The organism is Micromonospora sp. FIMYZ51, assembly GCF_038246755.1.
GTDB lineage: Bacteria > Actinomycetota > Actinomycetes > Mycobacteriales > Micromonosporaceae > Micromonospora.
Genome location: NZ_CP134706.1, coordinates 6161798 through 6219231 on the forward strand (window position 1 = coordinate 6161798; position 57434 = coordinate 6219231).

Below are 57434 nucleotides of genomic sequence, written 5' to 3' on the forward strand. Positions count from 1 at the left end.
ACTCGGAGCCGCCACGCTCTTGTGCTGTCGCTGTGACGCGGAATACGTTGCCGGGCACAACAAAACACACGATTACACATCCCCCACCCTTGAAAGGACCCTGCACATGCGCAAGGGCTTCCTCGCCGTCGGCACCGTGGGCCTGCTCGCCCTCGGCAGCCTGACGGCCTGCGGCGACGACTCCAACAACGAAGCGGGCGGCTCCGGCAAGACCCCCAAGATCGGCGTGATCCTGCCGGACAGCAAGTCCTCGGTCCGCTGGGAGAGCGCGGACCGCAAGTTCCTCAAGGAGGCGTTCGACGCGGCCGGCGTCGAGTCGGACATCCAGAACGCGCAGGGCGACAAGAACGCCTTCCAGACCATCGCCGACCAGATGATCACCGGCGGCGTCACCGTGCTGATGATCGTCAACCTGGACTCCGGCACCGGTAAGGCCGTCCTCGACAAGGCCAAGTCACAGGGCGTGGCCACCATCGACTACGACCGCCTCACCCTCGGCGGCTCGGCGGAGTACTACGTCAGCTTCGACAACGTCGCGGTCGGCAAGCTCCAGGGCGAGGGCCTGGTCAAGTGCCTCACCGACGCGAAGGTGCAGAAGCCGGCGATCGCGTACCTGAACGGCTCGCCGACCGACAACAACGCGACCCTGTTCAAGGAGGGCTACGACTCGGTCCTCAAGCCGAAGTTCGACGCCGGCGAGTACACCCAGGCCGCCGACGACTCGGTGCCGGACTGGGACAACGCGCAGGCCGCGACCATCTTCGAGCAGCAGCTCACCAAGGCCGGCGGCAAGATCGACGGGGTACTGTCGGCAAACGACGGCCTCGGCAACGCCGCCATCTCGGTGCTGAAGAAGAACAACCTCAACGGCAAGGTCCCGGTGACCGGTCAGGACGCCGACCCGCAGGCGCTACAGAACATCCTCGCCGGTGACCAGTGCATGACCGTCTACAAGGCGGTCAAGAAGGAGGCAGACGCCGCCGCCGAACTGGCCATCGCACTGGCCAAGGGCGAGCGCAAGGAGACCGGTCAGACGGTGAAGGACCCGGAGACCGGCCGCGACGTGCCGTCCGTCCTGCTCACCCCGGCCGCGATCTACAAGGACAACGTCAAGGACGTCATCGCCGACGGCTACGTGACCAAGGAAGAGATCTGCACCGGAGAATTCGCCAAGCTCTGCACCGACGCGGGCATCAGCTGACCGTACCCGCCCCGGCGACGCCGCCCGGCACGGCAACTCCGTGCCGGGCGGCGCGACGCCGCCGGACGGGCCCCGATCTCCCTCCGTGAATAAGGAGACCCCCGTGTCCGCGACTCCACTGCTGGAACTGCGCGGGATCGACAAGAGCTTCGGTCCCGTCCAGGTCCTGCATGATGTTGCCCTCTCCGCCTACCCGGGCGAGGTGACCGCGCTCGTCGGCGACAACGGCGCCGGCAAGTCGACCCTGGTCAAGTGCATCAGCGGCATCCACCCCACCGATGCCGGCGAGTTCCTCTTCGACGGCCGACCGGTCAGCATCAACAGCCCGCGCGACGCCGCGTCGCTCGGCATCGAGGTCGTCTACCAGGACCTCGCGCTCTGCGACAACCTCGACATCGTGCAGAACATGTTCCTCGGCCGCGAGAAGCGCAGCGGCATCGTGCTCGACGAGCCGACGATGGAACAAATGGCCGCGGAGACCCTGGCCGGGCTCTCCGTACGCACCGTCAAGTCGCTGCGCCAGCACGTCTCCAGCCTCTCCGGAGGCCAGCGCCAGACGGTGGCCATCGCCAAGGCGGTGCTCTGGAACAGCAGGCTGGTGATCCTGGACGAGCCGACCGCCGCGCTCGGCGTCGCGCAGACCGCCCAGGTGCTCGAACTGGTCCGCCGGCTGGCCGACAACGGTCTGGCCGTCGTCCTCATCTCGCACAACATGAACGACGTCTTCGCCGTCTCCGACCGCATCGCCGCGCTCTACCTCGGTCAGATGGTCGCCCAGGTGAAGACCACCGACATCACTCACGCCCAGGTGGTCGAGCTGATCACCGCCGGTCGCTCCGGCGCGCTTGGACTGGCCGCCGACACGGGCGCCAACGGTAACGGCGCGGCGCCGGCCGACAGCACCACGGGAGGCGTCTCATGAGCACCACCGCCGTCAAGCAGGAGGGGCCGGCCGCCGTCGGATCGACACCCACCATCGGCAGCCACGTCCGTGGCTACTTGCGCCGGGTACGCGGCGGCGACATCGGCGCGCTGCCGGCGGTGGCCGGGCTGGTCGTCCTCTGCACGATCTTCTCGATCATGCGGCCGTCGTTCCTCACCGCGGGCAACTTCGCCAACCTGTTCACCCAGGGTGCGGCGGTCACGCTTATCGCGATGGGCCTGGTGTTCGTGCTGCTGCTGGGTGAGATCGACCTGTCGGCCGGCTTCGCCAGCGGCGTCTGCGCGGCGGTGCTGGCCAACGTGGTCACCGTCCTCGGACACCCCTGGTACGTCGCGGTGCTCGCCGCCGTGCTCACCGGACTGGTGATCGGCACCTCGCTCGGCTTCCTGGTCGCCAAGGTCGGCATCCCCTCGTTCGTGGTCACCCTCGCCGGCTTCCTCGCCTTCCAGGGCGTGGTGCTGCTGCTGATGGAGGAGGGCCGGAACATCTCCGTCCGCGACCCGGTGCTGGTGGCGATCGCCAACCGCAACCTGCCGCCGGTGCTGGGCTGGACCCTGGCCGCGCTCGCGGTCGCCGGTTTCGCCGCGGTGCAACTGCTGCGCTACCGCAAGCGCACGGCGCGAGGTCTGCTCAACGACCCGCTGTCCATGGTGCTGGCCCGCATCGGCGTACTCACGGTCGTCCTCGGCGTCGCCGTCTACGTGCTCAACCTGGAACGCAGCCGCAACGTGCTGATCAGCTCGCTCAAGGGCGTGCCGATCGTGGTGCCGATCATCGCCGTGCTGCTGGTGTTCTGGACCTTCGTGCTTCAGCGGACCAGCTACGGCCGGCACATCTACGCGGTCGGCGGCAACAAGGAGGCGGCCCGCCGGGCCGGCATCAACGTGGACCGGATCCGCATCTCGGTCTTCATGATCTGCTCCACCATGGCCGCGATCGGTGGCATCGTCGCCGCCAGCCGGGCCAACTCCGTCGACCCGAACACCGGGGGCAGCAACGTGCTGCTCTACGCCGTGGGCGCGGCGGTGATCGGTGGCACCAGCCTCTTCGGCGGCAAGGGTCGAGTCCTGGACGCGGTCCTCGGCGGCGCCGTCGTCGCCGTGATCGACAATGGGATGGGCCTGATGGGCTACAGCTCTGGCGTCAAGTACGTGGTCACCGGTGTGGTACTGCTCCTCGCGGCAAGCGTCGACGCGCTGTCTCGACGACGAGCCGCCGCCACCGGCAACCGCTGATCCGCACCACCGAAGGTAGTAAAGCTTCCATGCGCGCAGGCCCCAGCCAGGACGAGATCCGCCGGCAGAATCTCGGCGCGCTGCTGCGTTACGTGCACCTGCACGGCGCCACCACGCGCGCCGAGTTGACCACCACGCTGGGGCTGAACCGGAGCACCATCGGCGCGCTCACCGCCGACCTCGCCGCGGCCGGCCTGGTGACCGAGGGGGCGCCGAGGGAGACCGGCCGGGCCGGACGACCATCGCTTGTCGTCCGGCCCGAGTCGGCCCGGGTTTTCGCGTACGCGTGCAGCATCGAGGTGGACCGGCTGCGGGCCGCGCGGGTCGGTCTCGGCGGTGCTGTGCTGGACCGGCGGGAGCTGGACCGGCCGCGCGGCCTGACCGCGACGGAGGCCGCCCCGCTGCTGGCCGGGGCGGTCAAGGAGATGCGGCACGGGCTGCCGGACGGTGCCGTCTGCGTCGGCGCCGGGGTGGCGGTCTGCGGGATGGTACGCCGGGACGACGGGCTGGTCCGGCTCGGCCCGACCACCGGCTGGGTGGACGAGCCGATCGGCGCGGCGCTCGGCTCCGAACTCGGCGTCGACGTGCCGGTCACGGTCGGCAACGTGGCCGACGTGGCGGCCTTCGCCGAGCACGCCCGGGGCGCGGCGGCCGGCTGCGACAACGTGATCTACCTCTACGGCGACGTCGGCGTGGGAGCCGGAATCATCGCCGGTGGTCGGCGGCTGACCGGCCACGGCGGCTACAGCGGCGAGGTCGGACACATGGTGGTGGCCCGGGACGGCGCCCGCTGCGAATGCGGCAACCGGGGCTGCTGGGAAACCGAGATCGGCGAGCACGGGCTGCTCCGGGCCGCCGGCCGGTCCGACGCGCGCGGCCGGGACGCGATGCTTGCGGTCTTCGACGCCGCCGACCGGGGCGACGCCCGGGCCCAGGCCGCGGTCCGCCAGGCCGGTGACTGGCTCGGCTTCGGCGTGGCCAACCTGATCAACATCTTCAACCCGGAGATGGTCATCTTCGGCGGTACGATGCGTGACCTCTACCTGGCCGCCGCCGCCCAGGTACGCAGCCGGCTGAACTCCAACGGGCTGCCCGCCTGCCTGGAGCACGTCCGGCTGCGTACGCCGAAGCTCGGCGAGGACGCCCCGTTGATCGGTGCCGCCGAACTCGCCTTCGAGCGGCTGCTGGCCGACCCTCTCGACATCGGCTGACCTGGGCCGGCAGCGGACGAAAGCCGATTCCGGAAACGGTGAACTGATCAGCCAGACAATCCGTACCAGTGTGCGGACGGGCGGCCGACGGGGCGGGCCCGTCCCGTAGATGATCGGTTCTCGTCCGAGGAGGCGCCGCAGACATGGCACCGCTGGATTCCGCTCGTCACCGGCAGGGCAACCGGTCCCGTCGTTTGGCGGTGCTGCTCACGACCTTCGTCGCAGCCCTTGTCGCACTGCCCGGGGTGGCTCTGGCCGCGCCCGCCGGTCAGCAACTCGCCGCCGCCGACCAGGCCCTGCTCGACGGGGTGCGACTGGCCGGGCTCTGGGAGATGCCGGCCGGGCAGATGGCCGCCGAGAAGGGCCAGTCGCGAGTGGTCCGGGAGGTCGGTGCCGAGATCGCCCGGCAGCACGAGGAGTTGGACCGACTCACCGTGGAGGCCGCCAACAAGCTCGGCGCGACCATCCCGACCGTGCCGTCCGCGCAGCAGCAGCAGTGGCTGACGGAGATGAAGAACGCCACCGGCGCCCGCTTCGACCAGATCTTCGTCACCCGGCTCCGGGTCGCCCACGGCGCGATCCTGCCGGTCGTCACCGCGGTCCGGGGCGCCACCCGCAACGACGTCATCCGCGACCTGGCCAACGCCACAAACAAGTTCGTGAGCGACCACATGCTGCTGCTGGAGAGCACCGGCCTGGTCCGCTATGCCGAACTGCCGCCCGCCGTGCTGCCCGCGCCGGGCGAGGACGGACTGATCGCCGCCGCGCAGGCCAACAGCGCCCCGCAGGTGGGCATCAGCAACACCGTGATCTGGGCGATCTTCCTCGGCGCGCTGGGCGTCGGCGGATTCCTCACGTACCGCCTGTTCCGCCGTACCTGAGCCAGCTACCGACCGATGGCCGTGCGTACCCGGGCAGTTGCCCTGATCGGGCTGATCCTGGCCACGCTCTGCGCCGCCCTGGGCCCCACCAGCCCAGCGGCGGCGCACGCCGTTGTGGTGAGTACCACCCCACAGCGCGACGAGGTGCTCGGTTACGCACCCCGGGAGGTGCTGGTTACCTTCAGCGAGCCGATCGCCGCCGTGCCCGGTCGGGTGCAGGTGCTCGCCCCGGACGGCAAGCGGATCAACGTCGGTGACCCGGAGGTCCGGGACGCGACCATGCGGATCGCGTTGCGGGCCTCCGACCGGCCACTCGGTACCTATCTGGTCAGCTACCGGGTCATCTCGGCGGACAGCCATCCGATCGCCGGCAGCTTCACCTTCGCTGCCGGCGCGCCGTCGGCCACCCCGCCGCTGCCGGCCGACACCGGAGCCGAGTCGCCGGCCGGGGTGCTGGTGCCGGTGGCGAAGTACCTCGGTTACCTGGGCCTGCTGCTGGCGGTCGGCCCACCGTTGCTCACCGCGACCATGTGGCCCCGGCGGCGGTCCCGACGTGGCGCCACGGTCATGGCCCTGATCGGCCTCACGCTGGTTGCCGCCGCCACGGTGGGTACCTGGATCGGGCAGGCCGCGCAGGTGGTCGGCGCGCCGGTGGGGCAACTCTCCCCGGCCGACCTGCGCGCGGTCGCCGACACCGACATCGGCCTGGTGCTGGCCGTACGCCTGGCGTTGGTCGCGCTCGCCGCGGCGCTGCTGCCGGCGGTGACCCGGGGCACCGCCGGGCGTGGCCGGACCGCCGCGCTGGTGGCGGTGGGCGTCGCCGGACTGCTCACCTGGCCGCTCGGCGGGCATCCGGTGGCCTCGCCGGTGCCGCCGGTGAGCATCGTGCTGACCACTGTGCACATCGCCGGGGTCACCATCTGGTTGGGTGGGCTGCTCGTCCTCACCGTCTTCCTGCTCCGGGGCACCCACGAGCGGGTCCTCGCCCGGATCCTGCCGGCCTGGTCGAGGTGGGCCACGCTGGCCGTGGCCTGGCTCGTCACCGCCGGCATGGTCCAGGCCGCGATCGAACTGGGCCGACCGTCGGCGCTGCTGGGCAGCACGTACGGACGACTGCTCCTGGCCAAGGCCGCGCTGCTGGCCGGAGTCCTGGTCGTGGCGGCCTGGCAGCGGCGGTTGGTCCGGCGGCAGGTCGCCGGCCACCGGCCCCGCTGGGTGGCCCGGGCGGCCGGTGTCGAACTCGCCGCGACCGCGGTGGTGCTGGCGCTGACCGCCGTACTGGTGCAGACCCCGCCCGGACGTACGGCCGGCACGGCGGCCGACGGGGTGACCCGGGAGGGCGTCGCCCAGTCGCTCACCACCGACCTGTTCACTCTCCAGTTCGACATCTACCCGGCGGTCGCCGGCACCGCCAACAGCCTGCACGCCTACGTCTACACGCCGCAGGCGAAGGAGTTGCCGGTGGCCGAGTGGACGGTCACCGCCGCCCTGCCCGAGGCCGGCATCGAACCGATCACCGTCGACGTCATCGCGCTGGAACCGCACCACGGCAGCGCCGAGATCCACTTTCCGGTGGCCGGCGACTGGCAACTGCGGATCAGTGCCCGGACCAGCGAAATCGACCGGTCCACCGCCACCACCACGGTGATCATCCGCTGACCGGCGGCCGGGTGCACGCCGCCAGGACTCCGCCGTCGGCAGGACTCCGCCGTCGCCAGACGCAGCGGTCGGCGGGACTCAGCGGTCGGCGGGACTCAGCGGTCGGCGGGACTCAGCGGTCGACCTGGGTGAAGTCCCACGAGTGCGCGGGCCGGGCCAACAGCATCACCGGCGGGTCGGGCAGCGGCCGAGGGCTGCTGCGCCACTTGGAGATCACCACGACCCGGTGGTCGGTGGAGGAGAAGACCTCGCTCGACAGGTGCAGCGGGTCGTGCTCGAACTCGGGCAGGGCGGTGTCGCAGACCCAGGTGATCAGGTCGGCGAGCGCGTACGGTTCCGCCCGCGCCTCCCACATCCGTACGATCACGTCGCCGTCCTCCCTCAGACGCTGACCGTGGTCAGCGGCATCGCCGAATCCGCAGGCAGGTCGAGCCGGCTCGGCGCGACGCCCGAGGCGACCAGGTGCGAGCCGAGCGCCGCCACCATCGCGCCGTTGTCGGTGCACAACCCGGGTCGGGGTACGCGCACCCGGATGCCGTGCCGGGCGGCCCGCTGCTCGGCCAGCGCCCGCAGCCGCGAGTTGGCCGCCACTCCCCCGCCGATCACCAGGGTCTCGACGCCGCTGCTGCGGCAGGCATCCAGCGCCTTGCCGACCAGCACGTCGCAGACCGCCTCCTGGAAGGAGGCCGCGACGTCGGCGACCGGAACCGGCTCACCGGCCCGCTGCCGCGCCTCCACCCAGCGGGCCACCGCCGTTTTCAACCCAGAGAACGAGAAGTCGTAACGGTGCGTGACGAGATCCTTGGTCGCGGTCAGCCCGCGCGGGAAGGCGATGGCCGCCGGGTCGCCGGCCCGGGCCTCCCGGTCGATGTGAGGACCACCGGGAAAGGGCAGGCCGAGCAGCCGGGCGATCTTGTCGAATGCCTCGCCGGCCGCGTCATCGATGGTGGCACCGAGCGGCGTCACGCCTCGGGCCAGATCGTCGACGAGCAGCAGGGACGAGTGCCCGCCGGAAACCAGCAGCGCAATCGCCGGCTCCGGCAGTGGACCATGTTCCAGGGTGTCCACGGCGACGTGCGCGGCCAGGTGGTTCACTCCGTAGACCGGCTTCTCGGCGGCGACCGCGTACCCCTTGGCTGCCGCCACGCCGACCAGCAGCGCCCCCGCCAGGCCCGGACCGGCGGTGACCGCTATCGCGTCGATGTCGGCGAGCGTCACCCCCGCCTCGGTCAGCGCCCGTTCCATGGTCGGCACGATGGCCTCCAGATGTGCCCGGCTGGCCACCTCGGGCACCACCCCGCCGAACCGGGCGTGCTGCTCCACGCTTGAGGCGAGCGCGTCGGCGAGCAGAGTGTGTCCGCGTACGACGCCGACACCTGTCTCGTCGCACGAGGTCTCGATGCCGAGGATCAGTGGTTCGTCAGCCATGAAATGCTCAGTCCTGGATGCGCTGCATCACCAGCGCGTCGGTGTTGCTCGGTTGGTAGTAGCCACGGCGTACGCCGATCGGTTCGAATCCGTAGCTCGCGTAGAGCCGCTGGGCCGGTGCGTTGTCCGCCGCGACCTCCAGCAGCACGCTGCGTACGCCGAGCCCGGCGGCCTCGGCGAGCAGCGCCTCCAGCAGCAGCCGCCCGACTCCCCGTCGCTGCGCCTCCCGCCGCACCGCGATGTTCTGCACCCACGCCTCGTCCGGCGGCGCGACGGCGAGCCCGGCGTAGCCGAGCACCGCGCCGCCGTCATCGGTCGCGACCCGGTAGAAGTGCCCGTGGGCCAGCTCGTTCCAGAACATCGCGGCGGACCACTGCTCGGCGCCGAAGAGGTCCGCTTCGATCGGCAGCACCTCGTCAATGTGCCACCAGCGGAACCTACCGAGCCGCACGTCGCTCATGCCGGCCCTCCGCTACGCTCCAGGCCGCCACGAGGCACCACCGCACTGAGCCAATGGTTCGCTCGCTGCCGCACGCTCATGCCGGCCCTCCGCTACGCTCCAGGCCGCCACGAGGCACCACCGCACTGAGCCAATGGTTCGCTCGCTCGCGCTCGCTCATGGCAGGACCGGCTTGCGGGCGGTCGCCGCCACGGCGTCCGGGCGGCGCAGATAGAGCGGGGTCAACGGATCGCCGGGCGCGCCGGCCCGGATCCGCTCGGCCGCCCGGGTGGCGAGTGCGTTCGCGTCCGGGTATCGCGGCTCGGCTCGCAGCGGCAGCCCCAGGACGTCGGCGTAGCGGTGGGCGCCGTCACCGACCGCAGCGGTGACGGCCAGTGACCGGGCCCGTTCGGCGGCCACCGCGGGCGCGCTGACCTCCGGCCCGACCAGGCGCTGCCCGGCACCGTCGTAGACCGCCCAGTAGATCTCCCGGCGTCGGGCGTCGCTCGCCGCCAGCACCGGCTCGCCAGCCGCCGCCGGGTGGCCGATCGCGTCGAGCGAGCAGACACCGTACGCGGGCACGCCGAGCACCTGGGACATCGTGGCGGCGGTGACCAGTCCCACCCGCAGTCCGGTGAACGGGCCGGGCCCGAGCCCGGCGACTATCGCGCCCAGGTCGGCCGGCCGGGCACCGACGTCGGCGAGGACCGCGTCCACCTGTGGTGCGAGCAGCTCACCGTGTGCCCGCGCGTCGACCGTGCACCGCTGCGCCCGGGTCGTCACGCCACTCGCGGTGACCTCGACGAGCGCCGCCGTCACCGCCGGGGTCGAGCTGTCCACCACCAGTACGAGCACAATGAACCAGCCTAGCGGCATAGCTAACCGCCCCGTGACGCCCGCCCGCCACCGGGTCATGGCGCTCGCGCGCACCGCGGCGGTTGCCCAGGGCGCGCCGGTGCCGGCCGACGGGGAGGAGGCACGGGGCCAGGTTCTCAAGGAGGCACGGGGCCAGGTCCCATCAGCGCCTGGCCCCGAAGCGACGGGTCAGTTGCGACGGCTCCACTGCTGGTTTGCCCCACCCCAGCAGCTGTACAGCTGGATCATCGCCCCGTTGCCGCTGCCGCCGGCGTCGAGGCACAACCCTGACTGCACTCCGGTGATCGTGCCGTTGGAGTTGATGTTCCACTGCTGGTTCGCGCCGCCGTGGCAGTCGTAGATGACCACCCGCGTACCGTTGCTGGTGCCCTGGCCCGAGGCGTCCAGGCACTTGCCGTTCACCGTCAGCTGCCGGCTCGAGGTGTGGGTGAACCGCTGGTTCGAGCCACCCCAGCAGTCATACAACTGGATCTGGGTGCCGTTGCTGGTGCTCGAGTTCGGCACGTCCAGACACCGGCCGGACTGCTGACCGACGATCATCTGGCCGGTACCGCCACCGGGCGGCGGGTTGCTCGGGTTGCCGGGGTCGGAGCTGCCGCCTTCCCGGACGGTGATGTCCGAGCTTCCCTGGCTCTGGTATCCCTCGGTGGCCATGATCTGGTAGTAGTGGTTGCCGAGGTTCAGGCCAACGCGGGCCCAGGCGTCGAAGTGGTTGGCGGTGGTGATGGTGCCGCTGCTGCGCTTCTGCTGCCGGACGCTCCAGTACTGGTAGAACGTCTGGGTGCCGTCGATCGACGGGGCGTTGACCCGCTGGCTGCGCAGGATGTCGTAGGTGCCGCCGTCGGTGGTGACGCTGCCGAGCCGGGTGGCGCCGCTGCTCGGGTTGTAGCTGCCGAAGTTCTCGACGATGTAGTACTCGACGAGCGGGTTGCGGGTCCAGCCGTACAGGGCGAGGTAGCTGTTGTTGTTGCCCGGGTTGTAGGTGCCCGAGTAGCTGATCGTGCGGCGGGTTCCGGGGTTCCAGCCCTTGCCGCCGACCCAGTTGTTGGTGCTCCGGCTCCACGAGCTGCTGTAGCGGCCGTTCTCGCGCAACACCATGCAGGCGTCGCCGCTGTCCTTCCAGAACGAGAAGAAGAACCCGTTGTGGGTGCCTTCCGTGCTGGAGCAGACCTGCCGGTCGGCCTCGGCGTGGGCGGGGCTGGCCACGAGCGCGGTGGTGCCGGTTGCGGCCAACACTGCGGCGCAGGCAGCGGCAACGAGCATCCTGGTGCGACCGCGTCGGTGGCTCCTACGGTGAGCGGGGACATCGTTCATTGGCGTGGTTCTCCTTGCAGAGAGGCGGCGCGACGCAACCGGCGGGGGTGCGTGTGATCGAGGGACGGTCACCACACGTCGGTGCCACGCCACGGATGTACGAGTTACCGAGCTGGAGATGTAAACCAGCGTCTATATTTACCGCCATCATCATCTGACGTACGACGTCAGTCAAGAACACTCGTCCGACCGGCTCCACCTACCAACCAGGCGGATGCCACCACCTGGTACGTGCGGGCGGCGTGGGGAAAGCTGGGGCCTGCCGGAGGCGGACGTCTGGGCGGACGCGGTCGCGGGCGGCACCCGGTGCGCGACACCGCCTCGATGATCCGCCTGCCGGCCGAGCGTACGGCTCAGTTGGCCGTGCGCTCCCAGTCGATGGTGAGTAAGCCGGCGTCGGCGAGGGCCTTGTTGGCCGCGCTGAACGGCCGGCTGCCGAGGAAGCCGCGCGGATTCATCGGGCTCGGGTGGCCCGCCTCCAACACCACGTGCTGCGGGTTGGTGACCAGCGCCGCCTTCTTGCGGGCGTAGCCGCCCCAGAGCAGGAAGACCACCCGCGTCTCCAAGGCGTCGAGCGCCCGGATGGTGGCGTCGGTGAACTCCTCCCAGCCCCGGTTGGCGTGCGAGCCGGGGCTGCCCTGCCGCACGGTCAGCACCGAGTTGAGCAGCAGCACGCCCTGTGCCGCCCAGCCGTCGAGATTGCCGCTGCGCGGCTTCGGCACGCCCAGGTCCTCACCCAACTCCTTGAAGACGTTGCGCAGCGAGGGCGGCACCGACACCCCCTCGCGCACGCTGAAGCTGAGCCCGTGCGCCTGGCCGGCGCGGTGGTAGGGGTCCTGGCCCAGGATCAGCACCCGGCAGGCGGCTGGCGGGCAGAGCCGGTAGGCCGAGAAGAGGTCCTCGACCGGTGGGAAGACCGGGCCGGTGGCGTACTCCCGGGCGACGAACTCACCAAGCGCGGCGGTGCGGGCCGGATCGAGGTGCGGGGCGAGCGCCGCCCGCCACTCCTGCGGCAACAGCGCCGGCAGGTCCAGGGGGGCAACATCGTCGGGCATCGGTGGCCTTCCCACGTACGGGTCGTCTGCGGGCACTCTAGGCAGCGGGTACGACAGCCCTCAGCCCAGGGCCGTCAGGCGCTCCGCCCAGTCGCCGCCGACCGGCTCCAGCTCCGCCACCCGGGTGTCGTCGTCGCGCCGGTCGAGCCGGATCCGCAGGTGCGCCTCGGCCAACTGCTCGACCAACCCTTCGCCCCACTCGACCACCGTCACCGAATCGTCGACCGAGGCATCCAGGTCGAGGTCGTCGATCTCGGCCCGGGGGTCGCTCGCGGCACCGAGCCGGTACGCGTCGGCGTGCACCAGCGCCACGCCACGCCCGGCCACCGGGTCGGGCCGGTGCACCCGGGCGATCACGAAGGTCGGCGAGGTGATGTCGCCGAGCACCCCCAGCCCGGCACCCACCCCCTGGGTGAGCGCGGTCTTGCCGGCGCCCAGCGGGCCGGTGAGCAGCACCAGGTCGCCGGGGCCCAGCAGGTCGGCCAGCCGCCGACCGAAGGCGTGCGTGTCGGCGACGGTCGGCAGCTCGACCCGGATCACGGCAGCTCCCCCGCGCAGCTGTCGAGGAAACGGATCAGGGCGGCGTTCACCTCGTCGGCGTGCTCCAGCATCACCACGTGCCCGCTGTCGTGGATCTTGACGAACTCGGCGTGCGGCAACCGCCGGACGATCTCCTCGGAGTGGGTCATCGGTGTGATCATGTCGCGGTCCCCGACGATCACCAGCACCGGCGTCCCCTCCAGCGCGGCCAGCGCCGGAAACCGGGAGTGCGTGGCCAGGGTACGCAGATAGCGGGTCACCGTGTCGGCGGAGGTCCGCGAGTTCATCGCCTCCACGTAGGAGACAAGCGCCGGGCTCGGCCGGCGGGTGCCGAAGCCGTACCTGCGGGTGAGCAGCCAGGCCACGTTCGTGGTCGAGCGACGGGCCCGGTCGATCACGGGACCGCCGTACCGGGTGACGCTGCCGGCCACGTTCAGCACCGGGCCACCCACCCGGCCCAGCAGGGCCGAGGCGACTAGCTTCGTCTCCGCCATCAGCCCGCCCGAGGTGGCCATCAGCACGGTGCCCACCACCCGGTCGCCGAACATCTCCGGATACAACTCGGCCAACGCCATGATGGTCATGCCGCCCATCGAGTGGCCGATGAGCACCAGCGGCCCCTCCGGCGCCACCTCGTCAATCACCCGACGCAGCGTGTGCCCGAGCGCCACCAGGTCGTACTCGCCGCTCTCCAGCCGCCCCGAGCGACCGTGCCCGGGCTGGTCGTACGCGACGATCCGGTGCTCGCCCCGCTCGGCGAGCAGCTTGCGCTGAAAGTGGAAGGTGCCCATGTCCAGGCAGAAGCCGTGCACCAGCAGCACCGTCGGGTTACCCGCGACCGACCGGGTCGGCTCGACCACCTCGACGTGGATGTCGGTGCCGTCGGGCATCTCCAGTTCGTACGCCGCGTCGTACCGCTGCGCACCGAAGACCTCGTCGGCGTACGGGTCGGTGGGGTCGGCCTTCAGCCGGCGGACCAGGGCACGTTCGGTGGCGACCCCGGCGGCGGTGACCGCGGCGGCCACCCCGAGGGCGGCACCCACCAGACCGGCCGCCTTCCCGGCGGCGGTGCGCGGCCGGGGGATCAGCTGTCGATTACTCACCGTCGTAGATCCGCGGTACCCGGGTGCTGCCGAACCGGGTGACGATCTCGTAGTTGATCGTGTCGACCGCCTCGGCCCAGTCGTCGGCGGTCGGTGCCCCGTCGGAGCCGTCGCCGAAGAGGGTGACCACGTCGCCCGCGGCCACCGGATCGTCGCCGCAGTCGAGGACGAACTGGTCCATGCAGACCCGCCCGGAGATGATCCGGCGACGCCCGCCGAGCAGCACCGGCCCGGCGTTCGAGGCGTGTCGCGGCACCCCGTCGGCGTAGCCGAGCGGCACCACGGCCAGGTTCGCCTCGCCCTCGGTGGTGTACGTGTGGCCGTACGAGACGCCGGAGCCGGCCGGCACCCGCTTGGTCAACATCACCCGGGCGCGGGCGGTCATCGCCGGACGCAGCCCGTAGGTCTCCCCGGCCACCGGCGACAGGCCGTAGACGGCCAGCCCCGGCCGGACCAGGTCGAAGTGGGTGTCGGGCCGGGTCAGCGTGGCGGCCGAGTTGGCCAGGTGCCGGTAGCGCGGGCGCAGCCCGGCCCGCTCGACCATCGCCAGGCCCTCGTGGAAGACGGCCAACTGCCGGTCGGTGGTCGGGTGGCCGGGCATGTCCGCGTACACGAAATGGCTCCACACCCCGACCACCTCGACCAGCCCGTCGGCCTGCGCCTTGGCGGCGGCGTCGAGCAGCGCCGGCCAGTCGGCGACCGTCGCGCCGCCCCGGGCCAGCCCGGTGTCGATCTTCAGGTGCAGCCGCGCCGGGCGTTCCGCCCGCCGGCTCGCCTCGACCATCTCGTCGAGCTGCGTCAGGCTCGCCACACCCAGGTCCACGTCGGCCGCGACGCCGGTGTGCAGCGGCAGCCCCGGCGCGAGCAGCCAGGCCAGCACCGGCGCGTCGATGCCGGCCGCGCGCAGGGTCAGCGCCTCATCCAGGGTGCAGACGCCCAGCCAGGCCGCACCGGCGTCGAGCGCGGCGCGGGCCGCCGGGATCATCCCGTGCCCGTAGCCGTCGCCCTTGACCACCGCCATCACCTCGGCACTGGTGCCGGCACAGATCCCGCTGACGTTCTCCCGGATCGCGTCAAGATCCACGCGTACCTCGGCCTGCCACATGCCCCCACCCTACTTTCCGCACTGATCACCCCAGGCCAACCCCGGCCAGGCCAGGTGCGGCGCGGGCGGTCAGGGCAGCCGGGCCAGCACCGGACGCAACGCGGCGGCCACGTCCGGGGCGGTGACCGGGCCACCCCGGGCCGCTTCCCGGCCGGCCAGCCCGTGCAGGTACGCGGCAGCGGCGGCGGCCCGCTCCGCCGGCAGCCCGGCGGCGAGCAACGAACCGAGCAGTCCGGCCAGTACGTCGCCGGTGCCCCCGGTCGCCAACGCCGGAGTGCCGGTCGGGTTCACGTACGCCCGGCCGTCCGGCGTGCCGATCACCGTGCGGTCCCCCTTGAGCAGCACCACGGCGTTCATCCAGGCGGCCAGTCGCAGCGTGGCGGCGACCCGGTCGTCGCCGGGCTGCTCGCCACAGAGCCGGGTGAACTCCCGGTCGTGCGGGGTGACCACGATGGGTGCGTCGCGCCGCCGCAACTGGTCGGCGAGCGAGCCGTCCACGAGCAGGGTCAGCGCGTCGGCATCCAGCACCACCGGCACCGGCGCGGCGAGCACGGCCCGCAACTCCGCGGCGGCCTGCTCGTCGGTGCCCAGCCCCGAGCCGCAGACCCAGGCCTGCACCCGGCCCGCGTCGACCACCCGGCCGGCCGCGATCACCGACGGATGTTGGCGCAGCACCTCGTCGCGGGCACCCCCGGCGTAGCGGACCAGGCCGGTCGGCCCGGCCAGCGCACCGCCGACGGAGAGCACCGCGGCACCCGGGTACATCGCCGAACCGGTGGCCAACCCGACCACGCCCCGGGTGTACTTCTCCGCCGCCGGACCGAGCCGTGGCCACCAGTCGACCACGTCCGACCACTCCACCACCCGCAGCGCCGGGCTGCCCCGCAGCCAGGGCGTCAACCCGATGTCCACAAGTTCCACCTGCCCGGCCAACGCGGCAGCCGGTCCGACCGCCAGCGCCGGCTTCAATGCGCCGAAGGCAACCGTCACGTCGGCCCGTACGGCGTTGGGCCGACCGGAGGCGGTCAGCGGCACCGCGCCGGTGTCCACCGCCACCCCGCTGGGCACGTCCACCGCGACCACCGTGGCCCGGGCACCGTCGCGCCCTCGGTGCCGCATCAGGCTCGCCGCCAGTTGTTCGGCGGTCTCCCGCAGCCCACCGTGGCCGCCGATGCCCACGATCCCGTCGAGCACCAGGTCGACCGTTGCCGGCGGGCGGTCCACCACCCGAGCACCGGCGGCCCGCAACGCGGCCAGCCCCTCGGCGTGGGCGCGGTCCGGGCGCAGCAGCAACGCCGACACGGCCGCCCCCGGCGGGCCAGGCGGGCACCGGCGTACAGCGCGTCGCCGCCGTTGTCACCGGAGCCCACGAGCAGCAGCACCGGCGCGGCGTACACCCCGCCCCGGTCGGCCAGCAGCAGCGCGCAGCGACGGGCCAAGCCGGCGGCGGCACGCTGCATCAGGGTGCCGGGCGGCAGCGTGGCCATCAGTGCCTGCTCCGCCGTCCGGATGTCCGCCACCCGCCAGACCGGCCTCATGCCCCACCTCGTTCCCCGCGCCCCGGCGCGTCCGACGCTCAGCTCTCCGCCACCACCATGGCGGAGGCGATCCCACCGTCGTGCGACAGCGAGAGATGCCACCGACTGATGCCGCGTTCGGTGGCCGCCGCAGCGACCGTGCCCGAGACCGTCAGCCAGGGCCGCCCGTGCGTGTCCGGCACGACCTCGCAGTCGTGCCAGCGCAGCCCGGCCGGCGCGCCGAGGGCCTTGGCCACCGCCTCCTTCGCGGCGAAGCGGGCCGCCATCGACTCGGGCGACCGGGGCGCACCGGCGGCGGTGTGCCGCTCGGCCGCGGTGAACAGCCGGTCGACAAGTGCCGGCGTGCGATCCAGCGCCCGGGCGAACCGGTCGACAAGCACCACGTCGATACCGACAGCGACGATCACGCGGCCCACCCTACCGGCGCGCGGGCCGCAAGATAGCCGTCAGCCGAGCTCCGGGCAACGCCTGTGGACAGAGCGGAGGTACGCCCACCGCCGGTTGTCCACAGGGCACGCCCGCCCCGCCTGCTGCGGCCTAGCGTCGTCGGCGCAGGTGTCAGGGGTACGGGGAGAGGGCCGATGACCGAGCAGGAGTTGACCGTGCAGCCGGAGCTGCTGCACCGCATCGGGCGGTCGCTCGGTGACACCGGCAACCGGCTGGCGCACGGGCTGGTGGCCGGCGTGCCGGGGCTGACGGCACCGGCACCGCAGTGGTCGGCAGCCGCCGCGTTGGCCGCCTTGGAAGAGGCGGTGCAGGGCTGGTCCGCCCGGCTCGGCGGCCGGATCGCGGACACCGGTGCCGCGCTGCGCGCCGCTGCCGGGGCGTACGAATCGGTGGACGCGCGGGCCGCCGCCCGGTTGTCGGACCTGTTCCGATGACCGGTCCGGCACCGGTCGGCTACGCGCAGCTCAGCTCGGTCGACCTGGCGGCCTGGCGCGCCACCGGTACGGCCTGGGCCAGCCTGGCCGGGCCGGCCGGGCGGCGGGCCGACGAGCTGGTCGAGAGCGCGACGGCACTGCGTTCGGGCTGGTCGGGCCGGGCCGCCGGATCCGCCGGGTCCCGCCTTACCGGCCTGCGCGCCGAGCTGGTCACGCTCGTGCCGGCCGTGATCGAGGTCGACCAGGTCCTCGCCGAGTTCGCCGCGCGGCTGGCCGCCGCCCGGGCCCGGCTGGCTGCGGCGGTGGCGCTTGCCGACACCGCCGGGGTGCTGATCGACCGGTGGGGGCGGGCCCGCCCCGATCCGAGCCGGGTGCCGGCCGAACGGGCGGGCCCCACGGTCATCCCGGTGGCCGCCGCCGTGCACGACGCGCTCGCGCTGGCCACCGCCGCCGATCGGGAGGCCGCCCAGCGCCTCGGGCAACTTGCGGCGGACGCCAGCACCGGCTGGGTCGCCATGCCCGCGCCGGACCGGCCCGCCCCGGGTGCCGCTCCCGCACTTGTCAACCGCTGGTGGGCGGGGCTCACTCCGGCCCAGCGGCGCTGGCTGGTGGGGCACGAACCGGAGCTGGTCGCCGGTCTGGACGGGGTCCCGGCCGCCGCTCGCGACCAGGCCAACCGGCTGCTGCTCGGGGCCCGGCGGGAGGAGTTGCTGGCGCAGTGGGACCGGTTGCTGGCCCGGGTGCCACGCGGGCCGGCCGAGCTGGCCGGGCTGCGCCGCGTCGATGCCGCCCTGGCCGGCCTGGATGCGCTCGCCGGCCGGCTGGACTCGGCCCAGCCACCCCGGGCCTACCTGCTCGGGCTGGACACCGGCGGCGAAGGGCGCGCGGTGGTGGCGCTCGGCAACCCGGACCGGGCCACCGGCGTCCTGACCTACGTGCCGGGGATGACGGCCGGGCTCGACGACGCCACCGACGAGCTGGGTCGCGCGGCCCGGGTGCTGTCCCGTTGTGCCGAGCTGGCGCCGGGCGAGCAGACCTCGGCGGTGCTCTGGCTGGACTACGACGCTCCGGATTTCCTGCACGAGGCGGCTCGGGACGGGCAGGCCCGCGCGGCCGGCGACGCGCTGCACCGGTTCCAGGAGGGGCTGCGGGCCAGCCACGACGATCCGCCGGCCCGGCAGACCGTGCTCGGGCACAGCTACGGCTCGCTGGTGGTGGGCACCGCCGCCCGCGACCACGGGCTGGCCGCGGACGCGCTGGTCTTCGTCGGCTCACCCGGGGTCGGGGTGGCACACGCCGCCGAGCTGAACGTGCCACCCGGGCAGGTGTGGGCCAGCACCGCACCCGACGACGTGATCCGGCTGACCCGCCCGCCCGGCGACCTGGCCCGGCAGGCGGTGCTCGGTGCCTCCCCGGTCAACACGATCGCCGACCTGCTGGCCGGGCCGGGCGACGAGCGCTGGTTCGGCCGTGACCCGGCCGAGTCGACATTCGGCGGCCGGACCTTCCCCAGCGGCCGGTACGGCCACACCGGCTACTGGCATCCGGAAAATCCGGCGCTCGACGGCATGGCGCGGGTGGTGCTGGGCCAGTGACCCGTGGCCTCCGCGCCGGCCGGGGCGATCGGTACGACCGCCCCGGCCGATCACTACTCGACCGTGACCGACTTGGCGAGGTTGCGTGGCTGGTCGACGTCGTGTCCCCGGGCGGCGGCGATCTCGGCCGCGAACACCTGCAACGGCACGGTGGTCAGCAACGGGGCGAGCAGCGTCGGGGTACGCGGCACGTAGATCAGGTGGTCGGCGTACCGGACGACGGACTGGTCGCCCTCCTCGGCGATCACGATGGTCCGGGCGCCCCGGGCACGTACCTCCTGGATGTTGGAAACGATCTTGTCGTGCAACAGACCGCGGCCGACCGGGGAGGGCACCACGCAGATCACCGGGGTGCCCTGGTCGATAAGCGCGATCGAACCGTGCTTCAGCTCGCCCGCGGCGAAGCCCTCGGCGTGCATGTACGCCAGTTCCTTGAGCTTCAGCGCACCCTCCAACGCCACCGGGTAGCCGACGTGCCGGCCGATGAACAGCACCGTCGGCTCGGCGGCCAGCTCGCGGGCCAGCTCCCGGACCGGCTCGATCCGCCCGAGCAGCTCCCGCAGCTTCGCCGGCACCTGGTGCAGCTGCTCCACCACGGCGGCCACCTCGTCGGCGAACTTGATGCCCCGCACCTGGGCCAGGTGCAGGCCGATCAGGTAGCAGGCGACCAGCTGGGTGAGGAACGCCTTGGTGGAGGCGACCGCGATCTCCGGTCCGCCATGGGTGTAGAGCACCGCGTCGGACTCGCGCGGGATGGTGGAGCCGTTGGTGTTGCAGATGGCCAGCACCCGGGCCTTCTGCTCCTTGGCGTGCCGCAGCGCCATCAGGGTGTCCATGGTCTCGCCGGACTGCGAGATCACCACGATCAGCGTGGACCGGTCCAGCACCGGGTCGCGGTAGCGGAACTCGCTGGCCAGCTCCACCTCACAGGGAATCCGGGTCCAGTGCTCGATGGCGTACTTGGCGACCAGGCCGGAGTGGTACGCGGTGCCGCAGGCGACGACGAAGATCTTGTCGACATCGCGCAGGTCCTGGTCGCTGAGGCGGACCTCGTCAAGCATGATCTCGCCGCTGTCGGTGAGCCGGCCGAGCAGCGTGTCGGCCACGGCCTGCGGCTGCTCCGCGATCTCCTTGAGCATGAACCAGTCGTAGCCACCCTTCTCGGCGGCCGAGGAGTCCCAATCGATGTGGAAATCCTTGCCACTGGCGGGCTGGCCATCGAAGTCGGTGATCTCGATGGTGTCGGCGGTGATCAGGACGACCTGGTCCTGGCCCAGCTCGACCGCCTCGCGGGTGTGCTCGATGAACGCGGCGACGTCACTGGCGAGGTAGTTCTCGCCGTTGCCCCGGCCGACCACCAGCGGCGAGTTGCGTCGCGCGCCGACCACCGCGCCGGGCACCGCAGCATCTACCGCGAGCAGCGTGAACGCGCCCTCCAACCGCTGGCAGACCACCCGCATGGCGGCGGCGAGCAGCTGCGGTCCGTCCGGCTGACCGGCCGCCCGCAGCTCGGCCAGCGCCTTGGCGATCAGGTGCGCGGCGCACTCGGTGTCGGTGTCGCTGGCGAAGTGGACACCCTCGTCCTCCAGCTCGGTGCGGAGCTTGGCGAAGTTCTCGATGATGCCGTTGTGGATCACCGCTACCCGGCCGTCGGGCGACAGGTGCGGGTGGGCGTTGCGGTCGGTGGGGCCGCCGTGGGTGGCCCACCGGGTGTGGCCGATGCCGGTGGTACCGTCGCCGATGCCGATCGGGCTGGCAGCGCACCCGGTCGGATCCTCTGCGGCACGCTCGGAGAGCAGCTTCTCCAGGTTGGCCAGCTTGCCGGCCTTCTTCTCGCTGAGCAACTCCCCGTCGCAGACGACAGCGACACCCGCCGAGTCGTACCCGCGATATTCCAGCCGGCGCAGCCCGTCCAGCACGATGCCGAGTGCCGGTCGACCACCGGCGTAGCCCACGATTCCACACATGGGTGGCAGCCTAACCAGTTTCGCTCAAGATATCTGCGCGAAAGGCGGGTAAATAATCACTCAATCTGAGCGATCGGGCGTCTCGCGGTGATGCAGGCCACAAAGCGCCCAGGTCGGGTCGGGCACGACGGCGACCCGCACCCGTACCCTGGCGGGCGTGACGAGCATCGAGGTCGACCCGCTGGTGAGCCGGATGCGTCCGTTCGGCACGACGATCTTCGCCGAGATGTCCGCCCTCGCCGTCCGCACCGGTGCGGTGAACCTCGGGCAGGGCTTCCCGGACACCGACGGCCCGCCGGAGATGCTCGCCGCCGCGGCCGAGGCGCTACGCACCGGCCGCAACCAGTACCCACCCGGCCCCGGCATCCCCGAGCTGCGCGCGGCCGTGGCCGCCCACCAGCGCCGGTTCTGGGGCCTGGAGTACGACCCGGACGGCGAGGTGGTGATCACCGCCGGTGCCACCGAGGCGATCGCCGCAGCGATCCTCGCCCTCTGCGAACCAGGCGACGAGGTGGTCTGCTTCGAGCCGTACTACGACTCGTACGCCGCCTCGATCGCGCTGGCCAGGGCGGTACGCCGACCGGTCACGCTGCGCCCCGCCCCGGACGGGCGGTACGCCTTCGATCCGGCGGCGCTGCGCGCCGCGTTCGGCCCGCGTACCCGGCTGGTGCTGCTGAACTCACCGCACAACCCGACGGGGAAGGTGTTCACCCCGGCCGAGCTGACGCTGATCGCCGAGCTGTGCCAGGAACACGGCGCGTACGCGGTCACCGACGAGGTGTACGAGCACCTGGTCTTCGCCGACGCCGCCGCCGGACACGTGCCGCTGGCGACGCTGCCCGGCATGCGCGAGCGCACCCTGCGCATCTCCTCGGCCGGCAAGACCTTCTCCTGCACCGGCTGGAAGGTGGGCTGGGCGAGCGGCCCGGCGGCGCTGGTCTCGGCCCTGCTCCGGGTGAAGCAGTTCCTCACCTTCGTCAACGCCGCACCCCTGCAACCCGCAGTCGCGGTGGCGTTGGCCCTGCCCGACGCCTACTTCACCGAGTTCGAAGCAGGTCAGCGGGCCCGCCGGGACCAACTCGTCGGCGGGCTCACCGACGCCGGATTCGACGTGCTCAGGCCGGAGGGGACGTACTTCGTCACCGCCGACATCACCGCTCTCGGCGGCTCCGAAGGCGTCGAGTTCTGCCGTACGCTGCCCGAACGGTGCGGCGTGGTGGCCGTACCCACCCAGGTTTTCTACGACGACCCCGAGGCCGGCCGGCGGCTGGTCCGGTTCGCCTTCTGCAAACGCCCGGAGGTGCTCACCGAGGCGGTCTCCCGGCTGCGGGGAGCGACCTGGGACGGCTGACCCGCCGTACGCCCACCGCCGACCTGCCCGCCACGACCGACCCCCCGCCGTACGCCCACCGCCGACCTGCCCGCCGGCCGACCTCGTCTCCGATCTAGCCGCCTGCCGGCCTGCTTGATCGCCGCCCCGACCCGATCTTCGATCTACCTGCCCGCCGGCTACCTGATCTTCGATCCGCCTGACCGCCGCCCGACCCGATCTTCGGCCTACTTGAGGTCAGCTCACTGTCCCCCAGGCTCCTACGGCCCGCCGCAGGGCATGGCGTTCGCCGGTTCCGCGACTGTCCGCTGGCCGGGCGCGGGTCGGCGACGTCAGCCGGCGACGGGTGCCGGACCAGCAGCAGCCGACGGTGCAAGCCGGGTCGACGGGTCGGTCTTCGGCACCTCGGCAACGAGGGCCGCGAGCGCCCCGCCCCCCTCGGCCAGCAGCACCGACTCGGCGTCGTCGACGAAGGCGAGGTCCGCCTCGACGTGCCGGCTCGCGGCGGCGAGCAGCAGCGCCACCACGGGATCCGCCGCGTCGCGCCGCAGACCGTCCAGGTTGCGCAGCTCGCGCACGAGGTGGCCACGCTGATTGCCCAGCACGGTGCGCACCGTCTCCGGCGAACCGGACCGGGCGGCGGCGGTGACCTTCAGGAAGAAGTCGTCGCGGAAGCCGCCGCTGCGCGGGCTCGGCTCGGCGAGCCAGCGTGCCAGCTCGGCCCGGCCTTCGGCGGTGATCTCGTAGACCACCCGGTCCGGCTTGACCGGTTGGGCGTGCCGCTCGGCGACCACCAGCCGGTCCCGGGACAAGCGATCCAGGATCTGGTAAAGGTGCCCGATGTTGAGCGGCCCCCACTGCGGGCCGACCGCCGCCTCGAACGAACCCTTCAACTCGTAGCCGTAGCTCGGACCACGGGCCAACAGGGCCAGGACCGCATGCTGGACCGCCATCGCCTTCTCCCCTCCCCCTCTTGCATTGGAGCAATGTATCGGGAACTACAGGAGAGAGCACGCGGCAAGACAGGCCCAGCCGCGCGTCGTGTTGACCATCCTGTGCGGACGGTGGGGCGCATCGTGGTCGCCCCCGTCACCGCATCGACACCGACTAAGATCGGGCCGAAGCCGAAGCCGAAGCCGAAGCCGAAGCCGAAGCCGAAGCCGAAGCCGAAGCCGAAGCCGAAGCCGAAGCCGAAGCCGAAGCCGCCGCGCGGGGCACGCAGCAGCCGTCCCGGAGTGGCCATGGACCCGAGCACCAGCACCAGTTGCGGCACCAGCACCAGCAGCATTCGCGTCAGCGGCCTAGTCCGGCAGTTCCACGCCGACAGCGAGCGGCTGACCGGTGCCCTAACTGGCACGCTTGCCAACGGCCTGCTGGTGATGGCCCTCGCCACGGCGACCGCCAGCCGATTGTCACGTCCCTGGCTACGCCGCTGCGCCGCCAACTCCCGGTCGTGCTGCTATCGACGGCGCTGCTACCGGCGGTGCTGCTACCGGCGGTGCCGCTGCTGCTCCGCCGGCTACCGGGTGGCGCGGCTACCGGCCGGGGAAGACCGGCGATCACGGACAGGCCGACCAGCCGCCCACCGCCAGCCGCCAGCCGCCAGCCGCCAGCCGCCAGCCGCCAGCCGCCAGCCGCCAGCCGCCAGCCGCCAGCCGCCAGTGTCAACGAGACCGCCCTATCAACGGACCGCAGTGTAAGCGGGACCGCCGTGTCAACGGGCTGCGATGTTAAAAGGGGGCCCTTCCTATACCTGAGGCGTTAAAAAGGGGCCCTTCCTTACACCGCAGGGCTGGCGGTGCGGACCTGGTCGGCGATGCGTTCGGCGATTTGCTGCGCGGTCGCCTGGGTGGCGGCCTCGACCATCACCCGGACCAGGGGTTCGGTGCCGGAGGGGCGGAGCAGCACCCGGCCGCTCTCGCCCAACTCGGCCTCGGCCCGCTCGACCTCGGCGCGGACGGCGGGTGCGGTGGCGCCGACCGTGCGGTCGCCGACCGGTACGTTGATCAGCACCTGCGGCAGCTTGGTCACCACGGCGGCGAGATCCGCCAGGGTGCGGCCGGTGGCCGCCATCCGGGCCATCAGGTGCAGCCCGGTCAGCACCCCGTCGCCGGTGGTGGCGTACGCCGGCATCACGATGTGCCCGCTCTGCTCGCCGCCCAACGCCAGCCCGGAGGCGCGCAACTCCTCCAGCACGTACCGGTCGCCGACCTTGGTCTCGACCAGCCGGATGCCTTCGGCGGACATGGCCAGGCGCAGGCCGAGGTTGCTCATCACGGTGGCCACCAGGGTGTCGCCGGTAAGCGTGCCGGCCTCCCGCATGGCCAGGGCCAGGATCGCCATCAGCTGGTCGCCGTCGACCTCCTCGCCGTCGGCGGTCACCGCGACGCAGCGGTCGGCGTCGCCGTCGTGCGCGATGCCCAGGTCCGCGCCGTGTTCCACCACGGCCTGGCAGAGGGCGGCGATGTGGTTCGAGCCGCACTCGTCGTTGATGTTGAGGCCGTCCGGCTCGGCATTGATCGCGATCACCTCGGCACCGGCCTCCCGGTACGCCGCCGGAGCCACCTCGGCGGCGGCGCCGTTGGCGCAGTCGACCACCACCTTGATCCCGTCCAGCCGGTGCGGCAGCGTCCCGACGAGGTGCTGTATGTAGTGGTTGGCGCCGTCGAGCAGGTCGTGTACCCGGCCCACCCCCGCGCCGACCGGTCGCTCCCAGGCGGTCGTGGCGTTGGCCTCGATGGCCGCCTCGATCCGCATTTCGATCTCATCGGGCAGCTTGTGCCCACCTGCGGCGAAGAGCTTGATCCCGTTGTCGGGCATCGGGTTGTGCGAGGCTGACAGCATCACCCCGAGGTCCGCCTTGGCCTCGGCGGTGAGGAACGCCACCGCCGGGGTGGGCAGCACCTCGACTCGGATGACCGTCGCGCCGGCGCTGGTCAGCCCGGCCACCACGGCCGCCTCCAGCATCTCGCCGCTGGCCCGGGTGTCCCGGCCGACCACGGCCAGCGGGGCGTGGCTGCGGTCCGACTCGGCGAGGGTGTGCGCTGCCGCGACGGCCACCGCGAGCGCCAACTCCGGAGTGAGATCGGCGTTTGCCCGCCCGCGTACGCCGTCCGTGCCGAACAACCGGCCCATACCCGCCAACCTCCGATGAACTGCCGATGGGGAGAGAGAAACGGCCGGTCCACCTCTGCCCCTGGTCGAGGGGGAGGCGGACCGGCCGTTCGTCAGAAGTACAAGATGCGGCTGGAGATCAGCGCTTGGAGTACTGGGGAGCCTTACGGGCCTTCTTGAGACCGTACTTCTTGCTCTCCTTGACCCGGGCGTCACGGGTGAGGAAGCCGGCCTTCTTCAGCGCCGGACGGTCGTCCGGCTCGCTGACGATCAGCGCCCGGGCGATGGCCAGCCGCAGCGCACCGGCCTGGCCGGTGGTGCCGCCGCCACGCAGGTTGGCGATGACGTCGAACGACTCGGCCTTCTCGGCGGTGACCAGCGGGTCCTTGATCAGCTGCTGGTGCACCTTGCTCGGGAAGTAGGCTTCCAGGTCCCGGCCGTTGCAGGTGATCTTGCCGGAGCCCGGCACGATGCGGACCCGGACGATGGCTTCCTTGCGCCGACCCACGGTCTGGATCGGGCGGTCACCACGAGGCGCGCGGGCGACGGGCGCCGGCGCCTCGGTGGCCTCGGGGGCGACCTCGGTGGCGGTGATGTCGGTCATGCTGATTCCTTCGCCCGCGCTCACTGCGCGATCTGCTTGATCTCGAACGGCACCGGCTGCTGCGCGCCGTGCGGGTGCTCGGCACCGGCGTAGACCTTCAGCTTCTTGATGAGCTTACGGCCGAGCTTGTTGTGCGGGAGCATCCCCTTGACCGCCAGCTCGATGGCCCGCTCGGGGCGCTTGGACAGCAGCTCCTCGTAGCCGACCTGCTTCAGGCCACCCGGGTAACCGGAGTGCCGATAGGCGATCTTCTGCTGGCGCTTGTTGCCGGTCAGCGCAACCTTGCCCGCGTTCACGATGACGACGAAGTCGCCCGTGTCGACGTGCGGCGCGAAAGTCGGCTTGTGCTTGCCCCGCAGCAGCGTGGCGGCGTGGGTGGCCAGGCGGCCCAGCACGACATCAGAGGCGTCGATGACGTGCCACTGACGCTCGATCTCACCCGGCTTCGGGCTGTACGTACGCACAGGTCTACCTTGTCTCGTCGTCGGTCTGGGGTCGCGCGCCGAGGTGACCGGAAATTCCCGGCCTGACCAGCGCGCACGAACGACCAAGCGTACCTCAGGCGGCACGCCCACAGATGTCGTACAACAGCAGGCAACGATACCCGCAGCCCCACCGGCCGGTCAAAACGGGGTCCGACCGGTGCGGCTGCGGGGATCGGATGACCCCGGTCACACCCCGGCTCGTGCCATCCGGGTGCCGGCACGGAGATACGCCGCCCAGGTGACCACGATCAGGAGCAGGAAGAACCCGACGTAGAAGCGCAGCGCCGGCTCGATACCGCCGTAGCTGGACTTCGCCCAGGCGTAGCAGATCGGGACGAGGAAGCCGCCGAAGGCACCGACCGAGGAAATGACCCCCAGCGCGCCTGCGGCCTGCCGGCGCATCGCCAGCATCACCTCCGGCGAGCCGCCGAGGTCCTCCCCCTTGACCTGGAAGATCCGGCTGATCATCCGGTAGGTGGAACCGTTGCCGACCCCGGTGGCCACGAAGAGCAGCAGGAAGGCCACGAAGAACAGGCCCATGCTGCGTTGCTCGACGGACCAGAGCGCGGCCAGGGCGCCGACCGCCATCAGCATGAAGCTGGCCACCGTGATCCGGGCACCGCCGACCCGGTCGGCGAGCCGGCCGCCGAACGGCCGGCAGATCGAGCCCACCCCGGCACCGAGGAACGCCCAGGCCAGCGCGACGTCCGGCCGGCCGAAGACCGAGGTGAGCAGGGTCGGGAAGGCGGCCGAGTAGCCGATGAACGAGCCGAAGGTGCCGATGTAGAGCAGGGACATGATCCAGGTGTCCCGGTGCCGCAACGACGACCAGACCGGGCCCACGTCGGCCTTCGCCTCGGCCAGGTTGTCCATGAACAGGTACGCGCAGACCGCCGCGATCACCGCGAGCGGGATGTACATCAGGCCCGCCCGGGCCAGCGCGAGCCCACCACCGAGCACGATCACCTGCGGTACCAGGAACTGCACCACGGCCACGCCGATGTTGCCGCCGGCCGCGTTCAGACCGAGCGCCCAGCCCTTTTCCCGCTCCGGATAGAAGAAGGAGATGTTCGCCATGCTGGAGGCGAAGTTGCCGCCACCGAAGCCGGCCGTGGCGGCGATCAGCACCAGCGGCAGGAAGCCGATCTCCGGATGTTCGACCGCCCAGGCCAGGCCCGCGCAGGGCACGATCAGCAGCAGCGCGGAGATGACCGTCCAGTTCCGGCCGCCGAAGATCGGCACGGCGAAGGTGTACGGCAACCGCAGCAGCGCGCCGACCCCGCTCGGTACGGCGGTCAGCCAGAGCGCCTGGCTGGTGGTCAACTGCCAGCCGGCGTCACCGAGCCGGACGACGACGATGCTCCACAGCAGCCACACCGAGAAGCCGATGTGCTCCGCGAAGATCGACCAGATGAGGTTGCGCCGGGCGACCCGGCTGCCCACTGTCCGCCAGAAGCCGGGATCCTCCGGTGCCCAGTGCCCGATCCAACGGCCGCGCCGCTGGTCCAGGTCGATCTCTTCGATTGCCGCTGGTCGCGCGCTCGTGGTGGTCATGCCGGAAAGTTAGGAAGCGACAGTTACCGCGGCGTTCGCCGTTCGGGTCGAGGCGGCAACGGGGATCGCACCACCGACAGCCGGCGGCGGTGAGAAACCGGCGACTCAGAGCTGCTGGAGGATGCGCAACGCCCGGTCCACCCGCCGCATGGTCTCGGCGTCGGCCACGTCCACGCACTCGGTGAACCACTTCTTCATCGGTGACGAGATGCGGTCGGGCATCACCACCCAGCCGCCCATCGGCACCGCCAGGGGCGAGTCGCGCAGCAACGCCGCCTCGACCACCTCGGCGACGATCACGATGGGCACCGCGGTCGAGTTGTAGACATCGGAACTGATCACCAGCCCGAGCCGCTCCCGGGCCCCCTCGATGCGCCAGACCTCGCTCCTACGCAGCACGCGGGCGACCGCCGAAGAGCACGTCGTCGACCATGCCCACCTCCCGGGCATCGGCCAGCGCCGCTGCCTCCAGGTCCAGTCCGGCCCGGCTCACCGCGGCGGCGTGCGCGGCGAAGACCTCGCGCAGCGCCTTCTCCCGGGCCGCCTGGTCCATCCAGGCGGAAAGCGAGAGCCCTTCGCGCTTGGCGAAGCGCCGGGCCTCCGCGATCGTCTCGTCGGAGAACGACAGGGTCACCTTGGCCGTCATGCCGGCCAGATTACCCTCGGGTATGACAGTTAGTCATCCTCCGAATACCCCGACTCGTCACACCGGCTCGGAGCGTGGGCCGCCGAAGACGGCGCGCCGCGTCGTAGTTGCCCGCCACCGCGTCGAAAACCCGAGTCACCATCCATACCGGTCCGGCTATCCGCCACCCTCGACCTCGTCCCATAACTCAGGAAACTTGTTCCACATTGTAGACCGTTCGAACCGGCGCGTCGCCCCCGTGCGGTGTGAGCGGCTCTTGACAGGGCCGAAACAAACGGGACGCGGACCGGAAACCGCCCAACGGCACGCTTTGCCGACATGACAGACGGTGCACGAGCGGCGACGCTATCGGGGCCCACGCCCCGGGAGGTGGCGACGCACTGCCCGTACTGCGCCCTCCAGTGCGGGATGACCCTGCGCGAGGAGCACGGCCAGGTGACCGTGCTGCCCCGGGAGTTCCCCACCAACCGGGGCGGCCTCTGCCAGAAGGGCTGGACCTCGGCCGAGCTGCTCCACCACCCCGACCGGCTGACCACCCCGCTGCTCCGCGACCCGGCCAGCGGTGAGCTGCGCCCGGCGACCTGGGACGCCGCGCTGGAGCGGATCACCACCGGACTGCGCGACGTGCAGCGGCGGCACGGCCGCGATGCGGTCGCCGTCTTCGGCGGGGGCGGGCTCACCAACGAGAAGGCGTACGCGCTGGGCCGGTTCGCCCGGGTGACGCTCGGCACCCGGCACATCGACTACAACGGACGGTTCTGCATGTCCTCGGCCGCTGCGGCGGGCATGCGCGCCTTCGGTGTCGACCGTGGGCTGCCGTTTCCCCTGGCCGACCTCGGTCGGGCGGACACCCTGCTGCTGGTCGGCGCGAATCCGGCGGAGACCATGCCGCCGCTGATGCGCTGGCTGACCGAGCAGCGGCAGCGGGGCGGCAAACTGATCGTGGTCGACCCTCGGGTCACCGCCACCGCACGGCAGGCCGACCTGCACCTGCAACCCCTGCCCGGCACCGATCTGGCGGTGGCCAACGCGCTGCTGCACATCGCCCTGACCGCCGGCTACCTCGACGAGTCCTACATCGAGACCCGCACCCACGGCTTCACCGCCGTCCGCCGGACCGTGGCGAGTTGGTGGCCGGCCCGCGCCGAGGCGCTCTCCGGCGTACCCGTGGCCGACCTGGAGGAGACCGCCCGCGCCCTCGGCACCGCCGAGCGGGTCATCATCCTCACCGCCCGGGGCGCAGAACAGCACGCCAAGGGCGTCGACACGGTCACCGGCTTCGTCAACCTGGCGCTCGCGCTCGGCCTACCCGGCCGGCCCGGCTCCGGGTACGGCTGCCTGACCGGGCAGGGCAACGGGCAGGGCGGGCGGGAGCACGGGCAGAAGGCCGACCAGCTCCCCGGTTACCGGAAGATCGACGACCCCGAGGCGCGGGCACACGTCGCGCGGGTGTGGGGGGTGCCCGCCGACGAGCTGCCCGGACCGGGCGTGCCGGCGTACCAGTTGCTGGACTCGCTGGGCACGGCGGAGGGGCCACGGGCGTTGCTGGTCTTCGGCTCCAACCCGGTGGTCTCCGCACCTCGCGCCGCCCGGATCGAGGGCCGGCTGCGCGACCTGGACCTGCTCGTCGTCGCCGACTTCCTGCTCTCCGAGACGGCCGCGCTGGCCGACGTGGTGCTGCCCACCGCCCAGTGGGCCGAGGAGGAGGGCACGATGACCAACCTGGAGGGACGGGTGCTGCGCCGCCGCGCACTGCGCCGCCCCCCACCCGACGTCCGCACCGACCTGGAAATCCTCGCCACCCTCGCCACCCGCCTGCAAGGAAGGGCCCCTTCTTATCGCCTGGTGCATAGCAAGGGCCCCCTATTAACAGCCAGCAGCGACCAGGCGGCCGACGCCGCCGATCCGCGTACGGTGTTCGAGGAGCTGCGGCGGGCCTCAGCCGGCGGGCTCGCCGACTACGCCGGGATCAGCTGGGAGCGGATCGACGCCGCCGACGGGGTCTTCTGGCCGTGCCCGCGCGAGGACGAGGCCGACTCCCCCCGACTCTTCGCCGACCGCTTCGCCACCCCCGACGGGCTGGCCCGGTTCCACCCGGTGGAGCACCGGCCGGCCGCCGAGGAGGTCTGCGCCGAGTATCCGCTGCACTTCACCACCGGCCGGGTGCTCGCCCAGTACCAGTCCGGCAACCAGACCCGCCGGGTGGCCGCGTTGCGACGGGCGGCACCGGAAGCCTCCGTGGAACTGCATCCCGACCTCGCCGCCCGGCTGGGCGTGACCGACGGTGAACCGGTCCGGGTGGTCTCCCGGCGCGGCGAGTTCCGGGCGCCGGCCCGGCTCAGCTCGGCCATCCGGCCGGACACGGTCTTCGCGCCCTTCCACTGGGGCGGGGCGGCACGGGCCAACTCGGTCACCAACGACGCCGTCGACCCGATCTCCGGGATGCCCGAGTTCAAGATCTGCGCGGTCCGGGTGGAGAGAGCGGCAACGCCATGATCAAGCGCGGCGAACGGATCGTGGTGGTCGGCAACGGGATGGCCGGGTCCCGGCTGGCCGGGGAGCTGTACGCCCGGGGCGACGATCTGAAGGTCACCGTGCTCGGCGCGGAACCACACCGGGCGTACAACCGGATCATGCTCTCCACCCTGCTCGCCGGGAAGATCAGCGAACCCGACGTGGAGCTGGCGGAGATCGCCGGGCGCGGTGTCGACCTGCGGTGCGGGGTCACGGTCCGCGCGATCGACCGCGACAGCCAGCAGGTACGCACCGACGACGGCGACACCATCCCGTACGCCCACCTGGTGCTCGCCACCGGCAGCCGGCCGGTGGTGCCGCCGCTGCCCGGCCTGGACGCGCGTCCGCTGCCGGACCGGGTGGTCGCGTTCCGCACGCTCGACGACTGCCGGCGGATCGGCGCGCTTGCCGACGGTGCCCGCCGCGCCCTGGTGCTCGGCGGCGGGCTGCTCGGGCTGGAGGCGGCCCGTGGGCTGGCCGCCCGGGGCCTCGACGTCGGCGTGGTACACCGGGTGCCGTACCTGATGGAGCGCCAGCTCGACCCGACCGCCGGCGCCATCCTCGCCGACACGCTCGCCGACCTCGGCGTGACCGCCCACCTGGCCGTCACGCCGGTCGCGCTCGCGGCGGACCCCGCCGAGGTACGCCTGACGCTCGCCGACGGTACCCTGCTCGCCGCCGACCTGCTGGTGCTCGCCTGCGGGGTACGTCCCGACACGGCCCTGGCCGAGGCGGCCGGGCTGGCGGTGGGGCGGGGGGTGCTTGTCGACGACCGGCTGCGGACCAACGATCCACGGATCTCCGCGATCGGCGACTGCGCCCAGCACGAGAGCGGCCCGACGGGGCTTGTCGCACCGGCCTGGGCGCAGGCCCGGGTGGTCGCCCAACTGCTCACCGGCGAGGATCCGCAGGCCCGTTACCGGCCCCGACCGGTGGTGACCCGGCTCAAGGCGGCCGGCATCGACCTCGCCTCGATGGGCGACCCGGCAAGCGGTCCGGGCGAGGAGCTGACCTTCGCCGACCCGGCCCGGGGCACGTACGCCCGGCTGCGCATCCACGACGGCCGGCTGGCCGGGGCGATCCTGCTCGGCGACAACCCCTCGGTGGGCACGGTGATCCAGCTCTTCGACCGGGGGCAGCCGGTGCCGGCCGACCGGCGCGCGTTGCTGCTCGGCCGGGCCGTCGGCGGCGATGTTCCGACTCCGGCCGCGTCACCGGCGCTGATGCCGGACGCGGCCACCGTGTGCCAGTGCAACACGGTCAGCAAGGGCGCGCTGGTGAGCTGCTGGCGCGGTGGCGCACGCAGCCTCGACGCGATCGTCGCGGGAACTCGGGCCGGCACCGGCTGCGGCGGTTGCCGCGACGCGGTCGCCGGCATCGTCGACTGGCTGTCCCGGGCGGATCCGGTGGAGGTGGCGCGATGAGCAGCACCGAAGGAGGTGGCGCGATGAACGGCGGCAAGGTTGTCGTCATCGGTAACGGCATGGTCGGGCAGCGGTTCGTGGACGCGCTGCGCGACCGCGACCCGCAGGGACGGTGGCGGGTCACCGTGCTCGCCGAGGAGAACCGCCCGGCGTACGACCGGGTGCGGCTCTCGGCGTACTTCGACGGGGTGGCGGCCGACGAGCTGAGCCTGCACACCCCGCACGACGGGGTCGAGTTACGCCTCGGCGAGCCGGCCACCGGCGTGGACCGGGTACGCCAGGTGGTGACCACGGCCGCCGGTGAGCACCCGTACGACGTGCTGGTGCTGGCCACCGGCTCGTACCCCTTCGTGCCGCCGGTGGCCGGGGCGGACCTGCCCGGCGTCTTCGTCTACCGCACCCTGGACGACCTCACCGCGATCCGCGAGCACGCCCGCGGCCGGCGGACCGGCGCGGTGATCGGCGGCGGCCTGCTCGGTCTGGAGGCGGCGAACGCGCTGCGCCTACTCGGGTTGACCACCAGCGTGGTGGAGTTCGCGCCCCGGCTGATGCCGGTGCAGGTGGACACGGCCGGCGGCGCGATGCTTCGCCGTTACGTCGAGGAGTTGGGGGTGGCCTGTCACCTCGGCGTGGCCACCACCGCGCTGCGGTCCGGCCCGGACGGCGACGTCGCCGGGCTGGAGCTGGCCGACGGCACCGTGCTCGACGCCGACCTGGTGGTGGTGGCCGCCGGCATCCGCCCCCGCGACGAGTTGGCCCGCTCGGCCGGGCTCGGACTCGGTCCGCGCGGCGGGGTGCTGGTGGACGCCGCCTGCCGGACCGCCGACGAGCGGATCTACGCGGTGGGCGAGTGCGCGGCGGTCGACGGCACCTGTTACGGGCTGGTCGCCCCGGGCTACGCGATGGCCGAGGTGGTGGCCGATCGGCTGGTCGGCGGGGCGGCCACCTTCCCCGGCGCGGACACCGCCACCAAGCTGAAGCTGCTCGGTGTCGATGTCGCGTCCTTCGGTGACGCGCACGGCACCACGCCGGGCTGCCTCGACGTGACCTGGACCGATCCGGCCACCCGGGTCTACGCCAAGCTGGTCCTCTCCGACGACGCGACGACGCTGCTCGGCGGGGTGCTGGTCGGTGACGCGGAGGCGTACCCGACGCTGCGCGCGAGCGTGGGCGGGCCGCTGCCGGCGGCGCCGCTGACGTTGCTCGCCCCCGCCGGTTCGGCCGGTGCGACGGCCGGTGCGCTGCCCCCGTCCGCGCAGGTCTGCTCCTGCAACGCGGTCACCCGGGCGGACATCGACTCGGCCATCGCCGCCGGCTGCGCGGACGTGCCGGCGCTGAAGGCGTGCACCCGCGCCGGCACCAGTTGCGGCTCCTGCGTACCGATGCTCAAGCAGTTGCTCGACGCGGCCGGCGTCGTCCAGTCCCGAGCGTTGTGCGAGCACTTCGACGTGGGCCGGCAGGAGTTGTTCGACATCGTCCGGGTACGCGGCATCCGGACCTTCTCCCGGCTGATCGCCGAACACGGCCGGGGTCGGGGCTGCGACATCTGCAAGCCGGTCGTCGCCTCGATCCTCGCCTCGCTGGGCAACGGGCACATCCTCGACGGTGAGCAGGCGTCGTTGCAGGACACCAACGACCACTTCCTGGCGAACCTGCAACGCGACGGCAGCTACTCGGTGGTGCCCCGGATCCCCGGCGGGGAGATCACCCCCGAGAAGCTGATCGTCATCGGCGAGGTGGCCCGGGACTTCAACCTCTACACGAAGATCACCGGCGGGCAGCGGATCGACCTGTTCGGCGCCCGGGTCGACCAACTGCCGCAGATCTGGCGCCGGTTGGTCGACGCCGGCTTCGAGTCCGGGCACGCGTACGGCAAGGCACTGCGTACGGTGAAGTCCTGTGTCGGCGACACCTGGTGCCGGTACGGGGTGCAGGACTCGGTCGGGCTCGCCATCGCGCTGGAGCTGCGCTACCGGGGACTCCGCGCGCCACACAAGATCAAGTCGGCGGTCTCCGGGTGCGCCCGGGAATGCGCCGAGGCCCGGAGCAAGGACTTCGGCATCATCGCCACCGAGACCGGCTGGAACCTCTACGTCGGCGGCAACGGTGGCTTCCGGCCCCGGCACGCCGACCTGTTCGCCACCGACCTGTCCACGGCGGCGCTGATCCAGCTGATCGACAGGTTCCTGATGTACTACATCCGCACCGCCGACCGGCTACAGCGCACCGCCGCCTGGATCGAGGCGATGGAGGGCGGTCTCGACCACCTTCGGGCGGTGATCGTGGACGATTCGCTCGGCCTCTGCGCGGAGTTGGACGCCGCGATGGCCCGGCACGTCACGTCCTACTCGGACGAGTGGCGGGACGTGCTTGAGGATCCGGAGCGGCTGCGCCGGTTCACCTCGTTCGTCAACGCTCCGGAGGTGCCCGACCCGTCGATCGCCTTCGTCACCGAACGCGGCCAACCCGTACCGATCGGTGGCCGACCACCATCCGACGGCGGCCGGCAACCGGTCGCGCTCGGCCTGCCGGAGGTACGGCGATGAGTGCCCCGACCATGCTGCGCTGGACCGTGGTCTGCCCGCTCGACCGGCTGGATCCGGACCGGGGAGTCGCCGCCCTGGTCGACGGGGTGCAGGTGGCGCTCTTCCGGACCACAGAGGGGCTGTACGCAGTCGACAACCGCGACCCGGTGACCGGCGCGTACGTGTTGTCCCGGGGAATCGTGGGCAGCCGGGGCGGGGTGCCCACGGTGGCGTCGCCGCTGCACAAGCAGGTGTACGACCTGCGCACCGGAAACTGTCTCGACCTGCCCGGGGTCTCGGTGGCCCGGCACGAGGTCCGTTGCCGGGACGGCATGGTCGAGGTGCGGCTGCGACAGGAGGGGTGAATGCGCGAGGAACTGGCCGGCTTCACCATCGGGGTGACCGCCGACCGACGGCGGGACGAACTCGCCGCACTGCTGCAACGGCGCGGCGCCCGGGTGGTGCTCGCTCCCGCGCTGCGGATCGTGCCGCTCGCGGACGACACCGAACTACGCGAGGCCACCCGCGCCTGCCTGGACCGGCCGCCGGACATCCTGATGGCCAACACCGGCATCGGCATGCGCGGTTGGCTGGAGGCGGCCGAGGGGTGGGGGCTGGCCGAGCCGCTGCGCTCGGTGCTCGGCGGCGCGTACGTGGTGGCCCGGGGACCCAAGGCGCGCGGCGCGATCCGCGCGGCCGGCCTGTACGACCAGTGGTCCCCCGCCTCGGAAAGCTGCGACGAGGTGGTCGACCACCTGCGCGAGCGGGGCGTGGCCGGGCAGGTGATCGCCATGCAGCTGCACGGTGAACGGCAGCCGGAGTGCACCCGGGCGTTGGAGGAGGCCGGCGCCACCGTGATCGAGGTCCCGGTCTACCGCTGGGCCCCACCGACCGATCCGGCACCGCTGCACCGGCTGGTCGACCTGGTGGCCGGCCGGCTGGTGGACGCGGTCACCTTCACCTCGGCACCGGCGGCGGAGGCGCTGGTACGCGCCGCCGGTGACCGTACCGAGGCGGTGCTTGAGGCGTTTCGCGGCGACGTGCTGGCCAGCTGCGTCGGGCCGGTGACCGCGGAGCCTCTGGTCCGGCGGGGGGTGCCGGTCAGTGCGCCGAGTCGGGCCCGGCTCGGCGCACTGGTCCGGACGATCGTCGACGAGCTACCCCGGCGGACGGTCACCATCAAGGCGGCCGGCCACCTGCTCACCCTGCGCGGGCATGCCGCCGTGGTCGACGGGGAACTACGCCCACTCGCCCCGGCACCGATGGCGGTGCTGCGGGCGCTGGCCGCCGCGCCGGGGCGGGTGCTCTCCCGTACCGCCCTGCTGCGTACGCTGCCGCGCGGCGCCGACGAGCACGCGGTGGAGATGGCGGTGGCCCGGCTGCGGGCCGGTCTGCGTGCCCCGAGGGTCGTGCAGACCGTGGTCAAGCGCGGCTATCGGCTCCGGGTCGACTAGCTGCGGGCCTCGGGTCGAGCGGACGTCGGCTGCCGGTCGGCGGCGGCGGCCCGGGTCCCCTGCGTTCCCCCGCCGAGGACCAGGTCGACCAGCGCGTCCAGGAAGTCCGAGGCGTGGCCGGCCTCGTCCCGGGCGATCTCGGCGAAGAGCGCGGCGGCCTCGCTCTCCCCCACCGACGCGGCCTGCCGGCTGAACGTCGGATCAATGGTGGTGGCCTCGTGCTGCTCACCGGCGATCGTGGTACGCAGGTTCGCCTCGTTCCCGCCGACCAGGCCGTACAGGTTGGCTGCCTCGGCGAAGTGCTCGCCGAGTTCCTGGCTTGCGGTGTTCTCGAAGAGGCGGGCCAGCCGTAGCCGGCCGGTGGCCCGGGCGTGCTCGGCGTACGCGGTGTACCGGGCGTAGGCGAACGCCTCGCCGCGCAGCGTCGCCAGCAGGTTCTCCTGGGTTTCACCGGAGCAGGCGGGCTCGGTGGCCTCGATCGGCACCGGCGGGACCGGTACCCCGACCGGCACCCGGACTCCGCTGCCGGGATGGGTGATCGCGAAGAGCGCGATCCGGAACCGTTCGGCGTGCACTCCCTCGTCCCCGGCGAGTTCGTCCCAGAGCGCCGCGGCCGGCAGGCAGCCGTCCCGGCGCGCCTGCTCGGCGTAGCGCGGGTAGGTGACGGTGTGCTCCTCCGACTCACCGGCGATCGACTCACGGAGGTTTGCGGTGTTGCTCCGGACGAAGTCGATCAGCTCGGCCTGCTCCGCGAAGTGTTCGTCCAGCTCGGTTTCTGCCGTGCTGCGGAACAGTTCCGCGATCTCCGCCTGCCCGGTCCGTGCCGCCTCCTGCGCGTACGCCAGGTAGGCGGCGTGCGCGAACGCCTCCCCCTCCATCGCGGTGAGCGTGTCGGCGCGGGTGGTCGGATCGGAGACCGCAGCTCGCGCGGGTGTGCCGACCAGCCCGACGCCGAGCGCCGTCCCCACGAGCACTGCGATGACTCTGGCCTTCTGCATGGACTCCCCCTCCAATCAGCGCGCAAAGTGCGCATTCCTTCACGCGGCGTGATATTCGGGAGAATCCTATGTCTTCGCAGGTCAGAGCGGTTTCCGCGACTTCGTCGCGGAGGCGCGGCGCGGGGACGACGCCGCCAAAAACGACAAACCGCCGTCAGCCAACAGGTGTGGGGTGCCCCCGGTCGTGCTCGGCCTGCAACCGCCGCATGGCGTGCTCGACGACGGTCATCAGCACTTGCTTGACCGAGTCACGCCGTCGGGCGTCACACAACACCAGCGGCACGTCCGGTGAGATCGCCAGTGCCTCGCGGACCTCGTCCAGCTCGTACTGTGGCGCGCCGTCGAACCGGTTGAGCGCAACCACGTACGGCAGGTTGCGGTTCTCGAAGTAGTCCAGCGGGGCGAACGCGTCGGCGATCCGGCGGGTGTCCACCAGGACCGCGGCCCCCACCGCACCCCTGATGATCTCGTCCCACATGAACCAGAAGCGGGTCTGCCCCGGTGTACCGAAGAGGTACAGGATCAGATCCTGCGCCATGGTGATCCGGCCGAAGTCCATGGCGACCGTGGTGGTCTCCTTGCCCGGCACCTTCGACGGGTCGTCGATGCCGACGCCCGCCGCGGTCATCACCGCCTCGGTGGTCAGCGGCGTGATCTCGGAGATCGCGCCGACAAGCGTCGTCTTGCCGACACCGAAGCCACCCGCGACGACGATCTTCGCGGAGATGATTCCCCGGCTCTGGCGGGCCCCGGCGGGGTCATAGCTCGCGAAGTCCACTCAGCACCCTTCCCAGCATTTCCATCCGCTCCTCGTAACCTGTGGCGGGAGCGGCCGTCTGTAGCGTCAACAGGCCCTCGGCCACCATGTCGGCGACCAGCACCCGGGCGACACCCAGCGGCAACCGGGTGTACGCGGCGATCTCCGCCAGCGACTCGGGGCGGCCCTCGCAGACCATCGCGATGCGATGCTTGTCATGCCCGGCAAACCGCGATTCGGCGATCTGGGTCGGACTGGCCACCAGCACCGCTTCCAGGGCGATGTCCTGGCGTGGCTCGGTCCGGCCCCGGGTGACCGCGTACGGCCGCACCAGCGCACCGCGGGGGTCACGCCGCTGCTCCATGCGCGATCACCTCCTCTCCCGTCCGCCGTCGTACCGCACCGGTCAGGACCGCACCGCGTCCCGGGGCAGCGGCACCAGCGCGGCACCGACCCGCTCCACCAGCAGGGCCATCTCGTAGCCCACCTGGCCGACGTCGCAGCTGCGCGCCGCGAGCACCGCCATCGACGAGCCGTCGCTGATGGACATCAGGAACAGGTAGCCGCTGTCCATCTCGATGACCGTCTGCAACACCCCGCCGGCGCTGAACATCCGCGCGGCGCCCTCGGTGAGGCTGACCACGCCGGACGTGATCGCGGCAAGCTGGTCTGCCCGGTCCGCCGGCAGGTCGCGGGAGGAGGCGAGCAGCAGCCCGTCCGCAGACACCGCCACCACGTGGGCGATTCCCGCCACGCTGTCGGCGAAGTTGGTGAGCAGCCAACCCATGTCCTGCATGGCCGCTGGCCTGTTCATCGGCTCGTCTCCTTGGTCGAGGTGCTGTTCTGACTCGCGCCGGCCGTCCGGCCGCGCTGAACGCCGCGGTGGTACGCCGACAGCAGACCGCGTACTTCGTCCGGCGTACGGCGACTGTGCTCACGCCCGCCACGCGGTTCGATCCCGCCGGGCACGAGTTGTGCCTGCGGCACCCGCTTGGGCAGACCCGACCGGGTGGTCCCGGCGGGAGTGGGCTCGGCCGCCCGGCTGGCCCGCGACCAACCCTCGTCGGCCGCCGTCTGCCAGGCCTCGTCCGCCGGTCCTTCGGGGTGCGCCACCGGCGGGGGCGACGGCGGCACCGACGATCCCGCGCCGGGCAGCGGGCCGTTCGCCGGAGCGGCTGGCGACGGGCTCGCCGGGGCCGGCGGCGACATCGGTGACGACGACGGCGACGGCGGAGTGCTGGTCCCGGCGGAGGCACCAGGCGTACGGGTGGGCAGCGGGGTCCGCCCCCGGGTCGGCTCGACGGTGGGCGCCGAGCTGGCGGCAACCGGCTGCGCCGGTGGGTCGTCGAACTGGGGCCGGCTGAAGATGGCGGTCGCGTCGTTGCCGTGGGCCCGGAACCAGACCGCCTCCATCTCCCGGAAGATCGGCGCCTCGGCCTGCGGCTCCGGCGGGGCGGTGATCGGTCCGGTCGCGACCGGGACGGTGGCGGCCAGGCTGGCGCCCAGCCCGCCGAAGCCCGAGCTGTCGTAACCGGTGCCGCCGGAGTGGGGTGTGGTGTCCCCGGTGGAGCCGGCCGGTGCGCTGGCCCCGGCACCGGCGACCGGGCCGACCGGCAGCACGGGCGCGGCCGGTTCGGGGTGCTGCCGCGCCGGGGCAGCGGGTCGAGGGTCGGCTGGGCGACGGTCGGCGCACCGGCACTGAATCCGTTGGCGAAGGCCGGGGCCTGGGTGTTGGGCGCGGCGGGGTTCGCTGCCGGCTCGGTGGCCGGCCAGGGCGCGGCCGACGGCGTACCGGCCCGCCACCTGTCGCTGAGCGTGGCGGTGTTGGTACGCCCGGCCCCGCCGAACGGTTCGCTGCCGTTCAGCGGTGCCATCGGGGTCTGCTCGACCGCGAGCGGCTGACGCGGTCGGGTGATCGCCTGGTCGCGTCCCCGCAGGTTCGGCAGTACCACCGTGGCGGCGGGGAGCGTGACCTGCGCCACGGTGCCGCCCTCGACGTTGCGCCGCAGGTCGACCCGGATGCCGTACCGGGCCGCGAGTCGGCTGACCACGGCGAGACCCATCAGCCGGAACGCCGACACGTCCACGCTGGAGGGTTCGGCCAACCGCCGGTTGAGCGAGTCCAGTTGCTCGTCGGTGAGGCCGAGACCCCGGTCCTCGATCTGGATCAGGACGTAGTCCCGGATCCGCCGGCCGTCGGCGACGACAGTGGTGTTCGGTGGGGAGAACCGGGTGGCGTTGTCCAGCAACTCGGCCACCAGCCGGACGACGTCGTTTACCGCGTGTGCGGCCACCGAGACGTCCGTGTCGACAGTGCCGAACTCGATCCGGTTGTAGAGCTCCACCTCGGACTGCGCGGCGCGCAGCACGTCCACAAGCAGCGCGTCGTCCCGACGTGGCACGGTCGAGTCCGCGCCCGCAAGCACGAGCAGGTTCTCGTCGTTGCGGCGCATCCGGGTGGCCAGGTGGTCGAGCTCGAAGAGCTGAGCGAGCCGCTTCGGGTCCTCCTCGCCACGCTCGATCGCGTCCAGCTCGCCGATCATGCGGTCGACCAGGTTCTGACTACGCCGGGCCAGGTTCAGGAACATCGCCGAGACGCTGCTCCGCAGGGCCGCCTGCTCGGCCGCCACCCGGACCGCCTCGCGGTGTACGACGTTGAACGCCGAGGCGACCTGACCCACCTCGTCGCGGTTGTCGAGCTTGATCGGATCCCGCACCTCGCGGACGATCTCCTTGACACTGCCGTCGTTGACGTTGCCCATCTCCTGGAGCCGGCGCACCGCCTCGGGCAGGTCGTGGTTGGCCACCGAGAGCGCGCCCTCACGCAGCCGGCGCAGCGAGTGGTTGAGCGAGCGGGCCAGCACCACCGCCAGGGTGACCGCGATGATCAGGGTGAGCAGCACCAGCGCCGTTTCGACGATGGCCTGCCGGACCACATCCGAGCGGGCCTGTTCGGCCTGGCTGAGCAGGCGGTCCTGCAACTCGATCTCGGCCCAGCGCATCAGCTCGTTCACCGCGCCGATCGCCGCGGTGGCCTCCTGGGCGGAGATCGACGAGCGCTGGTTCACCGAGCGACTGATGTCGCTGGCGATCCGGTCGGCGAGCACCACGGCGTCGCCGGAGACGGTGCGCTCGACCAGCGCACGCTGGTCGGGGTCGGCAGCCAGCGAGAAGGCCAGCAGCGCCTCCTGCTGGCTGGTGAGCGTGGCGACGAAGACGGAGAACTGCTCGTTGTCCAGTCGGCCAGCGCTGAGCGCGGTGAACGCGACCGACTCCTCCTCGGCGACGGCCGCCTTGGCCCGGGCGAACGCGGCTACCGCTCGGCGACTGTCCGCCAGGCGCTCCTCACCGGGCAGCTGAGCCAGCCCGTCGCCGTAGGCGACCAGATCGGCCAGGACCACGCCGTAGCGCAGGGCCGCCTCGGCCACCTCCATCTGCTGTCGGCCGAGCACCTCCTGCCGGGTGCCGTCGAGGGTGTCCAGGTGCGCGTCGATGGCCGCCAACCGGCCGCGTACCGCAGCCGGCGGCTCATCGATCTTGGCGCGCTCGGCCCGGTACGCGTCGATCCGGTCCTGCGTCCGCCGAACCCGGAGGTTGTACGCGTCGGCCTGTTCCTGCTGCGGCTTGTCGAGGTAGGCGGCAGCCGCCATCCGCTCGGCATGCAGGTCGTTCGTCAGCGCGGAGACGTTCATGGAGAGCGCGGTGAGCGATCGGGCCTCGGTCGCGTCCACGGCGCCCGCACCGACCGAGACCAGGCGGACCGTGGCCAGCGCGATGACCGCGGCGACCGGAACCACCAGGATCAGTGCCAGCTTGGACCGAATCCGCACGTCCCGCAGTCGGGGCAGCCGACGGCGTCCGTTCTGCGCGGGGTCACCGCTGGCGGGCAGGGTCGTCGGTCCGGTGCTCACGACATCGCCTCCGTCGGTTTCTCCACGCCTGAACCGTCGACCCGTACGGGCCAGAACGGCCGGCGCCATGCGCGGCCCGGCCGCGATTTCATCAGACGAGATCGTGTTTGGGAAGCCGCAGTGTGACAGGAAACGGTCGGAGGGCGTGCATCGAGTGATCGGAACAACTAATACCTACATTTCGGCGGTGCCCTTGATCAGGGCAGGTACCTCCAGAGTGGTCATCCGTGTCGCGAGCGTGAGCGTCGGAAAACATCTTGTTACCCCAACATGTGGGATAGGCGTCCCGAAACACCGCCGATCGCCTCGCTTGACCACAGCGCCTGGCATTGGCAAGGTTTTGCAGGCTTCGCGCACACCGTACGGCAGGCGCACCCCGGATCTCCACTGAGGATGGTCGCGCCGCCGGTGACCGGGCCACCGCCCGTGCCGCACCAGGAGGAAACCGTTGACCCCGTTCCGCTCCGCGACCGCCACCGTGCTCGCGTCGGCCATGCTGGCCACCACCCTCACCGGCTGCCAGTTCGGCGGGCAGGAGCAGGACACCTCACCCATCGTCATCGCCGCTGACCTGGAACTGTCCGGTGCGGCGGTCGGCGCCGGCACGGCGTACCGGCAGGCGATGGAGTTGAAGATCGAGCAGCTGAACGCCTCTGGCGCGCTGAACGGCCGGTCGATCAAACTCGTGTGGAAGGACAACCGGTCCGACGCCAGCGAGTCGCTGCGCAACATCGCCGAATTCAGCAACGACCCGCAGGTGAGCGCCATCATTATGGGCGGCTGCAACGAGTGCGCGATCGGCGCGGTCCGCACCGTCAACGAGAAGCAGATTCCCACAATCGCGCTCGCCGCGGCCGACGCGGTGGCCAACCCGGTGGCGGACCGCCGCTACGTGTTCAAGCTGGCGCCCAACCCCGCCGACAACGCCGGGGCGCTCACCATCGAGCTGAGCCGACGCAGCATCGACACGGTCGGGTTGCTGCGCACCGACGACCCGTACGGGCGGGAGGGCACCGAGGCGCTGCGCCGCGAGCTCGACAAGGCGGGCATCGAGGTGCTGGCCGAGGCGACGGTCCGGGGCACCGACACCGAGGTGGACCGGCAGGTCAGCCAGCTGACCTCGACAAACCCCGAGGCGCTGGTCATCTGGACCCCGCCGGAGCAGGCCATGCTGGCCGCCACCGCGGCCCGACGGACCGACTTCGACGGCGGCCTCTACCTGGACGCACTGGCGGCGGGGGACCTCTTCCTCGGCCCCTCGGCCCGGGCCGCCGAACGATCGACCCTGATCTTCACCCAGACGATGGTGATCGACGACGTCATCGCCACCACGCCCGCGAAGGCCGCCCGTCGGCAGTGGTTCCAGGACTACACCGCCCGCTTCGGCGGCTACCACGGTTCGTCGTCCTTCGCCGCAGACGCCGTCCAGCTCATCGCCGACGCCGAGCTACGCTCCGGCGGGCCGGCCGGCAAGGTCGACCGGGAGGGCATCCGGAACGTGCTGGAGACCTCGCAGTTGGACGGACTCTCCGGGCCGATCCGGATGACGCCGGACAACCACTCCGGGCTGATGCCCCAGGCGCTTACCACGCTTGTGGCCCGTAACGGTCGGTGGCGACTGGCCAGCTGAGCCGGCACCGTTGCCGACCTCTACGGCGCGCCGTGCCGCCGTCGGGAAACCCCGCCGGGCTTCCCGACGGTCGGTCAGCGGCTGGAGGTGGTTTCCCGCAGCCAGGGCAGGCTACGCCGCTCGATGAGCACCAGCGCGCTGTAGAGCAGGATGCTGACCAGGGCGACCAACATGATCGCCGCCCAGGCGGTGGCGGTGTCGCCGATGCCCGCGTACTGCTGGATGACGTAACCGAGGCCACCCTCACCGGCCTGGAACTCACCGATCACCGCGCCGATCGCGGCCAGCGGCATGGCCACCTTGAGGCCGACGAAGATCTGCGGCAACGCGGCCGGGAAGCGCACCTTGCGGAAGGTTTGCCAGCGGGAGGCGTTGTAGGAGCGCACCAGCTCGGCCAGCTCCGCCGGAGTGGTGGTCAACCCGGTCGCGGTGGAGAGCACGATCGGGAAGAAGCACAGCAGGAAGACCATCGTCAGAATGGGTTTCTGACCCCAGCCGAGCGCCACCACCAACAGCGGTCCGAGGGTGATCTTCGGCACCGCGTTGATGGCGACCAGCAGCGGGGTGAACATCCGCTCGACCGTCCGAGAGGCGGCCAGCGCCAGGCCGAGCAGCACCCCGGCCACCGCGGAGAGCAGGAAGCCGACCAGGATCTCGCCGGTGGTGTCGCGGGTGTGCGCCAGCAGCCGCTCCGGCCGTTCGGCGAAGGCGGCCAGCACGTCTGCGGGGGGCGGCAGGGCCGCGGGATGGATCAGCTCCAACTGGGCGACCAGCCACCAGAGCGCAAGGGCGATCAGCAGACCGGCGGCCGGCAACAGCGCCGCGCTGGCGACGGACCGCAGGTCGCCGGGGCGCCACCGCCGGCCACGCGGTGCCGCCTGGGACGGCGCGGGTGCCAGCGCCGCCTCCGGCTGCCGTGGGCGGACGTCGGTCATCGGGATCCTCCTGCGATTCGGGTGGCTCTGGCGATTCGGATGGTGGCGTGGTCGGGCAGTTCAGGTGGCGCTGGCAGTTCGGGTGGCCGGGGACGGGAAGGGGGTACGCCCCACCGGCTGCCCGGTGCGGCGCACCCCGTGTCGACCGTCGGCCGTCGGCCCCGGGTACGAAGTCTCGACCTCAGGCCTTCGGCGCGAGATTGAAGTCGATGATCTGGTCCGGGGTGAGGTCCGTCTTCAGCGCGCCGGCACCGCGCAGGATCGCGATGCTCTTGGCGACCCGGCCGCTGTCCAGCGTGCCCAGTGCGGTGCCGGAGTTGCTGGAGCGGACGTACCCGGCCATCAGCTGAAGCTCGGCGGCAGCCGCCTCGGGGTTCACCGCCTCGGCGTTCTTGGCCAGGATCTGGGCGGCCTCCTGCGGGTTCGCCAGGGCGTACTCCAGGCCCTTGAGTAGCGCCTCGGTGAACCGCTTGACCTGCTCCGGCTTCTCGCTGGCGTACTGCTTGGAGGTGATCAGCACGTTGCCGTAGAGGTCCTGCATCACGTTGCTGTACGGCAGCAGGACGGCCTTCTTCTTGGTCACTGCCTCGATGGTCGGCTGGCCGACGACGAACTGGCCGATGCCGTCCACCGAGCCGGAGGCGAGCGTGCCCATGAGCGTCTGCGCCTCGCCGTTGACCCACTTCACCTTGGCGTAGTCGATGCCCGCCATTCGCGCGTACGTCGGGAAGAGGTTGCGGACCACCGAGCCGGGGGTGTCGGCGAGCGTCTTGCCCTCCAGGTCCTTCGGGGTGTTGATGCCGGTGCCCTCGACGGTGGCGATGGCGGCCATGGTGCGCTGCTGGATGGCGGCCACCGCGACGAAGTCCTTGGCGTCACCGTTGCCGAGCTGGAGCAGGCCACCGGTCAGGTCGATCGGACCGAACTGGGCCTGGCCACCGACGATCGTCTGGATCACCCCACCGGTGCCCTGCCCGGGTTTGATGTCCACCTCGAAGCCGGCGTCCTTGAAGAACCCCTTCTCCTTGGCCACCCAGGCGTAGGAGTCACGCCCGAAGTTGCCGAAGGAGGTCAGGTAGGTCACCTGCTCCAGGGACGAGCCCACACCGCCCTTGTCGTCGGCGTCGTCGGAGCCGCACGCGGCGGAGACCAGGGCGAGCGCGGTGGCCATGGTGGCCGCGGCGACCGTACGGGTCAGCCTTTTCATCAGTACACCTTGTCCTTTCCAACCGGGGCATCGTGCCGCCGGAAGGGGGGTTGTCGGGCGGCACCGGCAGCCGGAGATGGAAGCCGACACCGCGTACGAGGGGGATTCTTCGCGGGCACAGCGTACGAGAACCCCACCTTTGCGACGCCAGGCGTACCCGGTTGCGGAACGGATACAAAGTGACGTCCCCCCCGCACGGGGCGATAGCGGGCGAGGCCGCTAGCCTGTTACGGATTCCTGACCGTCCACTCAGTGGAGGCCCGCCGGAGATGATCCGTCTGTCCGAGGTGTCCCGCACCTTCGACGGCCGCGCCGGCCGGGTCGAAGCGCTGCGTGGCATCGACCTCGACGTGGCCGAGGGCGAGTTCGTCGCCGTACTCGGCCGCTCCGGATGCGGCAAGTCCACCCTGTTGCGGCTGATCGCCGGCCTGCTGCCGGTCACCTCGGGCGAAATCACCGTCGGTGGCACACCGGTCACCGGGCCGCGCCCGGACATCGCCATGCTGTTCCAGCGACCGGCTCTGCTGCCGTGGCGTACGGTCCTGGACAACGTCCTGCTGCCGGTGGAGATCTTCGGCTGGAAGCGCGCGGACCACCGGGACCGGGCCCGGCAACTGCTGGAGGTCGCCGGGCTGGCCGGCTTCGAGAAGCGGCTGCCGCACGAGCTCTCCGGCGGCATGCAGCAGCGGGTGTCGCTGTGCCGGTCGCTGATCGGCGACCCCCGGGTGATGTTGATGGACGAGCCGTTCTCCGCGCTGGATGCGCTCACCCGGGAGGAACTGGCCGGCGAGCTGCAACGGGTGCACATGCGCAACGGCGCGACGATCGTCTTCGTCACCCACTCCATCGACGAGGCGGTGCTGCTCGCCGACCGGGTGGTGGTACTCAGCCCGCGCCCCGGCCGGCTCCGCAAGATCGTCGAGGTGACCGTGCCCCGCCCCCGCACCCTCGGCCGCAACGCCCACCTGGCCGATGTCGCCCAGATCAGCGCCGACCTGCACGAACTGCTGATGGAACGCGACCAGCCGGCGACCGCCGCCGCCGAGGGGCGATGACGATGCGGGTGGCGGTCTTCACGGAGCCGCACCGCGGCGCCAGCTACGACGACCAGCTCCGCTTCGCCCGCCTCGCCGAGCAGGGCGGGTACGACGGCTTCTTCCGGGCCGACCACTACCAGAGCATGGGCGACGAGCCGGGGCTACCCGGACCGACCGACGCCTGGCTCACCCTCGCCGCGCTCGCCCGGGAGACCAGCCGGATCCGCCTGGGCACCCTGGTCAGCTCGGCGACCTTCCGGCTACCCGGGCCGCTGGCGGTGATGGTGGCGCAGGTGGACCAGATGAGCGGCGGCCGGGTCGAGCTGGGCATCGGAGCCGGCTGGTACGCCCGTGAGCATCTCTCGTACGGCATCCCGTTCCCGGACACCAGGGAACGCTTCGACCGCCTCGCCGAGCAACTCGACGTGATCACCGGCCTGTGGCGCACCCCGTTGGGCGAGACGTTCAGCTACACCGGTGAGCACTACCAACTGGCCGACGCGCCGGCCCTGCCCAAGCCGGTGCAGACCCCCGGGCCTCCGGTGATCATCGGCGGCCGGGGGGCCAGGCGCACCCCGGAACTGGCCGCCCGGTACGCCGACGAGTTCAACATGCCGTTCACAAGCGTCGAGCAGACCGGTGCGGCGTACGAGCGGGTGCGGGAGGCGGCCGAACGGGTCGGCCGCGCCGAGAGCGGGCGCGGTGCGCTGCTGTTCTCCGCCGGCATCGTGGTGGCCATCGGCCGGACGGACGCGCAAGCCCAGCGGCGGGCCGCGCCGCTGCACGCCAAGAGCGCCCTGCCGCCCGAGAATCCGGTGGTCGGTTCGCCGGGACAGCTTGTCGACCGGATCGGTGAGTTCGCAAAGCTCGGCACCGAGCGGGTTCACCTACGCCTGACCGACCTCACCGACCTGGATCACCTGGAACTCATCGCCGCCGAGGTGCTTCCCCAACTGAACGGATCACGATGACCCAACCGTCGCTCGACCCCCACTCCCCCGGGGCAGACCTCGTCCTCGGACCGGTGGGTCAGGAGATCGTCTTCGAGAACGACCGGGTCCGGGTCTGGCACATCCGGCTGGAGCCGGGTGAAGGGCAGCCGCTGCACCGGCACGACCACCCGTACCTCGTGGTGGCCGTACAGGGCGCGAAGAACGTGATCCAGACCGTCGACGGCGTCAAGATCGACGCGGACGAGCCGACCGGCGGGGTGGTCTACCGCGATCCGGGAGCGGTGCACATGCTGACGAACGTCGGCGACACCACGTACCTGGCCCGGCTCATCGAGCTCAAGTAAGAGCGAAACCCGTCGCTGCGCAACCGCCGCGAGCAGGCATTACATCCTTCTCCGGCGCGCCGGTGGCGAACGGTGGCGACGGACCGTAACGTGCCGGACATGGCCCATCGGACCTTGAGCCGGCTGATGCTCACGGCATTCGGCGTCAGCCTGCTGGCCGGGGCCGGTCAGCTCGGCCTCGCCTTCGGCTTCGGCATCATCAGGCTCACCGGCACCTTCACCGGTGCCACCGTCAACCAGTGGCCGGCGCAGCTCGTCTGGGCCGGCTGGTTCGCGACGAACGCCGCCGTCATCGGTGCCCTGCTCGCCGAGCGGCTGGTCCGGCGCGACGAGCAGCTCACCGGCACCGGTCGGCAGTTGGCCGTCGCCCTCAGCGCCGCCCTGGGCGCCCTCGTCGTGGCGCCGTTGTGCATGCAACCGGCCCGCAGCGCCGAGGTCGTCTCGGTCGATCCGGTCTGGGCCGTGGCGATCTGCGCGGGACTCGGCGCGGTGGTCGGTGCCGGCGCCACGCTGGCCGTGCTGATCCGGCCCCCGTTCGCCTGGAACATGGCCGCCGTCGCCGGGGTGATGTGGCTGCTGGCGCTGCTCTCGGTCCTACCGTCGCTGGGCGAGTCCGGGCCGCTGACATCGGTACGCCTCGGCGTGTTGGAGCCGGCGTGGCTCGATGCCGACACGGCGCAGCAGTTGGCCCTGCTGATCTTGCCGATGCTGAGCTTGGTGGCCGGCGCGGCGACCGGAGCGCTGGCCCGCCAGTACGGCCATCCCCCGCTGATCGGCGGACCGAGCGGCGCGGCCGGGCCGGTGCTTGTGGCGTTCGCCTATCTGGCCGCCGGGCCGGGTGGTACGGGTGACCGCTACCAACTCTGGCCGTACTACGGTGCGCTGATCGCCATCGCCGCCGGTGCGCTCGGCTCGGCCGCCACCGCACTGCTGCCCTGGTCGCCGGGCCGCCCCCAGGCGACGGAAGCCATCGAGCCGACCGCCATCCTCGCGCCGCTGCCCGCCGCACCGATGCTGCCCGGCCCGGCCCGGCGTCAAGCCGATGAGCAGACCGCCGTCAGGTCACCCATCGCCCTCGGCGCCACCCCGGAGCCGACCCCCAGCAGCCCGGCACCCACCCTCGAGCAGCCGACCCCCACCAGCGCTACGCCCACGGCAGCGGACTCGCCGCAGGCGGAGGCGGCCGGGTCACCACCACACTGGCACTGGCCGGACGATCGAACGGCGTCCCGCACCCCGGCGACGACGCCGGGAACGCGGCTACCGGAGCGTCCGGCCGCCCCGCCCGCCGACACGTCGGGCGACCTCTGGGTCGGCGACGGCAGCGACATCCCGGCGACCTCCCAGGCCACAGCCCCGCCGGACGCAGCCCCGTCGGACAGCCCGGCCGGCGACGAAACCGAGGACGGTACGCCGGCCCGGGCGGCACCACGAGCACGGCGCCGGTTCCCGATGCCCGATCTGTGGCGGGCGACCACGTGGCGGCTCGCCCCCGCCCAGCAGCCCGAGCCGCCGGCATCGGCCGAGGAGAACGTCCCCTCGACCGATGCCGAGCAGTCGAGCCCTGCCCGGGAGGCGACACCACCGGCCGCCGAGCCGCCGAGCCGCTTCACCGCTCCCCCGCCGCGCATCTCCGCCGACCCGGAAGCGGCCATCCGGGACGTGACGGCCGCGTTCGCCAAGCCGCCCGTCACCCGTGCCGAGGAGGTGCAGCCGGACACCGGCGACCGGGACAAGGGCGGCCGGCGCGGTCTGTTCCGGCGCGGCAGGTCACGCTCGGCCGACGCCGGCACCGAACGCGAGGAGCCACTGGCCGCGCAGGACGAGGAGTACGTGCACTGGGTGGCCGAACTGAGCCGCCCCATCCCCGACGACGAGCCCGCCCCCAAAAAACCCCGCCGCTCCCTACGCTCCACCGGCCGCCACCACCGCGACTAACCCCCCACCCCGCCCCCGCCGATCTTGCACTTCTGGTCGCTGATCTGCCCCCATATGAGGCATTTATCCCGACCGAAAGCGCAAGATCGACGGCGGGTGGCCGGGTCAGGCTAGGGGCAGGTAGACGCGGGAGCCGGCGGCGAGGAACTCCTCCGACTTGTCCTTCATGCCGCGGGCGGCGTACTCCTTGAGATCCTGAGTGATCTTCATGGAGCAGAACTTCGGCCCGCACATCGAGCAGAAGTGGGCCGTCTTCGCCGGCTCGGCGGGCAGCGTCGCGTCGTGATACGACCGGGCGGTTTCCGGGTCCAGGGAGAGGTTGAACTGGTCGGACCAGCGGAACTCGAACCGCGCCTTGGAGAGCGCGTCGTCCCACGCCTGCGCGCCCGGGTGCCCCTTGGCCAGGTCCGCCGCGTGCGCCGCGATCTTGTACGCGATCACGCCGGCCTTCACGTCATCCCGGTCGGGCAGCCCCAGGTGCTCCTTCGGGGTGACGTAGCAGAGCATCGCGGTGCCGAACATGCCGATCATCGCCGCACCGATGGCGGAGGTGATGTGGTCGTACGCGGGCGCGATGTCGGTGGTCAGCGGGCCGAGCGTGTAGAACGGCGCCTCGTGGCACCACTCCTGCTGGAGGTCGACGTTCTCCTTGATCTTGTGCATCGGCACGTGCCCCGGACCCTCGATCATGACCTGGACGTCGTACTCCCAGGCAATCTTGGTCAACTCGCCCAGGGTACGCAGCTCGGCGAACTGCGCCTCGTCGTTGGCGTCCGCGATCGAACCGGGCCGCAGCCCGTCGCCGAGCGAGAAGGTCACGTCGTAGCGGGCCAGGATCTCGCAGAGCTCGCGGAAGTTGGTGTAGAGGAAGTTCTCCTCGTGGTGCGCCAGGCACCAGGCAGCCATGATCGACCCGCCTCGGGACACGATGCCGGTCACCCGGTCCACCGCCAGCGGCACGTACGGCAGCAGCACACCGGCGTGCACGGTCATGTAGTCCACACCCTGCTCGGCCTGCTCGATCACGGTGTCCCGGAACACCTCCCAGCTCAGCTTCACCGGGTCCCCGCCGACCTTCTCCAGCGCCTGGTAGATGGGCACCGTGCCGATCGGCACCGGCGAGTTGCGCACGATCGCCTCGCGGGTCTCGTGGATCCGCTTGCCGGTGGAGAGATCCATCACCGTGTCCGCTCCCCAGCGGGTGGCCCAGGTCAGCTTCTCCACCTCCTCCGCCACCGAGGAGCTCACCGCCGAGGTGCCGATGTTGGCGTTGACCTTGACCAGGAAGGCCTTGCCGATGATCGCTGGTTCACACTCGGGGTGATTGATGTTGAGCGGGAGCACCGCCCGCCCGGCCGCGATCTCGTCCCGGACGAACTCCGGCGACCTGCCCTCCCGGAGCGCCACGAACTCCATCTCCGGCGTGACGATCCCGGCGCGGGCGTACGCGAGCTGCGTCGGCCGCTTCCCCTCCGTCCCGCCCAGCGGGGTACCGGCGCCGCGTACCGGCGCCACGTCGCCCCGCTCGGCGATCCACGGCCCGCGCAGCGGAGGCAAACCGACCTCCGGATCGGAACCCGGCCCGGAGGTGTCGTAGAGCCGCACCGGCGGGTTGTCGCCGGTCAGCTCCACCTCCGCGAACGGCACCCGGAGATCCGGCCGCGATCCCTCGACGTACACCTTGCGACGTGCCTGCATGACAACCTCCCTGATCAGGCGGACCAGCCGAAGTGGTCCAGCGGACCGCGTCCCGCACCCAACTCCCAGTCCCGCCCGCCGGTCAGCGCGCGGGTGACGTACTGCTTTGCCGCCGCGACCGCCGCCGGCACCGGATCACCCAGCGCCAGCCGTACGGTGACGGCCGCCGAAAACGAGCACCCCGTCCCGTGGGTGTGCCGGGTCGGCACCCGCGGGCCGCGCAACACGGTCGTCCCGTCCGGACCGTGCAGCACATCCACCGCCTCGTCCCCGACCGTCACATCCCCGCCGGTCACCACCACCCATTCCGACCCGGCGGCCACAAGTGCCCGTGCCGCCGTCGCCATCTCCTCGACGCTCGTCACCGGCGCTCCGGTGAGGGCGGCGGCCTCCGCGACGTTCGGGGTCGCCAGCCGGGCGTACGGCAACAGCCGCTCCACCGCCTCCACCACGCCGAGCCGGTGCCCGCTGGTGGCGACCAGCACCGGGTCGACGACCAGCTCCGGCAGTCGGCCGGCCGCCGCCGCGTCGGCGATCGCGCCCGCCACGGCCGGGGTGCCGAGCATTCCGGTCTTGACCGCCCGCACCGCGAAGTCCGACAGCACGCTGTCGAGCTGGTCGGTGACCGTCTGCGGAGGCAGCGGCAGGACCGCGTCCACACCCCTGGTGTTCTGGGCGGTGATCGCGGTGAGCACGCTCGTGCCGTACGCGCCCAGCGCGGCGAAGACCTTCAGGTCAGCCTGGATGCCCGCACCAGCGCCGGAGTCCGAGCCGGCCACGGTGAGCACGGTGGTGGGGGTCACGTCTCTCCCTCAGTGGTTGCGGTTGACGGCTGCGGCCGACCGTGCCCACTCCGGGCGGTCAGGCTTGATCCCTCTGTGGACACGGTCGGCCGCAGCCCCGTCGTGGCCTTCCCGGTCGGGAGCTGCCGGCTCTGCGGCTTCGGGGTGGCTGCCTGGTGGAAGGCGGTGGTCAGGGCGGCGGCGGTCTGTGCCGGGTCGGTGGCGCGCATGATGGCGCCGAGGACGGCGACTCCGGCCGCGCCCGCCTCGACACAGGCGCGTACCTGGGCCGGGGTCTCGATGCCACCGAGGGCGAGGGCCGGTACCGGGCTCAGCCGGATCAGATCGGCCAGTCCGTCGGGACGCAGGGGCGGGCCGTAACCGGGCTTGGACCGGGTGGGATACACCGGCGAGAGGGTCACGTAGTCCTCGGTGCTGAGCCGGCGTAGCTCCGCCTCGTCGTGACAGGACCGGCCGACCAGGTCGGCGGCCGGCGGCGGGTAGGGACCGGCCGCCGACAGGTGCAGCACCACCGGCGGGCCGGCAGGCAGGGTGTCGGTGTCGATCAGGGGGTCGGGTCCGGCGACGGCGAGGATGCCCTCGGCCTCGGCCAGGATCGGCCGCAGCTCACCGGCGAGCGCGAGGCGCTCGGTCCGCGGCAGGTCCAGCTCCCGCAGCAGCACCCAGCGCACTCCCCCCGCCACCGCCGCCGCCACCGTCCGCACCAACTCCCCGCCCCGGGGCAGCATCCGCCGATCGGTGAGCAGCACCACCCCTGAGATCGGTGGCAGTCCGGCCCGAGCCGTCCCGGCGAGTGGCCGGTCCGCGCGCCGCTGCACAGCACTGAGGTTCACAGCTCGGGACGGCCTTCGTCGGGGGTGGAGGCAAGGGCGTGGAAGCGACGCGGGATGCGGCCGGCGACCGAGGCGAGGCGACCGGCGGCGACGGCGTGGCGCATCGCGGTGGCCATCGCCACCGGATCCGCGGCGCGGGTGACCGCGCTGGCCAGCAGCACGGCGTCGCAGCCCAGCTCCATGGCCAGCGCCGCGTCGGAGGCGGTGCCGATGCCGGCGTCCAGGATCACCGGCACCTCGACGCTCTGCCGGATCAGCCGGATGTGGTGCGGATTGGCGACCCCGAGCCCGGATCCGATCGGCGATCCGGCCGGCATCACCGCCGCGCAGCCGACATCGGCGAGCCGGCGGGCCAGGATCGGATCGTCCGAGGTGTACGGCAGCACGGTGAAGCCGTCGGCGACCAGTTCCTCGGCGGCGCGCAGCAGCTCCACCCCGTCGGGCAGCAGCGTCCGCTCGTCGCCGATCACCTCCAGCTTGATCCAGTCGGTGTCGAACGCGTCCCGGGCCAGGTGAGCCACCTTGACCGCCTCGCTCGCCGTGTAACACCCGGCCGTGTTCGGCAACAGCCGTACGCCGCACCGGTCCAGCAGGTCCAGCAGGCCGCCCGAGCCGCCCGGGACGGTGTCCACCCGGCGCAGCGCCAGGGTGACCAGCTCGGTGCCGGAGGCCCGGATGGCCTGCTCCAACACGTGCAGGTTGGCTGCCCCGCCGGTGCCCAGGATCAGCCGGGAGTCGAACCGCACACCGCCCAGCTCGAAGTCCGCCTCGCCGCCCGCCGGGAGGTCCGTTGTCTCGACCTTCACCCTGCTCACCCGCCCTGCGCGGCGCTGAGGACCTCGACCCGGTCGCCGCCGCGCAGCACCGTCGCCGGCCAACCGGTACGCGGCACCACCTCGCCGTTCACCGCCACCGCCACGCCGCGGTGTTGCGGGGTGATCCGCTGGACCAGCTCGGCGACCGTGACTCCGTCCGGCACGCTGCGCCCGGCACCGTTCACCATCAGTTCCATCTGTCGTCCTCCCTCGACTGCGCGGACCCGGCCGACCTCGACCGCTCGGACCAAGCCGACCTCGACCGCTCGGACCAAGCCGACCTCGACTGCGCGGAGCCGTCCGCGCCACCGGCCGCGCCCCGCCCGTCGGCGTCATCCACCCTGGTCGCGGGGCCGGGGTGGAACCGCTGCGGCCGGAAGGGTTCGAGCAGCGGTTCGGTGGGGGCGTCCCCGGTGACCAGCCCGGTGATCAGGTCCGCGGTGACCGGGGTGAGCACGATGCCGTGCCGGTGGTGGCCGGTGGCCGCCAGCACGCCCGGACGCTCCGGCAGCGGCCCCAGGATGGGAGCGTTGTCCGGCGTACCCGGTCGCAGCCCGGCGATCGTCTCCACCAGGTCGTACTCGGCCAGCTCCGGCAGCAGGTCGACGGCGGCACGCAGCAGCCGCAGCACCGCGCCGGCAGAGACGTCCACATCGGAGCGTTCCTCGACGGTGGCACCGACCACCACCTCGCCGGTGTCGCGGGGCACCAGGTAGACGTGCTCGCCGTCGGCGTACCCCCGGATGACGTGCCGGAAGCCCGGCGCACCGCCATCCGGCGCCCGCAGCCGCAACACCTGGCCCTTCACCGGACGGACCGGCAGCCCGGTGAGGGCGGCGGCGCCGCAGCCGGCGGCGACGACGGTCACCCGGGCCGCCACGTGCGCCAGGTTCCGGACCGGCTCGGGCACCAGCACCGCACCGGCCCGCTCGGCGGCGAGCCGCAGCGCCGGCACCAGCCGGCGCGGGTCGACCTGATGGTCGGTGGCGGCGAGCGCGCCGCCGCGCACCCTGGGCGCCAGCGCCGGTTCGCGCTCCCGCAGCTGGGAAGGGCGCAGCGCGGTCACCGGCAGCCCCAATCCCTGCTGGTACGCCCAGAGCCGGCGCGCTTCGGCCAGGTCGTCGGCGGTGAGACCGACCATGAGGGTGCCCTCGGTCCGGTAACCGATGTCGGCACCTGTCGCCTCGGTCAGCTCGGCGGCGAAGCCCGGCCACCGCGCGGCGGACTCGGTCAGCAGCCCGGTCAACTCCCGCTCACCGAAGTACGCCTCGGCCACCGGCGCCAGCATCCCGGCCGCGACGTGCGACGCCCCCGACCCCGGGGCGGGATCGCGTACGACGACTCGCAACCCGCGCTGCGCACACCGCCACGCGATCGCCAACCCCACCGGCCCCGCCCCCACCACCACCACATCAGGTGTAAGGAAGGGCGCCTTGTTAACGCCTGCGGTAGAGGAAGGGCCCCTTGTTAACACCCGAGCCCCCGGAGGAACTCGGCAGCGGCGCGGGCCGGATCGGCGGCACTGGAGAGCGCGCCGACCACCGCCACCCCGTACGCCCCGGCGGCTCGCAGCGCCGGCACGTCCTGCGCCGTCACGCCGCCGATGGCGACCACCGGTACGTTTACCGCCCGCGCCACCGCCTGGACACCGCCCACGCCGATCGCCGGCGGCAGCCCGTCCTTCGTGGTGGTGGCGTGACAGGGACCCACGCCCAGGTAGCTCGCTCCGGCGTCGACCGCGGCGACGGCCGCCCCCGGTTCCCGCGCGGTCGCGCCGAGCACGGCGGTCGGGCCGAGTACCCGGCGGGCCGCCGCCACCGGCAGATCGTCGGCGCCGACGTGGCCGCCCGCCGCGCCCGCCGCCAGTGCCACGTGCAGACGGTCGTTGACCAGGCAGGTCACCCCGTACGGCGCGCAGAGCTCGACCACTCGCCGGGCCAGGTCGTACGCCTGCCGGTCGGTCGCGGTGTCCTCGACCCGAACCTGGACGACCAGCTCGGCGTGGGCCACCGGAAGCACGGCCCGCAGCACGGTCAGCGGATCGCGCCCGGGTCGGGTGTCGGTGACCAGATGCAGTCGTCCCAGGGACGGCATGGCAACACTCCTCCCTGCGCCGGCATTACCCGGATCAGGTTCGACGGTCGGGGGCTTCAGCCCCCCTCTCAGCCCGGTGCACCGGGCTCCCGTGGGTTCGTTGGGTGACACCGTACGTCGTTTCGTCGGCTGCGCCAACCCCGTCCGGCCGGGCCGGCCGGACCGGGTCCAGCCGATGCGTCCCGGCTGTTCAGGGCTTCGCGACCGAAAGAAGACACCGATATACAGCGACTTACACCAATTTATAAAACGGCTCGTTACCCAAACGTTACAAGGGCGCGCCTTGCCCGAAACTGATCGACGTACGCAAATTGAATGATCGGATCGGCTTCTCGCGACCTCGCCGTCAGGTATGAGCGCTCGGACCGACGCGGAGTGACCACCGCCGCCCACTCCGACCTGCTGCCCTCGACAGAGGAGAACTCCGTGTCCCGACCCCGTCGTCGGCGAGCAACGCTCGCCCCAGTGACCGTGGCGCTACTCGCGCTCGTACTCGTCCTCACCGCCACGCCGGCCCAGGCCGCCAGCCCCGTGAGTCCTGTCCAGGCCGCCACCCCCGCCCAGGCGGTGAGCCCCGCCCAGGGCGCCAGCCGTACCGCCCCGGTCGCTGCGGCGGACGCGGAGCCGTACTCCGTCCTGGTCTTCTCCAAGACCGCCGGGTTCCGGCACGACTCGATCCCCGCCGGCATCCGCGCGATCCAGCAACTCGGTACGGCGAACGGGTTCACCGTCGTCACCACCGAGGACGGTGCTGCCTTCACCGACGCCAACCTGGCCAGGTTCAAGGCGGTCATCTGGTTGTCGACCACGGGTGACGTGCTCAACGCCAGCCAGCAGACGGCCTTCGAGCGCTACGTGCG

At 72.1% G+C, this 57434-nt stretch carries 51 protein-coding genes, 2 pseudogenes and 1 riboswitch (1 of these 54 cut by a window edge); of the genes and pseudogenes, 20 read left to right on the top strand and 33 right to left on the bottom strand.

Features of this window, described 5'->3' with window-relative positions; genetic code table 11:
- Positions 1-106 precede the first annotated feature (106 nt).
- The 6 genes from QQG74_RS27595 (at position 107) to QQG74_RS27620 (ending at position 7130) form a co-directional block, all read left to right on the top strand.
- Positions 107-1201, top strand: a complete 1095-nt coding sequence (locus QQG74_RS27595; protein WP_341717585.1) for a substrate-binding domain-containing protein — start codon at positions 107-109, stop codon at positions 1199-1201.
- 103 nt (positions 1202-1304) lie between these two features.
- The gene (locus QQG74_RS27600) at positions 1305-2123 is read left to right on the top strand and encodes an ATP-binding cassette domain-containing protein (RefSeq protein ID WP_341717586.1); all 819 of its coding nucleotides are present in this window, start codon (positions 1305-1307) and stop codon (positions 2121-2123) included.
- Positions 2120-3379 carry an ABC transporter permease gene (locus QQG74_RS27605; protein WP_341717587.1) on the top strand — a complete coding sequence of 420 codons (1260 nt, stop codon included), beginning with the start codon at positions 2120-2122 and terminating at the stop codon, positions 3377-3379. Before QQG74_RS27600 ends, QQG74_RS27605 begins: the two co-directional genes overlap by 4 nt.
- Before the next feature lie 29 nt (positions 3380-3408).
- Complete coding sequence (locus QQG74_RS27610; RefSeq protein ID WP_341717588.1) at positions 3409-4590, top strand: ROK family transcriptional regulator; 1182 nt, start codon at positions 3409-3411, stop codon at positions 4588-4590.
- A gap of 143 nt (positions 4591-4733) precedes the next feature.
- On the top strand, positions 4734-5471 hold the full coding sequence (locus QQG74_RS27615; RefSeq protein ID WP_341717589.1) for a DUF4142 domain-containing protein: 738 nt from the start codon (positions 4734-4736) through the stop codon (positions 5469-5471).
- Positions 5472-5486: 15 nt separating this feature from the next.
- Positions 5487-7130, top strand: a complete 1644-nt coding sequence (locus QQG74_RS27620; protein WP_341717590.1) for a copper resistance protein CopC — start codon at positions 5487-5489, stop codon at positions 7128-7130.
- Positions 7131-7242: 112 nt separating this feature from the next.
- Here QQG74_RS27620 and QQG74_RS27625 read toward each other — a convergent pair whose 3' ends face one another.
- The 11 genes and pseudogenes from QQG74_RS27625 to QQG74_RS27675 all read right to left on the bottom strand — a co-directional run bounded on the left by QQG74_RS27625 (position 7243) and on the right by QQG74_RS27675 (position 16935).
- The gene (locus QQG74_RS27625; RefSeq protein ID WP_189046480.1) at positions 7243-7497 is read right to left on the bottom strand and encodes a hypothetical protein; all 255 of its coding nucleotides are present in this window, start codon (positions 7495-7497) and stop codon (positions 7243-7245) included.
- A 14-nt stretch (positions 7498-7511) separates the two neighbouring features.
- Positions 7512-8558 (bottom strand): tRNA (adenosine(37)-N6)-threonylcarbamoyltransferase complex transferase subunit TsaD, encoded by a 1047-nt coding sequence (gene tsaD, locus QQG74_RS27630; RefSeq protein ID WP_341717591.1) that lies wholly within the window; start codon positions 8556-8558, stop codon positions 7512-7514.
- A gap of 7 nt (positions 8559-8565) precedes the next feature.
- Positions 8566-9018, bottom strand: a complete 453-nt coding sequence (gene rimI, locus QQG74_RS27635; RefSeq protein ID WP_341717592.1) for a ribosomal protein S18-alanine N-acetyltransferase — start codon at positions 9016-9018, stop codon at positions 8566-8568.
- Between the two features lie 156 nt (positions 9019-9174).
- Positions 9175-9852, bottom strand: coding sequence for a tRNA (adenosine(37)-N6)-threonylcarbamoyltransferase complex dimerization subunit type 1 TsaB (gene tsaB, locus QQG74_RS27640; RefSeq protein WP_341717593.1), 678 nt, complete (start codon positions 9850-9852; stop codon positions 9175-9177).
- Positions 9853-10041: 189 nt separating this feature from the next.
- Positions 10042-11136 carry a glycoside hydrolase family 11 protein gene (locus tag QQG74_RS27645; protein WP_341717594.1) on the bottom strand — a complete coding sequence of 365 codons (1095 nt, stop codon included), beginning with the start codon at positions 11134-11136 and terminating at the stop codon, positions 10042-10044.
- Between the two features lie 404 nt (positions 11137-11540).
- Positions 11541-12242, bottom strand: a complete 702-nt coding sequence (ung, locus tag QQG74_RS27650; RefSeq protein ID WP_341717595.1) for a uracil-DNA glycosylase — start codon at positions 12240-12242, stop codon at positions 11541-11543.
- A gap of 60 nt (positions 12243-12302) precedes the next feature.
- Positions 12303-12782 carry a tRNA (adenosine(37)-N6)-threonylcarbamoyltransferase complex ATPase subunit type 1 TsaE gene (tsaE, locus tag QQG74_RS27655; RefSeq protein WP_341717596.1) on the bottom strand — a complete coding sequence of 160 codons (480 nt, stop codon included), beginning with the start codon at positions 12780-12782 and terminating at the stop codon, positions 12303-12305.
- Positions 12779-13885 carry an alpha/beta hydrolase gene (locus tag QQG74_RS27660; protein ID WP_341717597.1) on the bottom strand — a complete coding sequence of 369 codons (1107 nt, stop codon included), beginning with the start codon at positions 13883-13885 and terminating at the stop codon, positions 12779-12781. Before QQG74_RS27660 ends, tsaE begins: the two co-directional genes overlap by 4 nt.
- Positions 13878-14990 carry an alanine racemase gene (gene alr, locus QQG74_RS27665; protein ID WP_341717598.1) on the bottom strand — a complete coding sequence of 371 codons (1113 nt, stop codon included), beginning with the start codon at positions 14988-14990 and terminating at the stop codon, positions 13878-13880. The genes QQG74_RS27660 and alr overlap by 8 nt, the downstream gene beginning before the upstream one ends.
- A 69-nt stretch (positions 14991-15059) precedes the next feature.
- Positions 15060-16528, bottom strand: a pseudogene (locus QQG74_RS27670) (NAD(P)H-hydrate dehydratase).
- A gap of 38 nt (positions 16529-16566) precedes the next feature.
- Positions 16567-16935, bottom strand: a complete 369-nt coding sequence (locus QQG74_RS27675) for a holo-ACP synthase (protein WP_341717599.1) — start codon at positions 16933-16935, stop codon at positions 16567-16569.
- 174 nt (positions 16936-17109) lie between these two features.
- Between QQG74_RS27675 and QQG74_RS27680 the strand changes: the two genes are divergently transcribed.
- Positions 17110-17409, top strand: coding sequence for a type VII secretion target (locus QQG74_RS27680; protein WP_341717600.1), 300 nt, complete (start codon positions 17110-17112; stop codon positions 17407-17409).
- Positions 17406-19004, top strand: coding sequence for an alpha/beta hydrolase (locus QQG74_RS27685; protein ID WP_341717601.1), 1599 nt, complete (start codon positions 17406-17408; stop codon positions 19002-19004). The genes QQG74_RS27680 and QQG74_RS27685 overlap by 4 nt, the downstream gene beginning before the upstream one ends.
- A 53-nt stretch (positions 19005-19057) precedes the next feature.
- Here the strand turns inward: QQG74_RS27685 and glmS are convergent, their stop codons facing one another.
- A complete protein-coding gene (glmS, locus tag QQG74_RS27690) occupies positions 19058-20971 on the bottom strand; it encodes a glutamine--fructose-6-phosphate transaminase (isomerizing) (RefSeq protein WP_341717602.1) in 1914 nt (637 codons plus the stop codon).
- 157 nt (positions 20972-21128) lie between these two features.
- Here glmS and QQG74_RS27695 point away from each other — a divergent pair, with 157 nt between their 5' ends.
- Entirely contained in the window at positions 21129-22322 is a 1194-nt protein-coding gene (locus QQG74_RS27695) for a pyridoxal phosphate-dependent aminotransferase (RefSeq protein WP_341717603.1), read from the top strand.
- Between the two features lie 311 nt (positions 22323-22633).
- Here the strand turns inward: QQG74_RS27695 and QQG74_RS27700 are convergent, their stop codons facing one another.
- The 7 genes from QQG74_RS27700 to QQG74_RS27730 form a co-directional block, all read right to left on the bottom strand.
- Entirely contained in the window at positions 22634-23254 is a 621-nt protein-coding gene (locus tag QQG74_RS27700) for a PadR family transcriptional regulator (protein WP_341717604.1), read from the bottom strand.
- Between the two features lie 826 nt (positions 23255-24080).
- Entirely contained in the window at positions 24081-25436 is a 1356-nt protein-coding gene (glmM, locus tag QQG74_RS27705) for a phosphoglucosamine mutase (RefSeq protein ID WP_341717605.1), read from the bottom strand.
- A gap of 118 nt (positions 25437-25554) precedes the next feature.
- Positions 25555-26019 (bottom strand): 30S ribosomal protein S9, encoded by a 465-nt coding sequence (gene rpsI, locus QQG74_RS27710; RefSeq protein ID WP_341717606.1) that lies wholly within the window; start codon positions 26017-26019, stop codon positions 25555-25557.
- Between the two features lie 20 nt (positions 26020-26039).
- Positions 26040-26483 (bottom strand): 50S ribosomal protein L13, encoded by a 444-nt coding sequence (gene rplM, locus QQG74_RS27715; RefSeq protein WP_341717607.1) that lies wholly within the window; start codon positions 26481-26483, stop codon positions 26040-26042.
- Between the two features lie 207 nt (positions 26484-26690).
- Positions 26691-28058 carry a nitrate/nitrite transporter gene (locus tag QQG74_RS27720; protein ID WP_341717608.1) on the bottom strand — a complete coding sequence of 456 codons (1368 nt, stop codon included), beginning with the start codon at positions 28056-28058 and terminating at the stop codon, positions 26691-26693.
- Positions 28059-28163: 105 nt separating this feature from the next.
- Entirely contained in the window at positions 28164-28508 is a 345-nt protein-coding gene (locus QQG74_RS27725; RefSeq protein WP_341717609.1) for a type II toxin-antitoxin system PemK/MazF family toxin, read from the bottom strand.
- Positions 28447-28704 carry a DUF6364 family protein gene (locus tag QQG74_RS27730; RefSeq protein WP_341717610.1) on the bottom strand — a complete coding sequence of 86 codons (258 nt, stop codon included), beginning with the start codon at positions 28702-28704 and terminating at the stop codon, positions 28447-28449. The genes QQG74_RS27725 and QQG74_RS27730 overlap by 62 nt, the downstream gene beginning before the upstream one ends.
- Positions 28705-29022: 318 nt before the next feature.
- Between QQG74_RS27730 and QQG74_RS27735 the strand changes: the two genes are divergently transcribed.
- From QQG74_RS27735 to QQG74_RS27755, 5 genes are read left to right on the top strand one after another with little or no spacing between them, the layout of a single operon-like run.
- Positions 29023-31200 carry a molybdopterin oxidoreductase family protein gene (locus QQG74_RS27735; RefSeq protein WP_341717611.1) on the top strand — a complete coding sequence of 726 codons (2178 nt, stop codon included), beginning with the start codon at positions 29023-29025 and terminating at the stop codon, positions 31198-31200.
- Positions 31197-32642, top strand: coding sequence for an FAD-dependent oxidoreductase (locus QQG74_RS27740; protein WP_341717612.1), 1446 nt, complete (start codon positions 31197-31199; stop codon positions 32640-32642). Before QQG74_RS27735 ends, QQG74_RS27740 begins: the two co-directional genes overlap by 4 nt.
- A gap of 23 nt (positions 32643-32665) precedes the next feature.
- Positions 32666-35188 (top strand): nitrite reductase large subunit NirB, encoded by a 2523-nt coding sequence (gene nirB, locus QQG74_RS27745; protein ID WP_341721416.1) that lies wholly within the window; start codon positions 32666-32668, stop codon positions 35186-35188.
- A complete protein-coding gene (gene nirD / locus QQG74_RS27750; protein WP_341717613.1) occupies positions 35185-35532 on the top strand; it encodes a nitrite reductase small subunit NirD in 348 nt (115 codons plus the stop codon). Before nirB ends, nirD begins: the two co-directional genes overlap by 4 nt.
- Positions 35533-36621, top strand: coding sequence for a uroporphyrinogen-III synthase (locus tag QQG74_RS27755; protein ID WP_341717614.1), 1089 nt, complete (start codon positions 35533-35535; stop codon positions 36619-36621).
- On the opposite strand, the gene QQG74_RS27760 is transcribed toward QQG74_RS27755, so the two are convergent.
- The 5 genes and pseudogenes from QQG74_RS27760 to QQG74_RS27780 form a co-directional block, all read right to left on the bottom strand.
- Complete coding sequence (locus tag QQG74_RS27760) at positions 36618-37619, bottom strand: ferritin family protein (RefSeq protein ID WP_341717615.1); 1002 nt, start codon at positions 37617-37619, stop codon at positions 36618-36620. The two genes, QQG74_RS27755 and QQG74_RS27760, sit on opposite strands and share 4 nt — an antisense overlap.
- Before the next feature lie 154 nt (positions 37620-37773).
- Positions 37774-38397, bottom strand: coding sequence for an ATP/GTP-binding protein (locus tag QQG74_RS27765; RefSeq protein ID WP_341717616.1), 624 nt, complete (start codon positions 38395-38397; stop codon positions 37774-37776).
- Positions 38378-38740, bottom strand: coding sequence for a DUF742 domain-containing protein (locus QQG74_RS27770; protein ID WP_341717617.1), 363 nt, complete (start codon positions 38738-38740; stop codon positions 38378-38380). The genes QQG74_RS27765 and QQG74_RS27770 overlap by 20 nt, the downstream gene beginning before the upstream one ends.
- Before the next feature lie 42 nt (positions 38741-38782).
- A complete protein-coding gene (locus QQG74_RS27775; RefSeq protein ID WP_030329975.1) occupies positions 38783-39190 on the bottom strand; it encodes a roadblock/LC7 domain-containing protein in 408 nt (135 codons plus the stop codon).
- Positions 39187-42287: pseudogene (locus tag QQG74_RS27780) on the bottom strand (nitrate- and nitrite sensing domain-containing protein). The gene QQG74_RS27775 and the pseudogene QQG74_RS27780 overlap by 4 nt, the downstream one beginning before the upstream one ends.
- Before the next feature lie 448 nt (positions 42288-42735).
- On the opposite strand from QQG74_RS27780, the gene QQG74_RS27785 reads away from it, so the two are divergent.
- Complete coding sequence (locus QQG74_RS27785) at positions 42736-43917, top strand: ABC transporter substrate-binding protein (protein ID WP_341717618.1); 1182 nt, start codon at positions 42736-42738, stop codon at positions 43915-43917.
- A gap of 74 nt (positions 43918-43991) precedes the next feature.
- Here QQG74_RS27785 and QQG74_RS27790 read toward each other — a convergent pair whose 3' ends face one another.
- Positions 43992-44852, bottom strand: coding sequence for an ABC transporter permease (locus QQG74_RS27790; RefSeq protein WP_341717619.1), 861 nt, complete (start codon positions 44850-44852; stop codon positions 43992-43994).
- A 181-nt stretch (positions 44853-45033) separates the two neighbouring features.
- Positions 45034-46059: an ABC transporter substrate-binding protein gene (locus QQG74_RS27795; RefSeq protein ID WP_341717620.1), complete on the bottom strand. Its 1026-nt coding sequence runs from the start codon at positions 46057-46059 to the stop codon at positions 45034-45036.
- 269 nt (positions 46060-46328) lie between these two features.
- Between QQG74_RS27795 and QQG74_RS27800 the strand changes: the two genes are divergently transcribed.
- The 4 genes from QQG74_RS27800 to QQG74_RS27815 all read left to right on the top strand — a co-directional run bounded on the left by QQG74_RS27800 (position 46329) and on the right by QQG74_RS27815 (position 50331).
- A complete protein-coding gene (locus QQG74_RS27800; RefSeq protein ID WP_341717621.1) occupies positions 46329-47114 on the top strand; it encodes an ABC transporter ATP-binding protein in 786 nt (261 codons plus the stop codon).
- 2 nt (positions 47115-47116) lie between these two features.
- Positions 47117-48067, top strand: a complete 951-nt coding sequence (locus tag QQG74_RS27805; protein WP_341721417.1) for an LLM class F420-dependent oxidoreductase — start codon at positions 47117-47119, stop codon at positions 48065-48067.
- On the top strand, positions 48064-48393 hold the full coding sequence (locus tag QQG74_RS27810) for a cupin (protein ID WP_341717622.1): 330 nt from the start codon (positions 48064-48066) through the stop codon (positions 48391-48393). Before QQG74_RS27805 ends, QQG74_RS27810 begins: the two co-directional genes overlap by 4 nt.
- A gap of 99 nt (positions 48394-48492) precedes the next feature.
- Entirely contained in the window at positions 48493-50331 is a 1839-nt protein-coding gene (locus QQG74_RS27815) for a hypothetical protein (protein ID WP_341717623.1), read from the top strand.
- A 105-nt stretch (positions 50332-50436) separates the two neighbouring features.
- On the opposite strand, the gene thiC is transcribed toward QQG74_RS27815, so the two are convergent.
- The 7 genes from thiC to thiE form a co-directional block, all read right to left on the bottom strand.
- Complete coding sequence (gene thiC / locus QQG74_RS27820) at positions 50437-52029, bottom strand: phosphomethylpyrimidine synthase ThiC (protein WP_341717624.1); 1593 nt, start codon at positions 52027-52029, stop codon at positions 50437-50439.
- Between the two features lie 14 nt (positions 52030-52043).
- A complete protein-coding gene (gene thiD, locus QQG74_RS27825) occupies positions 52044-52832 on the bottom strand; it encodes a bifunctional hydroxymethylpyrimidine kinase/phosphomethylpyrimidine kinase (protein ID WP_341717625.1) in 789 nt (262 codons plus the stop codon).
- Entirely contained in the window at positions 52829-53602 is a 774-nt protein-coding gene (locus tag QQG74_RS27830) for a thiamine phosphate synthase (RefSeq protein WP_341721418.1), read from the bottom strand. Before QQG74_RS27830 ends, thiD begins: the two co-directional genes overlap by 4 nt.
- Positions 53603-53661: 59 nt before the next feature.
- A complete protein-coding gene (locus QQG74_RS27835; RefSeq protein WP_341717626.1) occupies positions 53662-54471 on the bottom strand; it encodes a thiazole synthase in 810 nt (269 codons plus the stop codon).
- 5 nt (positions 54472-54476) lie between these two features.
- Positions 54477-54677 (bottom strand): sulfur carrier protein ThiS, encoded by a 201-nt coding sequence (thiS, locus tag QQG74_RS27840; protein WP_341717627.1) that lies wholly within the window; start codon positions 54675-54677, stop codon positions 54477-54479.
- Positions 54668-55954 (bottom strand): glycine oxidase ThiO, encoded by a 1287-nt coding sequence (thiO, locus tag QQG74_RS27845; protein WP_341717628.1) that lies wholly within the window; start codon positions 55952-55954, stop codon positions 54668-54670. Before thiO ends, thiS begins: the two co-directional genes overlap by 10 nt.
- Entirely contained in the window at positions 55948-56574 is a 627-nt protein-coding gene (thiE, locus tag QQG74_RS27850) for a thiamine phosphate synthase (RefSeq protein ID WP_341717629.1), read from the bottom strand. Before thiE ends, thiO begins: the two co-directional genes overlap by 7 nt.
- Positions 56569-56677, bottom strand: a riboswitch (TPP riboswitch). Its footprint overlaps the gene before it by 6 nt.
- 323 nt (positions 56678-57000) lie before the next feature.
- On the opposite strand from thiE, the gene QQG74_RS27855 reads away from it, so the two are divergent.
- Positions 57001-57434, top strand: the 5' portion of a protein-coding gene (locus QQG74_RS27855) for a ThuA domain-containing protein (protein ID WP_341717630.1). It continues 4288 nt past the right edge of the window; only the first 434 of its 4722 coding nucleotides appear in the window; it begins with the start codon at positions 57001-57003; the stop codon falls past the right edge of the window.

Bases quoted from the DNA above. Each gene is read 5' to 3' on its own strand.
- QQG74_RS27775 (WP_030329975.1), bottom strand. From the start codon at position 39,190: ATGAACAGGCCAGCGGCCATGCAGGACATGGGTTGGCTGCTCACCAAC.
- rimI (WP_341717592.1), bottom strand. From the start codon at position 9,018: ATGAGCGACGTGCGGCTCGGTAGGTTCCGCTGGTGGCACATTGACGAG.
- QQG74_RS27740 (WP_341717612.1), top strand. From the start codon at position 31,197: ATGATCAAGCGCGGCGAACGGATCGTGGTGGTCGGCAACGGGATGGCC.
- glmM (WP_341717605.1), bottom strand. From the start codon at position 25,436: ATGGGCCGGTTGTTCGGCACGGACGGCGTACGCGGGCGGGCAAACGCC.
- thiC (WP_341717624.1), bottom strand. From the start codon at position 52,029: ATGCAGGCACGTCGCAAGGTGTACGTCGAGGGATCGCGGCCGGATCTC.
- QQG74_RS27700 (WP_341717604.1), bottom strand. From the start codon at position 23,254: ATGGCGGTCCAGCATGCGGTCCTGGCCCTGTTGGCCCGTGGTCCGAGC.
- tsaD (WP_341717591.1), bottom strand. From the start codon at position 8,558: ATGGCTGACGAACCACTGATCCTCGGCATCGAGACCTCGTGCGACGAG.
- QQG74_RS27800 (WP_341717621.1), top strand. From the start codon at position 46,329: ATGATCCGTCTGTCCGAGGTGTCCCGCACCTTCGACGGCCGCGCCGGC.
- thiE (WP_341717629.1), bottom strand. From the start codon at position 56,574: ATGCCGTCCCTGGGACGACTGCATCTGGTCACCGACACCCGACCCGGG.
- QQG74_RS27795 (WP_341717620.1), bottom strand. From the start codon at position 46,059: ATGAAAAGGCTGACCCGTACGGTCGCCGCGGCCACCATGGCCACCGCG.
- ung (WP_341717595.1), bottom strand. From the start codon at position 12,242: ATGCCCGACGATGTTGCCCCCCTGGACCTGCCGGCGCTGTTGCCGCAG.
- glmS (WP_341717602.1), bottom strand. From the start codon at position 20,971: ATGTGTGGAATCGTGGGCTACGCCGGTGGTCGACCGGCACTCGGCATC.
- QQG74_RS27605 (WP_341717587.1), top strand. From the start codon at position 2,120: ATGAGCACCACCGCCGTCAAGCAGGAGGGGCCGGCCGCCGTCGGATCG.
- QQG74_RS27615 (WP_341717589.1), top strand. From the start codon at position 4,734: ATGGCACCGCTGGATTCCGCTCGTCACCGGCAGGGCAACCGGTCCCGT.
- QQG74_RS27645 (WP_341717594.1), bottom strand. From the start codon at position 11,136: ATGCTCGTTGCCGCTGCCTGCGCCGCAGTGTTGGCCGCAACCGGCACC.
- QQG74_RS27770 (WP_341717617.1), bottom strand. From the start codon at position 38,740: ATGGAGCAGCGGCGTGACCCCCGCGGTGCGCTGGTGCGGCCGTACGCG.
- QQG74_RS27730 (WP_341717610.1), bottom strand. From the start codon at position 28,704: ATGACGGCCAAGGTGACCCTGTCGTTCTCCGACGAGACGATCGCGGAG.
- thiS (WP_341717627.1), bottom strand. From the start codon at position 54,677: ATGGAACTGATGGTGAACGGTGCCGGGCGCAGCGTGCCGGACGGAGTC.
- QQG74_RS27735 (WP_341717611.1), top strand. From the start codon at position 29,023: ATGACAGACGGTGCACGAGCGGCGACGCTATCGGGGCCCACGCCCCGG.
- QQG74_RS27685 (WP_341717601.1), top strand. From the start codon at position 17,406: ATGACCGGTCCGGCACCGGTCGGCTACGCGCAGCTCAGCTCGGTCGAC.
- QQG74_RS27805 (WP_341721417.1), top strand. From the start codon at position 47,117: ATGCGGGTGGCGGTCTTCACGGAGCCGCACCGCGGCGCCAGCTACGAC.
- QQG74_RS27790 (WP_341717619.1), bottom strand. From the start codon at position 44,852: ATGACCGACGTCCGCCCACGGCAGCCGGAGGCGGCGCTGGCACCCGCG.
- alr (WP_341717598.1), bottom strand. From the start codon at position 14,990: ATGTGGCAGGCCGAGGTACGCGTGGATCTTGACGCGATCCGGGAGAAC.
- QQG74_RS27810 (WP_341717622.1), top strand. From the start codon at position 48,064: ATGACCCAACCGTCGCTCGACCCCCACTCCCCCGGGGCAGACCTCGTC.
- nirB (WP_341721416.1), top strand. From the start codon at position 32,666: ATGAACGGCGGCAAGGTTGTCGTCATCGGTAACGGCATGGTCGGGCAG.
- QQG74_RS27620 (WP_341717590.1), top strand. From the start codon at position 5,487: ATGGCCGTGCGTACCCGGGCAGTTGCCCTGATCGGGCTGATCCTGGCC.
- QQG74_RS27610 (WP_341717588.1), top strand. From the start codon at position 3,409: ATGCGCGCAGGCCCCAGCCAGGACGAGATCCGCCGGCAGAATCTCGGC.
- QQG74_RS27815 (WP_341717623.1), top strand. From the start codon at position 48,493: ATGGCCCATCGGACCTTGAGCCGGCTGATGCTCACGGCATTCGGCGTC.
- nirD (WP_341717613.1), top strand. From the start codon at position 35,185: ATGAGTGCCCCGACCATGCTGCGCTGGACCGTGGTCTGCCCGCTCGAC.
- QQG74_RS27680 (WP_341717600.1), top strand. From the start codon at position 17,110: ATGACCGAGCAGGAGTTGACCGTGCAGCCGGAGCTGCTGCACCGCATC.
- rpsI (WP_341717606.1), bottom strand. From the start codon at position 26,019: ATGACCGACATCACCGCCACCGAGGTCGCCCCCGAGGCCACCGAGGCG.
- QQG74_RS27755 (WP_341717614.1), top strand. From the start codon at position 35,533: ATGCGCGAGGAACTGGCCGGCTTCACCATCGGGGTGACCGCCGACCGA.
- QQG74_RS27760 (WP_341717615.1), bottom strand. From the start codon at position 37,619: ATGCAGAAGGCCAGAGTCATCGCAGTGCTCGTGGGGACGGCGCTCGGC.
- QQG74_RS27595 (WP_341717585.1), top strand. From the start codon at position 107: ATGCGCAAGGGCTTCCTCGCCGTCGGCACCGTGGGCCTGCTCGCCCTC.
- QQG74_RS27725 (WP_341717609.1), bottom strand. From the start codon at position 28,508: ATGCCCGGGAGGTGGGCATGGTCGACGACGTGCTCTTCGGCGGTCGCC.
- QQG74_RS27720 (WP_341717608.1), bottom strand. From the start codon at position 28,058: ATGACCACCACGAGCGCGCGACCAGCGGCAATCGAAGAGATCGACCTG.